Origin of the sequence: Nostoc sp. LEGE 06077 (assembly GCF_015207705.1) — a bacterium.
GTDB lineage: Bacteria > Cyanobacteriota > Cyanobacteriia > Cyanobacteriales > Nostocaceae > Nostoc_B.
Genome location: NZ_JADEWI010000012.1, coordinates 1 through 57,671, shown reverse-complemented (window position 1 = coordinate 57,671; position 57,671 = coordinate 1). Strand labels below are relative to the sequence as shown.

51 protein-coding genes and 1 pseudogene (1 of these 52 running past the window's edge) are annotated in these 57,671 nt (G+C 39.4%); 22 read left to right on the top strand and 30 right to left on the bottom strand.

What is annotated here, in order from left to right; translation table 11 throughout:
• From IQ244_RS11005 to IQ244_RS10990, 4 genes are all read left to right on the top strand, one after another.
• A protein-coding gene (locus IQ244_RS11005) for a hypothetical protein (protein ID WP_193893498.1) crosses the window boundary here: on the top strand, positions 1 to 346 show its 3' portion. 287 nt of this gene lie to the left of the window's left edge; 346 of the gene's 633 nt are visible here — the last part of the coding sequence; its start codon lies off the left edge, out of view; its stop codon occupies positions 344 to 346.
• A gap of 87 nt (positions 347 to 433) precedes the next feature.
• On the top strand, positions 434 to 3,244 hold the full coding sequence (locus IQ244_RS11000; RefSeq protein ID WP_193893497.1) for a hybrid sensor histidine kinase/response regulator: 2,811 nt from the start codon (positions 434 to 436) through the stop codon (positions 3,242 to 3,244).
• 47 nt (positions 3,245 to 3,291) lie between these two features.
• On the top strand, positions 3,292 to 4,734 hold the full coding sequence (locus IQ244_RS10995) for a response regulator (RefSeq protein ID WP_193893496.1): 1,443 nt from the start codon (positions 3,292 to 3,294) through the stop codon (positions 4,732 to 4,734).
• A 739-nt stretch (positions 4,735 to 5,473) separates the two neighbouring features.
• On the top strand, positions 5,474 to 6,277 hold the full coding sequence (locus IQ244_RS10990) for an SDR family NAD(P)-dependent oxidoreductase (RefSeq protein ID WP_193893495.1): 804 nt from the start codon (positions 5,474 to 5,476) through the stop codon (positions 6,275 to 6,277).
• Between the two features lie 45 nt (positions 6,278 to 6,322).
• Here the strand turns inward: IQ244_RS10990 and hetI are convergent, their stop codons facing one another.
• The 6 genes from hetI to yidD form a co-directional block, all read right to left on the bottom strand.
• A complete protein-coding gene (gene hetI / locus IQ244_RS10985) occupies positions 6,323 to 7,048 on the bottom strand; it encodes a 4'-phosphopantetheinyl transferase HetI (protein ID WP_193893643.1) in 726 nt (241 codons plus the stop codon).
• Between the two features lie 22 nt (positions 7,049 to 7,070).
• The gene (locus tag IQ244_RS10980; RefSeq protein WP_193893494.1) at positions 7,071 to 7,463 is read right to left on the bottom strand and encodes a carboxymuconolactone decarboxylase family protein; all 393 of its coding nucleotides are present in this window, start codon (positions 7,461 to 7,463) and stop codon (positions 7,071 to 7,073) included.
• A gap of 207 nt (positions 7,464 to 7,670) precedes the next feature.
• The gene (locus IQ244_RS10975; RefSeq protein WP_193893493.1) at positions 7,671 to 8,855 is read right to left on the bottom strand and encodes a hypothetical protein; all 1,185 of its coding nucleotides are present in this window, start codon (positions 8,853 to 8,855) and stop codon (positions 7,671 to 7,673) included.
• Between the two features lie 56 nt (positions 8,856 to 8,911).
• Positions 8,912 to 9,619: a hypothetical protein gene (locus IQ244_RS10970; RefSeq protein ID WP_193893492.1), complete on the bottom strand. Its 708-nt coding sequence runs from the start codon at positions 9,617 to 9,619 to the stop codon at positions 8,912 to 8,914.
• Positions 9,620 to 10,547: 928 nt separating this feature from the next.
• A complete protein-coding gene (locus IQ244_RS10965; RefSeq protein ID WP_193893491.1) occupies positions 10,548 to 11,564 on the bottom strand; it encodes a sulfate/molybdate ABC transporter ATP-binding protein in 1,017 nt (338 codons plus the stop codon).
• A gap of 182 nt (positions 11,565 to 11,746) precedes the next feature.
• A complete protein-coding gene (gene yidD, locus IQ244_RS10960) occupies positions 11,747 to 12,268 on the bottom strand; it encodes a membrane protein insertion efficiency factor YidD (RefSeq protein ID WP_193893489.1) in 522 nt (173 codons plus the stop codon).
• Positions 12,269 to 12,553: 285 nt separating this feature from the next.
• On the opposite strand from yidD, the gene chlP reads away from it, so the two are divergent.
• On the top strand, positions 12,554 to 13,774 hold the full coding sequence (chlP, locus tag IQ244_RS10955; protein WP_322746050.1) for a geranylgeranyl reductase: 1,221 nt from the start codon (positions 12,554 to 12,556) through the stop codon (positions 13,772 to 13,774).
• Between the two features lie 89 nt (positions 13,775 to 13,863).
• On the opposite strand, the gene IQ244_RS10950 is transcribed toward chlP, so the two are convergent.
• From IQ244_RS10950 to IQ244_RS10940, 3 genes are all read right to left on the bottom strand, one after another.
• Positions 13,864 to 14,049 carry a hypothetical protein gene (locus tag IQ244_RS10950; protein ID WP_193893485.1) on the bottom strand — a complete coding sequence of 62 codons (186 nt, stop codon included), beginning with the start codon at positions 14,047 to 14,049 and terminating at the stop codon, positions 13,864 to 13,866.
• A gap of 84 nt (positions 14,050 to 14,133) precedes the next feature.
• On the bottom strand, positions 14,134 to 14,439 hold the full coding sequence (locus IQ244_RS10945; protein WP_193893483.1) for a hypothetical protein: 306 nt from the start codon (positions 14,437 to 14,439) through the stop codon (positions 14,134 to 14,136).
• A gap of 188 nt (positions 14,440 to 14,627) precedes the next feature.
• On the bottom strand, positions 14,628 to 15,029 hold the full coding sequence (locus IQ244_RS10940; protein WP_193893481.1) for a hypothetical protein: 402 nt from the start codon (positions 15,027 to 15,029) through the stop codon (positions 14,628 to 14,630).
• 440 nt (positions 15,030 to 15,469) lie between these two features.
• Here IQ244_RS10940 and IQ244_RS32435 point away from each other — a divergent pair, with 440 nt between their 5' ends.
• The 3 genes from IQ244_RS32435 to IQ244_RS33215 all read left to right on the top strand — a co-directional run bounded on the left by IQ244_RS32435 (position 15,470) and on the right by IQ244_RS33215 (position 21,007).
• Positions 15,470 to 16,909, top strand: a complete 1,440-nt coding sequence (locus IQ244_RS32435; protein ID WP_228058854.1) for an NB-ARC domain-containing protein — start codon at positions 15,470 to 15,472, stop codon at positions 16,907 to 16,909.
• The gene (locus IQ244_RS32430; protein ID WP_228058853.1) at positions 16,906 to 19,095 is read left to right on the top strand and encodes a WD40 repeat domain-containing protein; all 2,190 of its coding nucleotides are present in this window, start codon (positions 16,906 to 16,908) and stop codon (positions 19,093 to 19,095) included. Before IQ244_RS32435 ends, IQ244_RS32430 begins: the two co-directional genes overlap by 4 nt.
• Positions 19,096 to 19,318: 223 nt before the next feature.
• On the top strand, positions 19,319 to 21,007 hold the full coding sequence (locus IQ244_RS33215) for a B12-binding domain-containing radical SAM protein (protein ID WP_193893480.1): 1,689 nt from the start codon (positions 19,319 to 19,321) through the stop codon (positions 21,005 to 21,007).
• A 273-nt stretch (positions 21,008 to 21,280) separates the two neighbouring features.
• Here IQ244_RS33215 and IQ244_RS10925 read toward each other — a convergent pair whose 3' ends face one another.
• From IQ244_RS10925 to IQ244_RS10890, 8 genes are all read right to left on the bottom strand, one after another.
• Positions 21,281 to 22,207 (bottom strand): trypsin-like serine peptidase, encoded by a 927-nt coding sequence (locus IQ244_RS10925; protein WP_193893478.1) that lies wholly within the window; start codon positions 22,205 to 22,207, stop codon positions 21,281 to 21,283.
• A gap of 139 nt (positions 22,208 to 22,346) precedes the next feature.
• The gene (locus IQ244_RS10920) at positions 22,347 to 22,649 is read right to left on the bottom strand and encodes a hypothetical protein (protein WP_193893476.1); all 303 of its coding nucleotides are present in this window, start codon (positions 22,647 to 22,649) and stop codon (positions 22,347 to 22,349) included.
• A gap of 47 nt (positions 22,650 to 22,696) precedes the next feature.
• Positions 22,697 to 24,994, bottom strand: a complete 2,298-nt coding sequence (locus IQ244_RS10915; RefSeq protein WP_193893474.1) for a CHAT domain-containing protein — start codon at positions 24,992 to 24,994, stop codon at positions 22,697 to 22,699.
• Positions 24,995 to 25,496: 502 nt separating this feature from the next.
• Positions 25,497 to 26,990 (bottom strand): dihydrolipoyl dehydrogenase family protein, encoded by a 1,494-nt coding sequence (locus IQ244_RS10910; protein WP_193893472.1) that lies wholly within the window; start codon positions 26,988 to 26,990, stop codon positions 25,497 to 25,499.
• Between the two features lie 84 nt (positions 26,991 to 27,074).
• Positions 27,075 to 28,172 (bottom strand): threonine-phosphate decarboxylase CobD, encoded by a 1,098-nt coding sequence (cobD, locus tag IQ244_RS10905; RefSeq protein WP_193893470.1) that lies wholly within the window; start codon positions 28,170 to 28,172, stop codon positions 27,075 to 27,077.
• A gap of 26 nt (positions 28,173 to 28,198) precedes the next feature.
• Positions 28,199 to 28,483, bottom strand: a complete 285-nt coding sequence (locus tag IQ244_RS10900) for an HU family DNA-binding protein (protein ID WP_015111786.1) — start codon at positions 28,481 to 28,483, stop codon at positions 28,199 to 28,201.
• A gap of 339 nt (positions 28,484 to 28,822) precedes the next feature.
• Positions 28,823 to 29,557 (bottom strand): Crp/Fnr family transcriptional regulator, encoded by a 735-nt coding sequence (locus tag IQ244_RS10895; protein ID WP_193893468.1) that lies wholly within the window; start codon positions 29,555 to 29,557, stop codon positions 28,823 to 28,825.
• Positions 29,558 to 29,564: 7 nt separating this feature from the next.
• Positions 29,565 to 30,962, bottom strand: a complete 1,398-nt coding sequence (locus tag IQ244_RS10890; RefSeq protein ID WP_193893465.1) for an amidase — start codon at positions 30,960 to 30,962, stop codon at positions 29,565 to 29,567.
• A 299-nt stretch (positions 30,963 to 31,261) separates the two neighbouring features.
• Between IQ244_RS10890 and IQ244_RS10885 the strand changes: the two genes are divergently transcribed.
• Positions 31,262 to 32,824 (top strand): hypothetical protein, encoded by a 1,563-nt coding sequence (locus IQ244_RS10885; RefSeq protein WP_193893462.1) that lies wholly within the window; start codon positions 31,262 to 31,264, stop codon positions 32,822 to 32,824.
• Positions 32,825 to 32,911: 87 nt separating this feature from the next.
• Here IQ244_RS10885 and IQ244_RS10880 read toward each other — a convergent pair whose 3' ends face one another.
• Positions 32,912 to 33,775 carry an alpha/beta hydrolase gene (locus tag IQ244_RS10880; RefSeq protein ID WP_193893459.1) on the bottom strand — a complete coding sequence of 288 codons (864 nt, stop codon included), beginning with the start codon at positions 33,773 to 33,775 and terminating at the stop codon, positions 32,912 to 32,914.
• A gap of 374 nt (positions 33,776 to 34,149) precedes the next feature.
• Here IQ244_RS10880 and IQ244_RS10875 point away from each other — a divergent pair, with 374 nt between their 5' ends.
• The 4 genes from IQ244_RS10875 (at position 34,150) to IQ244_RS10860 (ending at position 38,479) form a co-directional block, all read left to right on the top strand.
• Positions 34,150 to 36,033: an iron uptake porin gene (locus tag IQ244_RS10875; RefSeq protein ID WP_193893457.1), complete on the top strand. Its 1,884-nt coding sequence runs from the start codon at positions 34,150 to 34,152 to the stop codon at positions 36,031 to 36,033.
• A gap of 124 nt (positions 36,034 to 36,157) precedes the next feature.
• Complete coding sequence (locus tag IQ244_RS10870; protein ID WP_193893455.1) at positions 36,158 to 36,346, top strand: DUF4089 domain-containing protein; 189 nt, start codon at positions 36,158 to 36,160, stop codon at positions 36,344 to 36,346.
• Between the two features lie 99 nt (positions 36,347 to 36,445).
• Positions 36,446 to 37,069, top strand: a complete 624-nt coding sequence (locus IQ244_RS10865; protein WP_193893453.1) for a DUF4328 domain-containing protein — start codon at positions 36,446 to 36,448, stop codon at positions 37,067 to 37,069.
• Positions 37,070 to 37,072: 3 nt separating this feature from the next.
• Positions 37,073 to 38,479 carry an AtzE family amidohydrolase gene (locus tag IQ244_RS10860; RefSeq protein ID WP_193893451.1) on the top strand — a complete coding sequence of 469 codons (1,407 nt, stop codon included), beginning with the start codon at positions 37,073 to 37,075 and terminating at the stop codon, positions 38,477 to 38,479.
• Here IQ244_RS10860 and IQ244_RS10855 read toward each other — a convergent pair.
• Entirely contained in the window at positions 38,459 to 39,310 is an 852-nt protein-coding gene (locus IQ244_RS10855; RefSeq protein ID WP_228058852.1) for a phosphatase PAP2 family protein, read from the bottom strand. The two genes, IQ244_RS10860 and IQ244_RS10855, sit on opposite strands and share 21 nt — an antisense overlap.
• Before the next feature lie 389 nt (positions 39,311 to 39,699).
• Here IQ244_RS10855 and IQ244_RS10850 point away from each other — a divergent pair, with 389 nt between their 5' ends.
• Both IQ244_RS10850 and IQ244_RS10845 read left to right on the top strand, forming a co-directional pair.
• A complete protein-coding gene (locus IQ244_RS10850; RefSeq protein WP_193893447.1) occupies positions 39,700 to 40,209 on the top strand; it encodes a hypothetical protein in 510 nt (169 codons plus the stop codon).
• Positions 40,210 to 40,257: 48 nt separating this feature from the next.
• A complete protein-coding gene (locus IQ244_RS10845; protein WP_193893445.1) occupies positions 40,258 to 41,145 on the top strand; it encodes a hypothetical protein in 888 nt (295 codons plus the stop codon).
• A gap of 167 nt (positions 41,146 to 41,312) precedes the next feature.
• Here the strand turns inward: IQ244_RS10845 and IQ244_RS10840 are convergent, their stop codons facing one another.
• The 5 genes from IQ244_RS10840 to IQ244_RS10820 all read right to left on the bottom strand — a co-directional run bounded on the left by IQ244_RS10840 (position 41,313) and on the right by IQ244_RS10820 (position 45,043).
• Positions 41,313 to 42,050 carry a hypothetical protein gene (locus IQ244_RS10840; RefSeq protein WP_193893443.1) on the bottom strand — a complete coding sequence of 246 codons (738 nt, stop codon included), beginning with the start codon at positions 42,048 to 42,050 and terminating at the stop codon, positions 41,313 to 41,315.
• A gap of 320 nt (positions 42,051 to 42,370) precedes the next feature.
• Positions 42,371 to 42,505: a 30S ribosomal protein S21 gene (rpsU, locus tag IQ244_RS10835; RefSeq protein WP_193893440.1), complete on the bottom strand. Its 135-nt coding sequence runs from the start codon at positions 42,503 to 42,505 to the stop codon at positions 42,371 to 42,373.
• A 123-nt stretch (positions 42,506 to 42,628) separates the two neighbouring features.
• A complete protein-coding gene (locus IQ244_RS10830; RefSeq protein ID WP_193893437.1) occupies positions 42,629 to 42,964 on the bottom strand; it encodes an RNA recognition motif domain-containing protein in 336 nt (111 codons plus the stop codon).
• A 310-nt stretch (positions 42,965 to 43,274) separates the two neighbouring features.
• Positions 43,275 to 44,138, bottom strand: a complete 864-nt coding sequence (locus IQ244_RS10825; protein WP_193893434.1) for a 3'(2'),5'-bisphosphate nucleotidase CysQ family protein — start codon at positions 44,136 to 44,138, stop codon at positions 43,275 to 43,277.
• Positions 44,138 to 45,043 carry a sugar kinase gene (locus IQ244_RS10820; RefSeq protein WP_193893431.1) on the bottom strand — a complete coding sequence of 302 codons (906 nt, stop codon included), beginning with the start codon at positions 45,041 to 45,043 and terminating at the stop codon, positions 44,138 to 44,140. The genes IQ244_RS10825 and IQ244_RS10820 overlap by 1 nt, the downstream gene beginning before the upstream one ends.
• 20 nt (positions 45,044 to 45,063) lie before the next feature.
• On the opposite strand from IQ244_RS10820, the gene rsmI reads away from it, so the two are divergent.
• The 3 genes from rsmI to rpsU (IQ244_RS10805) all read left to right on the top strand — a co-directional run bounded on the left by rsmI (position 45,064) and on the right by rpsU (IQ244_RS10805) (position 46,934).
• Positions 45,064 to 45,921 (top strand): 16S rRNA (cytidine(1402)-2'-O)-methyltransferase, encoded by an 858-nt coding sequence (rsmI, locus tag IQ244_RS10815; protein WP_193893428.1) that lies wholly within the window; start codon positions 45,064 to 45,066, stop codon positions 45,919 to 45,921.
• 150 nt (positions 45,922 to 46,071) lie between these two features.
• Positions 46,072 to 46,416, top strand: coding sequence for a hypothetical protein (locus tag IQ244_RS10810; RefSeq protein WP_193893425.1), 345 nt, complete (start codon positions 46,072 to 46,074; stop codon positions 46,414 to 46,416).
• Between the two features lie 338 nt (positions 46,417 to 46,754).
• Entirely contained in the window at positions 46,755 to 46,934 is a 180-nt protein-coding gene (rpsU, locus tag IQ244_RS10805) for a 30S ribosomal protein S21 (RefSeq protein WP_086686558.1), read from the top strand.
• A 218-nt stretch (positions 46,935 to 47,152) separates the two neighbouring features.
• On the opposite strand, the gene pth is transcribed toward rpsU (IQ244_RS10805), so the two are convergent.
• The 3 genes from pth to psbH form a co-directional block, all read right to left on the bottom strand.
• Positions 47,153 to 47,791 carry an aminoacyl-tRNA hydrolase gene (pth, locus tag IQ244_RS10800; RefSeq protein WP_193893422.1) on the bottom strand — a complete coding sequence of 213 codons (639 nt, stop codon included), beginning with the start codon at positions 47,789 to 47,791 and terminating at the stop codon, positions 47,153 to 47,155.
• A gap of 76 nt (positions 47,792 to 47,867) precedes the next feature.
• On the bottom strand, positions 47,868 to 48,140 hold the full coding sequence (locus IQ244_RS10795) for a TatA/E family twin arginine-targeting protein translocase (protein WP_193893641.1): 273 nt from the start codon (positions 48,138 to 48,140) through the stop codon (positions 47,868 to 47,870).
• 188 nt (positions 48,141 to 48,328) lie between these two features.
• A complete protein-coding gene (gene psbH / locus IQ244_RS10790) occupies positions 48,329 to 48,532 on the bottom strand; it encodes a photosystem II reaction center phosphoprotein PsbH (protein WP_190706689.1) in 204 nt (67 codons plus the stop codon).
• An 85-nt stretch (positions 48,533 to 48,617) separates the two neighbouring features.
• On the opposite strand from psbH, the gene psbN reads away from it, so the two are divergent.
• Positions 48,618 to 48,749 carry a photosystem II reaction center protein PsbN gene (psbN, locus tag IQ244_RS10785; protein ID WP_193893419.1) on the top strand — a complete coding sequence of 44 codons (132 nt, stop codon included), beginning with the start codon at positions 48,618 to 48,620 and terminating at the stop codon, positions 48,747 to 48,749.
• 155 nt (positions 48,750 to 48,904) lie between these two features.
• Here psbN and IQ244_RS10780 read toward each other — a convergent pair whose 3' ends face one another.
• Positions 48,905 to 52,057 (bottom strand): alpha-mannosidase, encoded by a 3,153-nt coding sequence (locus IQ244_RS10780; protein WP_193893416.1) that lies wholly within the window; start codon positions 52,055 to 52,057, stop codon positions 48,905 to 48,907.
• Positions 52,058 to 52,169: 112 nt separating this feature from the next.
• On the opposite strand from IQ244_RS10780, the gene IQ244_RS10775 reads away from it, so the two are divergent.
• The 3 genes from IQ244_RS10775 (at position 52,170) to IQ244_RS10765 (ending at position 55,324) form a co-directional block, all read left to right on the top strand.
• Complete coding sequence (locus IQ244_RS10775; RefSeq protein WP_193893414.1) at positions 52,170 to 53,804, top strand: hypothetical protein; 1,635 nt, start codon at positions 52,170 to 52,172, stop codon at positions 53,802 to 53,804.
• Between the two features lie 783 nt (positions 53,805 to 54,587).
• Entirely contained in the window at positions 54,588 to 55,025 is a 438-nt protein-coding gene (locus tag IQ244_RS10770; RefSeq protein WP_193893412.1) for an element excision factor XisH family protein, read from the top strand.
• Positions 54,992 to 55,324 (top strand): XisI protein, encoded by a 333-nt coding sequence (locus IQ244_RS10765; RefSeq protein ID WP_193893410.1) that lies wholly within the window; start codon positions 54,992 to 54,994, stop codon positions 55,322 to 55,324. The genes IQ244_RS10770 and IQ244_RS10765 overlap by 34 nt, the downstream gene beginning before the upstream one ends.
• Before the next feature lie 199 nt (positions 55,325 to 55,523).
• On the opposite strand, the gene IQ244_RS10760 is transcribed toward IQ244_RS10765, so the two are convergent.
• The gene (locus tag IQ244_RS10760) at positions 55,524 to 57,380 is read right to left on the bottom strand and encodes a P-loop NTPase fold protein (RefSeq protein WP_193893408.1); all 1,857 of its coding nucleotides are present in this window, start codon (positions 57,378 to 57,380) and stop codon (positions 55,524 to 55,526) included.
• 95 nt (positions 57,381 to 57,475) lie between these two features.
• Positions 57,476 to 57,671, bottom strand: a pseudogene (locus IQ244_RS10755) (IS5/IS1182 family transposase); the annotation flags it as partial.

Sequence of the window (57,671 nt, the reverse complement as noted above, 5' to 3'; positions counted from 1 at the left end):
GGGTGTTGGTATGAGTTTATTGCTTTGGTGGCAGTTCAATTCACCTTTAATAGCACTTTTATCGAATATCTTGATTGATTTTCTCGGCGCACTACCCACTATTAAGAAGTCTTACTATGAACCACAAACAGAGAATTTTCTCACCTGGAGTTTGTATTTAGTTGCTAGTACAATCAATCTTTTCGCTATTGAGTCTTGGTCTGTGGCGCTTTGGGCTTTTCCACTCTACATCTTCTTAATCAACACTACGATTGTGATCTTTCTTCTACGTAATAAGTTATTAATTTTACGAACTGCTTACTGGCAACGCCAACTCAGGAAATTAAGCAAAATTAATTTTATGTAAGTTCTAAATTCAATTTGGGAACTATGAACTAAGAGAGGTTGGAATTAATCGCCAAGTTATCAATTTAATTTTATTCCTTCAGAAATAATGACTCATCAGGTATCTAGGAAATCTCCAAAATTATCACTCCGCTTAATTCTCATCTTGCCTTTTGTTTTGCAAATCTTTGCGGCAGTGGGACTTACCGGATACCTTTCTCTACGTAATGGCCAAAAAGCAGTTAATGATTTGGCAAGTAAGTTACGGGCTGAAGTCAGTGAACGCGTAGATGAGCATTTAGATAGCTACATGGCCAATCCTCGCAACGTCCTCCAAAATGAATGGAATAATATCGACCTGGGCTTGTTGAAGTTAGAAGATACAAAAAAGTCAGGATACCATTTCTGGAGACAGCTTCAAACATTTCATGTTGGCTATATAATTTATGGCTTCAATTCTGGAAAATTTCTGGCAAGTGGTTATTTTAATGATCAACAAATTACCATCGATGAAATTTCTCCAGAAATTCATGGAAATAATCATTTATTCATTCATGGAACAGATCATCAAGGAAATCGGACTAATATTGTCGCGGAATATGTAGATTCTCCGTTCAAGAAAGAAGGCTGGTATGCAGAAGCAGTTAAAAAAGTTAAACCTACTTGGACTCCTATTTATAACTGGCAAGTAGCACCATATCATTTATGTATTGCGACTAGTCGTCCAGTGTTTGAAAAAAATGGCAAATTTCATGGTGTCATAGCTGTTGAACAAAGGCTTTCACAAATCAGTGATTTCTTACGCCAGTTGAAAGTTGGTCATTCTGGAAAAATTTTCCTCATGGAACGTAATGGACTGTTGATTGGTAGTTCTGCTACAGAACAGCCATTTACGGTGATGAATGACAAACCTATTCGGCTAAAAGGCATAAATAGTAAAGATCGGTTAATTCAAGCTACTACCAAACACATAACTAAAAATTTTGGTAATCTCAGTAATATTAAAACATCAACTCAGATTGATTTTTTGGTAAATAATCAACGTCAATTTGTAGAAGTTAGCCCTTGGACAAATAATTTAGGCATAGATTGGCTGATAGTTATTGTGGTACCAGAAGCTGATTTTATGGGTCAGATTCATGCCAATACTAAAATAACTATTCTGTTATGTCTATTAGCTTTGGGACTGGCAATTATCTTGGGTTTTTATACCTCTAATTGGATTACACAACCAATTCTGAAATTGAGCCAGGCTTCGGAAGCGATCGCTAATGGTAAATTGAATCAAAAAGTTCAAGATTTGCCGGTTAGGGAACTGAATATCCTGGCACAATCTTTCAATCTGATGGCGACACAATTACGAGAATCTTTTACTGAATTATCGAAAACAAATGAAGAACTAGAAATTCGAGTTGAAGAACGCACAAAAGAACTTAGGCAAGCAAAAGAAAATGCCGATAGTGCCAATAAAGCCAAAAGTGAATTTCTCGCCAATATGAGTCATGAGCTACGTACACCCCTCAATGGTATTTTAGGTTATGCTCAAATCCTCCAAGATTCAAAAAATCTCACAGATAAACAGCGTAAAGGTATCAATATTATTAACCAGTGTGGTTCTCATTTACTGACTCTCATTAATGATATTCTTGACCTTTCTAAAATTGAGGCTCGAAAGTTAGAGCTACATCCTACACAATTTCATTTTCTTTCTTTTCTTCAGGCTGTTGCTGAAATCTGTCTGATCAAAGCCGAACAAAAAGGGGTTGATTTTGTCCATAAATATGATAAAAATCTACCCGTTGCCATCGAAGCTGATGAAAAAAGATTGCGGCAAGTTTTGATTAATTTGTTAAGTAATGCTATCAAGTTTACAGATACTGGCAGAGTAATTTTTAAAGTAGAACTTATTGTGCCAGAATATCCAGCAATAACAACTGCTTTAGATAATTTATCTGCGGACATAACTTATAAAATTCGCTTCCAAATAGAAGATACAGGTATAGGTATTAATAGTGCAGAAATAGAAAAAATATTTTTACCATTTGAGCAGGCTGGCAGCATTAAAAAGCAATCAGAAGGAACTGGATTAGGATTAGCAATTAGTCATAAAATTCTGACGATGATGGGTGGTAATTTGGCGGTAAAAAGTGAAATTGGTAAGGGGAGTACCTTTTGGTTTGAGTTAGAAATAGCCAAAGCTAAAGAATGGATAAATGTATCTCCAAGTTCACCAAGAAGAAATATTATTGGTTATCAAGGCAAAAAGCAAAAAATATTAATAGTAGATAATATTCCCGAAAATCGCTCTGTGTTTGTTAGTCTGTTAGAGGTATTTGGTTTTGAATTGGCAGAGGCAGAAAATGTCCAAGATGCTTTGGTAAAAGTCATTGAGTTTAAGCCTGATTTAATTATTACAGGTGTTGCTATGCCTGTAATGGATGGATATTATCTGTTATACTATTTGCGAAACTCGCCAGACTTCCCAAATCTTAAGGTTATAATTTCCTCAGCAAGTGTTTTTGATGATGATAGGCAAAAAAGCTTTGATGCCGGTGCAGATGACTTTCTTGCCAAACCCATTCAATTAACTGAAATGCTAGAAAGTTTACAAAAACATTTAGATTTAGAGTGGATTTATGAAGAAACTAATTTAGATGAGATCGCTACTAGTAATATGATGGTAGTTAACAAAATAAATGCAGCAGAAATTATTCCTCCACCCACTGAAGAATTGGCTCATTTAAAAGAATTAGTTTTAAAAGGTCGGATAAAAGCTATTTACAAACATTTAGAAAAACTAGAGAAAATGGATGACAGCTATATTGAATTTGTTCAATATGTCAATCACTTAGCTCAAGGTTTTCAAATGAAAGAAATTAGAGATTTTCTAGAAAGAATGTCTAGCCGAAATTATAGATAAATGTTAATCAATCAATAAAAATTTGAATAATTATCAGGGAACAATTTGTGCAGACTACAGAAACAAATTTAATCTTGATTGTAGATGATACCCCTACCAACTTAGAGGTACTTTCAGAAGCTCTGACTGATGCTGGTTTTGAAGTTGCAGTCGCCACCAGCGGAGAAAGTGCGATCGAACAAGTTGAATATGATCCTCCAGACCTCATCTTGTTGGATATCATGATGCCAGGAATCGATGGATTTGAAACCTGCTACCGACTTAAGCAAAATCCACGAACAAAAGATATTCCTGTCATTTTTATGACTGCTTTGAGCGATACGGTAGATAAAGTTAAAGGTCTTTCTTTGGGTGCTGTCGATTATATTACCAAGCCGTTTCAGCAAGCGGAGGTGTTAGCGCGTGTCCAAATCCATGTGAATTTGCGAAACTTGAACCTAGCACTAGAAGAGAAAAATATCCGTCTTGAACAAGAAATCACAGAACGGGCGATCGCCGAAACTGCTTTACAGCAGCTAACTCAAGACTTAGAACAAAGAGTTCTGTCCCGCACCCAAGAACTTTCTAATGCGCTATACAACTTGGAAAAAGCCCAAGTTCAGCTTGTACAATCGGAAAAGTTAGCCACATTAGGTCAACTAGTAGCGGGTATAGCTCACGAGATTAATAATCCAGTTAACTTCATCCACGCCAATCTTTATTATGTCAGTCGCTATACTCAGAACTTGCTAGAACTATTGAATCTGTATCAAAATCAGTTGCCTAATGCTACCCCAGAAATTCTCGCTAAAGCCAAGGAAATAGATCTGCAATATTTGATCGAAGACTTGCCAAAAATCCTCTCCTCAATGGAAGTTGGCACGGAACGGATTTGTGAGATTGTTAAGTCTTTGCGTAACTTCTCCCGTCATAATGAAGCTGAAGTGAAAGTTGTCGATATTCATGAGGGGATAGAAAGCACACTGATGATTCTCCGCAGACACCTGGAAGCAAAACCAAACCAGCCCAAAATTCAGGTAGTCAAAGAATATGGCAAATTGCCTAAAGTGGAGTGTTATCCGGGAAAGATGAATCAAGTTTTTATGAATGTTTTGAGTAATGCCATTGATGCGTTAACAGAGGCGATGGAAAATTATCCTAGTTATATTCCATCGCCCAGGATTTGGATTACTACCGAGGTTCAGGAAAGCGATCGCATCCTCATTAGAATTGCTGACAATGGCCTCGGAATACCAGAAAATATTCAAAAACGCATTTTCGACCCTTTCTTTACAACTAAACCTGCTGGTAAAGGTACAGGCTTGGGAATGTCAATCAGTCATCAAATTGTCACTGAACTACATTATGGCAGTTTGCAGTGTATTTCTCATCCAGGGAAAGGAGCAGAATTTGTAGTTGAAATTCCTATTCAGCAGCCACACGTTTGTCATACAGGTTTAGTTAAGCAAAAATTTTTAGGTTCTTCTATACCTGTGATGCTGAACTTGTAGTTAAGTATAAAACGTAACTTTTAAATCAAGCTAAAAAAATAAGTTTTAAAAATACTTGAATAATAATTCAGTCATCAGGAGTCAGAAGTTAGAATTTATTACAGGTTTGATCAGCTAACATATATCTAAATTAGATAATCACTGCGAAAGTTCGTCCTTTGCTATTGGTTATTTTTCCTTTATGAGTAAAAATAACCAATAAAAATATATGGGAATGTGCAAATTTAACGCACACAAGCGGATCATAACTATATTTATCCCTTCAACTTATCTCCCAATATTTTCACTATTCTGACTTCTGAATTATCCTGTAAGGTTCATCTCTGACATATCAATTAGATAGTTGAATATAAGATAGTAATTGTTAAGCGTGAAATTTTAGTTATTGTCTGTGAGTAACTACTTACTTATCTATCAAACATAAAAGTTAAGTACTACTAATTTTGCCGCACTTTAGGAAGACACATACATCCTAATGATGAATCGACATAGTTGCATTACTTTAATTTCTTACTCAAGCATTATCCCAGTATCTTAAAAATTCATACCCTATACATCACCTAGATACTCATTTATCGAGGTTATTCACAACAGATTGTAGGTAAATAAGGTATAAATTTCCAGAACAAAGCTATATATCAATCGGCTTTTAACCCTGCTACCTGCTGAATTGCAATTAATTGATAACCTCTGGAATTGCATGAAAAATTAATCAAGTTGAATTCACTAATTTTCTAATATGAACACAAAACACCAAGCAAAGAGCAAAAAAACTGCTCTAATTACTGGGGCTGCGAGTGGAATTGGTTACGAATTATCCTGTATTTTTGCTCGTAATAATTATAATCTGGTATTAGTGGATAGAAATGCAGTTAAACTTACAGAAGTTTCCGAAAAATTGCAAAAAGAGTCTTCTATTCTCGTCAAGTATATTGTCAAAGATTTAGCTGAATCAACAGCACCAGATGAAATTTTTCGAGAGTTACAACAAGCAAATATTCAAGTTGATGTACTAGTTAATAATGCTGGCTTTGGTACTTATGGATTATTCAACAACACTAACTTGAACACCGAACTAGAAATGCTCCAGGTTAATTTAGTATGTCTGACTCATCTAACTAAATTATTCCTGAAAGATATGATCAAACAAGGTGAAGGCAAAATATTAAACGTAGCTTCGGCTGCGGCTTTTCAACCAGGGCCTTTAATGGCGGTTTACTTTGCGACCAAAGCTTATGTATTATCTTTTTCAGAAGCGATCGCCAATGAATTAGAAGGTACAGGTGTCACTGTCACAGTGCTTTGTCCAGGTACAACAGCATCAGCTTTTCATGAAAGAACTGGGATGGCAGATTCTAACCTGGTGAAGAACAAGAAGATGATGGATGCCGAAACCGTAGCCCAAATTGGTTATGATGCCTTAATGAAAGGTAAAACCTTGGTAATTCCTGGTTTGATGAATAAATTTCTGGCTAAAATTGTCACATTGGTGCCGAGAACGCTAGTACCAAAAATTGTCAGAAGTATGCAAGAAGATAAATAATCAGCATTCAGAATTAATCAAAGTGTGACAACAAATATACATAGGTTAACTACAATACTGCCAACATTGAAGATGTAAATCAGAACCTGCCACAGCCACAGCTGCGCGATAATGATCCGCAGGGATAAACTCTTCCAAACTCCAGGCTTCAGATGTAAGTAACTTAGCCTGTTGTGTCGGTGTGAGAGAGATTTCGACTTGTTCTAACTGGGAAATTCCCTCACCTGTGGCTTTTAAATAAGCTTCCTTACAAGTCCAATAGCGGAAAAATACTTCTTGTTGTTGATGAGGAGGAAGCGATCGCACCAAATCATATTCTCGCGCTAAAAAGAACCTTTGAGCAAGAGCCGCCAAATCAGATACAGAGCGCACATACTCCAAGTCAATACCAATTTTGCGCCTGTAATTAACCGCAAACAAAGCTAAATCCTGAGAATGTGACAAGTTAAACAATAAACCACTGTCGGCTAAAGTATCTGCCAACAGCGGTTTACCACGAGGTTCATAATCAAATCGAACTTGTTGCGGTTCAATACCCAAGTAACGGCTCAATATACTTCTCAGGCTACCGCGACCTGCTATAAAACGTTGACGATGTTCCGAAAAATGGAATCTACTAGCACGAACTAGTTCATCACTAGATAAAGTTACGGCTAGATTTTCTAGCTGTGAGTCTGCTATATCCAGGTCAATTCGCCAGACATGAACGTCATTCGGTAATAAAGTTAAATCTTTTGGTGCAGGTAGCCATAAATGATTCAAACTAGTCATTTGAGCTATACCACCGACAAAGTTATGACTTGAATTGTTCATCTACCGGAATTTTATAACCATTAGCCAAGCGATTAGTCATATTTGCCGTACCAATAATTGCCATTACTTCCCCGAACATAGCATCATTCATCCCCTTTCCACGAGCAGCGGCGGTGTGGGAAGATATACAATAATCACAATTATTCGTCACGCTCACAGCAATATAAATCAACTCCCGTACCAGCGGATCAAGTTCACCAGGACTAGTCATCACTTCCTTGATTGTTTGCCAAGTGCGTTGCAGAGTAGGCGGATGATTAGCTAAAGCTTTCCAAAAGTTATTGATGTAGTCTGTTTGGCGCGTTGCACGAATATCATCATAGACTGCTCGGACTTCAGCGCTTGCTTCTGCGTATTCAATTAGCTTGGTCATAATAATTTGACTATTTTTAGTTCTTGCCTTGTGCTAATTTGGCATTTTGGCACACTTATATTAAAACGATTATGTATCCTATGGAAGTGGGATATTTTTAGGTGAAAAGTACTAATTAAATCATCCCTCGGCACGCTACCGAGGGATTTTTGTGAAAAAGGCAGCGATTTTATCAAAGGCTCTACAAACAACTATGTAACTGCTGACCTAAACTAAGCGCTTTTTATAACTGAGTATGTACAGTAAAGGTGTCAGTAATAATATGGCAGTAAGAGTAGATGGTTCATCCACTCTCACTGGAGGTGTGGTTGGGGTTATGGTTGGGGTTGGAGTTGGAGTAACTGTAACTGGTGGAGCAGTAACAGGAATTGCCACTGTGGAAGAGGAACTACCATCATCTCCACCTATAAGAAATAGCAAGAAAAGCAAGGGAGTTAGATATAAAGGGTTAAAAGCACTTCCCGCTACGGTACCAACATCTAAAGCAATGTCAGTAGCTGGGTCTAGGAGGAATGACTCTCCATCTATTAAAGCGACATCTGGACTCAGTTGTTCGCCTGCTATTGGTATACCTTCAAGATTATCTAACTCTTTTGGTGTACCAAGGGGTACGCGTCCATAGTCACCATTTGTTGTAGATGCCGCTGAGTAAGGAAAGGAAACTATTCTTAAAATACTCTCTTGTAGTTCCTGATCATTTCCCTCCTTCAACGCATTTAACCCACGCGAGAGGTTATTTAAATAAAACTGCGTCATGTCAGGCGGCAGATCTAAACCACGGATTTGCTGTTCTACATTCGGGATTTTAGATACCTCAACTAAGAGTTCGCGTCCGAAAGAATATTTAAAATCCAATAATCCTTGTCGAGGACTGAGAGAGTTATCGCCTCTGGATATTGGCGACCAAGCAAAGTTTTTAGTTACTGCTCCCAAACCAGCCACCGGGCGGCTACCTACAGACTGACCCAAAACATATTGATAACCATCCACAATTGATGGAGATTGCTTTTTCCAAAATGAGGCAAAAGGAATTTCTGGCAATCTGTCATTGCTGCCGTAAAAAGCAGCGAAATTCTGGTAGTTTTGCTGTCCCCCTGCGGCTCGAATTACTAAATCGTAGTAGCTGGGGCCGCCATTCACTGCTAATAATTGTTGGAGGACTGTTCCAGTTTTATTACAGCCAGTACCACTACCCACGATACATCCGGGAATAACGAGCGCATCACTCAGATTGCGCTGTTCTAGCTGATACTGGAGATACTCTCGCTCCAGCCCTCGTTGTACTTTGCGCTGTCCGACGTTTAACTGTGCGTTAGCAGAATGGCAAACAGATACTACGACTGCCAAAGACGTTAACGAAATTCCTATGCTTTTGACAGTTAATTTCAACAAGATACATCTCCTGGTCAATAAACGAAACACCACTCACACGTAATTCATCATCAACATCATTTGTGGTTAGGTTTGACATTTTCTCCTAAAGAAGTTGGCATCACATTCTTAGTGGTGTCGGAATTGACTTTATCAGGTATTTGAATATTGAGGGTAATTGCAGTGCCTTTGAGATCTCCTGTACTGAGGGTATGGTATAAAACTAAAGCACGGTTGGGTTGGTCAAAGAGAAAACCACGACGAGTAGCTTTGATTTTTCCTTCTTTGACTAGAGATATAAAGGATTCTAAATATCTACGTATACTTTGGCGATTTTCTTGATCGCCGTCTAGATGATGCTCTATAAGCTTCATGAAAAAGTCTAGAGTGCGGTTGTCTTGACCTTCAATCAAGGTACCACCGTCTAAAAAAGAACTACCAATTAGCTTGCCATTTTGCGCTTGAACTTTAAACAAGGTGTAGTAACGTCCTTCTTTTTTTGGGTCGTTGACATAACACACCCAGGAACCATCTTTGCTCTGGGTAAACCCTTCTTGGGCAAGGTATGAAAATAGGGAGTTACTCGTTTTGGCTTGTGGTGGTGGTAATAAATCTTCAACAGGATCTAATGAGCAAATCCGCTGTGTTGGAGGTTCGGCAGCAGTAGGAGTCTCTTGTGCATAGGCGGGTAGCAAATTATGTTTATAAGTTGTCGCACCAGATATGGCAGCAAATGCTAATAATTGCAGCGCAAATGACCTAGATAAACTTGGAATTATCTTCATCTTTTTACCTTTTATCTTTGCTTGGGGTGTAAATAATAGGGATTTTTAATAGATAGAGGTTGAGATCTTAAATCATAGAGCGAAAGTCAGTTTTCTTTATTTGAAGTTTTTTCGGTTTTTACGGGGTTTGCTTGTAGCAATTGATAAGATTTCATGAAGCTGTATCAGGGTAACAGTTTTTCTCCGCTCTGTATTTGCAGAACTTAACTAATAATTAAAAAATGTATACATTATACCTACTGGCAACTTACTTTCAATATTCTCTGCTTGATAGCAAATATTAAAACCTAGGACTTACATAAAAAAGAAGTTGGTATCTGCGGAATCGCCTTTGAGGTTTTATTTTCTTTGGCTGTTTGTAATTGGGGAAAGAGCTATTGATATTACTGATCTATGTGATTTTAGTCAACAAAAAGTTTTAATAGTTACAACTTACTTTTTGTATTACTAAGCTGTTGTTATAAAAGTAACAAGCTTACAAGTGTGTAACATCAAGCTAATATGCCAGTTTTCTCCATTCAACCTGAATTTTCGCTGTTTGAGAGATTTTACTATGAAGTAATTTTTTAGTCATATTTTCATTTAAGTAGTCAAAATTGATGCCCTCTTATTTTGATCAAAAATTCTACCATTGGGTAGAGGGCATTTATGCCTAATTGTAGATAACTTTCAAAAATTGAACACTGTAACTTAAAGTTTAGAGACTTGTTGCTGCCAATTGTTAAGTAAGTTTTAAGAAAAATAAGTATATACTTATCCAAGTATAAAGAATAGCTTACAGTAGAATAGGCTTGCTACCTCGTTTTGAGGCTGAAATGGGGTGGAGTACGGAAAATTCTTTGAAGTAAAGCTTGCTAGAAGCGCAAGGCTAGATAGGGAGTAAGGTACTTAATCCTATCTAGCCTTGCTGATGACCTAATTTTTAACTCTAGATTGAGTAGTATACCGGAAAAGACTTTGCATCTTTGGGTTTGACGTAAACCCGTTGTTGTGGTTCTAACTCTAACTCATTGAAGCGATCGCGGGTGAGATGGGCTGTCACCACTTGTCCATCATCTAAAGTTAATTCTACCTGGATTTCCCAACCTAGATGGATCAAGCGGCTGACTTTTGCAGATGCACTTGCACCGTTGGCTTGTTTTTCAATAATCACATCTTGGGGACGTAAAAATACTTCGGGGTGTGGTGCTTCAAATCCAGCGCTTTGGAAAATTCTCGAAGAGCTAGGCAAAACATTCACCGGGCCGATAAAACTCATGACAAATGCTGAGGCGGGATTGTCGTAAATATCTGCGGGTGTGCCTACTTGTTCAACTCGTCCTTTGTTCATCACTACGACTTCATCCGAAACTTCCATTGCTTCTTCTTGGTCGTGGGTGACAAAAACAGTGGTAACATGAACTTCATCATGGAGGCGGCGTAACCATGCCCGCAAATCTTTACGGACTTTAGCATCTAATGCGCCAAAAGGTTCATCTAATAATAATACTTCTGGTTCTACTGCCAAAGCTCTAGCTAATGCTACCCGTTGCCGTTGACCACCTGACAATTGTGAAGGATAGCGATCGCCTAATCCCGTTAATTGGACTAACTCTAGTAACTGTTCTACCCGGCCTTTAACTTTCTTATCTGGTGCTTTGCGAATTTCTAACCCAAAAGCAATGTTCTGCCGCACAGTCATGTGCTTAAACAAAGCATAGTGTTGAAATACAAACCCAATATTTCGCTCTTGCACACTTTGATAAGTAGAATCTTTTCCTGTGAGGAAGATTCGTCCACTATCTGGCATTTCTAACCCAGCAATTAGCCTGAGTAAAGTAGATTTACCAGATCCTGATGGCCCTAGTAACGCTACTAGTGAACCACTCTTAACTGTTAAATCAACCTGATCAACTGCTTTGAAACTTCCGAAGTTTTTAGATACACTCTCAACTACTATACCCACCGCCGCTATACCTCTGCTATGAAAACTACGGCATATTGCTAGGTTTACCGTGTTATATTTATAGCATATTCAAATTTTTTACTCAAATACTTTTGAGCTAAATTTCTACCTCAATGATGGAATTTAATCAATGTTTTAGATAAATACTTTGAGTTTGATTGAAAGCCAAAATATTTGAATTATTAGCTACCACAACTACCGCAATCAAGAAAGCTACAATCAGCACCACTACAATCTAAAACACTGCAATCTATGGCGTGACAATGGGAGAAATCACAATCCGGTAAGATATTGGCAATATCGGCACAATCACAACTTAAATCTGCACAATCTACACAATAAGTTCCATCACCGCTGCGACAACTTTTATTGGCAAATTGCCAATTCTTGCTGTTATTTTCTTGTTTTTGTGGCTGTATATTTGCTTCATCTTCTGATTCTATGGGTTCAGAATTATCGGATTGCGAGCGCAAAATTAAGTTAGCTTGTTTGCAAGCTTGAAATCTGGCGCGTGACTTGACTAACGCTATCCTTAAACCTTCTTGAGCAACCACACGCTTAATGTATTGGGAACAGGATTCGCCTCTATATAAAATTCTATGGGCGCAAGCAAAGCCTTTATGGGGGGAAATATGCTTTTGATAGCCGGTAATGGCGGTAACGCTAAATTGTCTGGTGAGAGAGTCTAGTAAAGAAATCTGCATGATTTAGGGACTTGAGGCTAGGAATAAGATAGGTAGTTGCACAAAATTAAATTCATTCGTGTGGGTATAGAAAAGGGAACAGGGAACAGCAAGAGAATGTGTGTAATTAATTCTGTGTAAGTACTTATTGAAGTGAGTATTCCCAATTTCATACTTCACACTTCCTTTTGTATCGGAATATTAAGGAATATTGCATTTCTGTCAAAACCAGGAGGGGGAGCGCGAAATCACCCAAAAGACCGTGGTACGATGCTTTCGGTAAATGTCAAGATTGGGAGTAGACCTTTGACACTACGGGTTGCTGTTGTGGGGTCAGGCCCCGCTGGTTCATCTGCCGCCGAAACACTGGCTGCATCTGGGATTGAAACCTACTTGTTTGAGCGGAAGCTAGACAATGCCAAGCCCTGTGGGGGAGCTATCCCCTTATGTATGGTGGGTGAATTTGACCTACCACCAGAGATTATTGATCGCCGGGTGCGGAAGATGAAAATGATTTCGCCTTCCAATCGTGAGGTGGATATTAATCTGGTAAATCAAGAAGAATATATAGGAATGTGCCGCCGCGAAGTTTTAGATGGCTTTTTGCGGAATCGGGCGGCAAAGTTAGGTGCAAATTTAATTAACGCAACCGTTCATAAAGTCGATATACCCACAAACAATACCGACCCTTATACCATCCATTACGTTGACCATTCCGATGGTAGCGTTCAAGGAATTGGTAAAACATTGAAAGTAGATTTAATTATTGGGGCGGATGGGGCAAATTCCCGCATTGCCAAAGAAATGGATGCTGGGGATTATAATTATGCGATCGCTTTCCAAGAGCGTATTCGCTTACCCGAAGACAAAATGGTGTACTACAACGACCTAGCCGAAATGTATGTCGGCGATGACGTTTCCACCGACTTCTATGCTTGGGTATTCCCTAAATATGACCACGTAGCCGTTGGTACTGGCACAATGCACGTTAATAAAGCCAGTATCAAACAGTTGCAAGCTGGGATTCGCGCCCGTGCTGCCAAGAAACTCGCAGGCGGTAAAATTATCAAAGTCGAAGCCCACCCAATTCCTGAACATCCCCGTCCCCGTCGCGTCGTTGGTCGCATCGCCCTAGTCGGAGATGCTGCTGGCTACGTTACCAAATCTTCTGGTGAAGGCATATACTTTGCAGCCAAATCTGGGCGGATGTGTGCGGAAGCGATTGTGGAAACCTCCAACGGCGGTAGCCGCATTCCCACAGAAGACGACCTCAAAGTATACATCAAGCGTTGGGATAAGAAATACGGACTCACCTACAAAGTATTAGACATTTTACAAAGTGTGTTCTATCGTTCCGATGCTACCCGTGAAGCATTTGTGGAAATGTGTGGTGACATGGATGTACAAAAGCTAACATTCGATAGCTATCTGTACAAAACTGTTGTCCCCGCTAACCCCATTACCCAACTGAAAATTACTGCCAAAACCATTGGTAGTCTAATTCGCGGTAACGCCCTCGCTCCTTAAAAGCAGCAATCATTCATCAATACAGCAGAGGAGATGGGACGCGAACATTTTATCATTGATTTGCTCCCCGTCTCCTCTGTTAATTTTGTTCACTCTTTTGGTTTATTCTTGGATGTGTGAGAGCCAAAACTATAGACCATTGCTATTTTTACGAGATCGAAATAAGCAGAATGATTATCTTTGTTGACAATTGCTAAAGATATCGAGCCTGCAACTAAGATGACCAAAATTGGTGAGAGTGTTTCTCCTGTGATGCCGTTGTTGTTATCTGACATAATATGTATGACCTCCGGTAAAGTGAAGCCTTTGGCTTATTTCTCAGCCAAAGGCAATATGTAAAACAGCACCGTAAATTGAAATTAACGCCAGGACTCGAAAATCATAGCGATCGCAAATAAACAGAACAATGAGGCTGCAACCCGTGCAAACCAGACCCAAACATCCACAGATAGCAGGCTTTGCGCCAGAGAAAATGCCCCAAAAATGTGAAATATCACAAAAGCGATCGCAAAACCAACCAAAGTCCACCCAAAAAACTTCAATCCTCTGGCGGTCAACATTAAAAGGGGATTTTGATTGTCTTCGTGATGAGTTTTCATAGTTTCCTTCCTGTCTTCAGATGGGAGTTGAACAAGAGACCTTTCATCCTGTTTGTGATTGCTCATAGAATTTCCTCCTCAATAGAAAAACCTAAGCAAAAAGCCGGACACGTAATTTTGGTTACGTCGCCCGGCTTGTAAACTTCTCATTTATCAAAAGCCAAAGTCTCAAATGATTGATATTGAGTTTTTCTGATTACCTCACCAAGCTGCCAGTCTTCTTGAACTTGTCATAGCTATGGTAATGGAGTTGATTATTTGCGGTTGTGAGACTGCCTACAAGCTATCCAGGTTTCAAGAATGTGTTCGTGTAATTTTTGGATTTCTTGTAGTTCTTGTTGACTCAACTTGTGTTGATGGCTAATATGACCACTTAGTTCCACAATCGCTTCGTATTTCCCTTTTCTGCTGGAGATAACTAACTGGCCGTGTTGAGTTGCCGACAAAGTTTCAATCAAGAGAATAGCCATATGAGAAAATACGAGTGGTAACTCAACTGCATATAACTGTTTGGGTCTGGCTAAAATTTCTGGACTGCCTCTTTCCTGCGGTTTCAATATTGGTAAGGTTTCTGGGGATTGTTCTCCTACTTTCAAGATAGTTTTAATGGAGTTAGAGCCTCTAATAAAGTCTGGCATTCCTGAGAAGCTGGTCATTTTAGTTGCCCCCCTGATATTAGCTGTGGAGTCGAGACTTATCTGTATATCTCACATATACCTCTCTGTGTATAAGATAACCACATCTCAATTAAAAAAGCAAGCGCTTCAAAGGAATATTTCTTTAAAAAATGTCTGGTTATGTGAATTTAATATATATTTTTACTTACAAATATCTCACATAGATATAGAAAGCTATACTAAAAGTAGGTTTTTATACAAAAAATCTTGAGAAAAAGTAGCCTATATTTTATTCTAAAAAATAAAAATATAGTCTACACTCAAAGAAACTGAAATAGCATCGTTACCAACTAGTAATACAATTGTCTGGTTACAGAATTTCTGTAATGACAGATTCTTTTTTAGACTTGACAGTTGTGCTATAAGAAAATATTCTCACATACTGATAAGTCAAATATATTGTGTGGAGCTTAGATGAGATGAACAGCACAGCAGATATGCCTCTGCTTCCCGATGATTTCATTACAGGAGTTGCAAATAAACATAATGTAACGAAAACTGAGCTAGAGGCATTACTATTAGCATTAAAAGATTGTTCCGGTGCAGAAATTGCCGAAAAACTTGCTATTTCTCAACCAGCGGTGAGAAAGAGATTAGGAGAAAGTTACCGCAAATTAGGTATAGAAGGTAGCGGGAATAAAAAAATTTATAACTTGAAGCAGAAATTATTTGCTCAGTACCAAGGGATTCAGGAAAACTTGACTTCGCCAAAAGAAGACTGGGGTGAAGCAGTTGATGTAGATGGTTTTCGAGGTCGAGGCCAAGACATTCAAGATTTAGAGGAATGGATAGTTGGGAATGAAAATGAGTCCTTGCGTTGTCGGTTAGTCGCAGTTTTGGGTATGGGTGGAATTGGTAAAACTGTAATCGCCGCCAAAGTTGCCAAAGAAATCCAGTCACAGTTTGATTATCTAATTTGGCGATCGCTCCGCAACGCACCACCACTAGCAGAAATTCTCAACCAACTTTTGCGCTTTTTACCGAATGACGCTGAAGATTATTTAACAGTTAGTGAAAATAACAAAATACTTTTACTGATTGATATTTTACGCAAACATAGATGCTTAATCATTCTAGATAATATCGAGTCAGTGCTACGCAGTGGTGAAGGTAAAACTCAAGAATGGGCTGGCGAATATGAACCAGGTTATGAAAACTATGGCTACTTTTTTAAAAAAGTGGCAGAAGCATCTCATGATAGTTGTTTATTAATCACGAGTCGAGAAAAACCCAAAGAAGTAGCTGCGCTAGAGGGTAAAAATCTGCCAGTGAAAGTTTTACAATTATCTAGTCTACATTTAGATGAAGCTAGGGAAATTCTTTTGGATAAAGGATGTAAATGTACTGATGAACAGTTAGAAGAACTGCTCAAGAGATATTCTGGTAATCCGTTAGCTTTAAAAATAGTCGGAACGACAGTTTATGACTTATTTAGCAATAACATTACAGAATTTTTAAGGGAAATTCAGGAAGAAAATGCTGTTTACGGTGATATTCGGTCACTTCTAGATACACAATTTAATCGCTTATCAGACCTAGAAAAACAAGTGATGTATCGGCTGGCGATTCATCGGGAATATATTTCTCTGGCACAACTAAAAAATGATTTAAGAACTACAGAAGTAGAGTCAAAAATTCTGGAAGTTATCGAGTCATTGTTAAGGCGATCGCTCATTGAAAAAGAAGCAAATACCAGCAGATTTCGGCAGCAATCTGTAGTCATGGAATATGTGACGGAAATTTACCTCGAAAAGGTAACTCATGAATTTAGCGAAAAAAAAAACCGGAGTTTATTCATGCCCATCCTTTATTACAAGGGCGATCGCTTGATCATATCCGGCAAACACAAGAACGATTGATTCTAGAACCAGTTAAGCAAAAGCTCATCAAAGCTTTTGGTACAAAAACAGAACTAGAAGCTTATTTACGACGAATGCTGATGACTTTACAGCAGGAGTCGCCCGTAACTCCAGGTTATGCAGCTGGTAATATCATCAATCTACTGCGACAACTCCAGATAGATAAATCCCAGCCAGATTCACATATTGATTTGGGTGGGCGTGATTTTTCTGGCTTGAGTATCTGGCAAGCTTATCTCAAAGATGCTCACTTACAAGACACCAGCTTTGCTAATGCTGATTTAAAAGGTTCTGTATTCACAGAAACGATGTCTAGTATTGTTTCTGTGAGATTTAGTCCTGATGGCAAATTTTTTGCCACAGGTTTAATCAATGGAGAAATTAGATTATGGCGGACTGCTGACACTAAACAAATTCGCATTTACAAAGGTCATACGGCTTGGGTTTGGGCTTTTGCCTTTAGCCCAGACAGTAAAATCCTAGCCAGTGGGAGTGCTGACTACACAGTTAAACTCTGGGATGTGAACACAGGTGAATGTCTGCAAACATTCAAAGAACATACCAATAAAGTTTATTCCGTAGGTTTTAGTCCAGATGGTTCTTTATTAGCCAGTGCTGGCGAAGACCAAACTATTAAAATTTGGCATATTCCTACAGGGATTTGTCAGCACACACTTTTTGGTCATGATGATTGGGTGTGGTCTGTCACCTTCCAACCATCTCCCAGCAATAACAATACCTGTTTACTTGCCAGTGCTAGTGCCGACAGCAAAATTAAGCTGTGGAATATCAACACAGGTAGATGCTTGAAAACCTTAAGTGGTCATAGCCATGAGGTTCACTCAGTCGCATTTAGTCCTGATGGGCGCACCCTCGCCAGTGGTAGTGCAGACCGCACCCTAAAACTGTGGGATGTGAATACAGGTAAATGTCGGCAAACCTGGGAGGGACATAGTAAAACGCTTTATTCTGTGCGTTTTAGTCCCGATGGGCAAACCCTCGCCAGTGGTAGTGAAGATAGAACAATTAAACTCTGGGATATCGAGCAGGGTGAGTGTTTAAAAACACTACAGGGTCATTATAGTCAGGTGTGGGCGATCGCTTTTAGTCCTGATGGTCGCACCCTAATCAGTTGTAGTGACGACCAAACAGCCAGACTGTGGGATGTAAATACAGGTAATTGCCTGAATACATTGCAAGGCTATACTCGTGATGTCTATTCCGTAGCCTTTAGTCCCAATAGTCAAATTCTGGCGAGTGGAAGGGATGACCACAATATTAGCCTGTGGAACTTACAAACATCAGAATGTCACATTCTCCGAGAACATCAAGGGCGGATTCGTTCTGTCGCCTTTCATCCTCATCAACCAATACTTGCCAGTGGTAGTGCTGATAATACGATTAAAATCTGGGATATCACAGACATTCGCCATAGCAAGTGTATTCAAACTCTAACTGGACACGGTAACTGGGTATGGACAGTAGCTTTTAGTCCAGATGGGCAAACCCTAGTCAGTAGTAGTGAAGACTGTAGCATTCGCATCTGGGACATCTCTAGCGGTGAATGTGTGAGAAAAATCAAAGAACATAGTCATTGGGTATGGACAGTAGCCTTTCATCCTGATGGCGATATTCTGGCAAGTGGTAGTGCTGATAGCCAAATTAAACTATGGGATGTGGCTACAGGAGAATGTCTCCAAACATTTACAGACCATCAAGACATGATTTGGTCAGTCGCCTTCAGTCCAGATGGAAAACTTTTAGCTAGTGGTAGCGAAGACCAAACCGTGAAACTATGGAATCTTCGCACAGGCGAATGTATGCAAACCTTAACAGGGCATAAGCAACAAGTCTACTCAGTGGCATTTAGTCCCAATGGGCAGATTGTAGCTAGTGCTGGTGCTGATATGAATGTCATGCTATGGCAAGTTAGTACAGGTGAGTTTCTCGAAACCCTGAAATTAGGACATACAGCAGCAATTCGTTCTTTAGCTTTTACTCCCGATGGTAAATTATTGGCGAGTGGCGGCGAAGACGAAAAGATTCAACTATGGAATGTGCAGACTTGTAGTAGAGTGCGATCGCTCAAACCCGATCGCCTTTATGAACGTATGGATATTAGCAACACCACAGGCTTAACAGATGCGGAAAGAGCCTCTTTAAAAATGTTGGGTGCTGTTGATTAAAGTTCTCAGCTTTCCAGCAGTAAGCTGCTCAAAAATTAATACATTAATGATGAAAATTTGCATCTTAAATCATTCTGAAGAGATATGAATGCAAGTACATCATTCTGTTTTCCTGTTCATTTATTGAGATGATTGGTGTTTTTGATATGTTTTCCCAAGAATACCAATCAACTACCAGGGCATCACACCATCAAAAAATATTAATCTTAGGTGTGTAATCGTTGTGTTATTATCTCAAACTCAAAGTACACAAATATCCACTCAAATTAATTCAATCAAAATTGTATTAATTGGAGAGTTTCTCAAACATAGAAGCTTTAATGGCGCAAACAAAGCTTTGCCAGTTTTAGCTTCTAGTTTAGTTAATGCCGGATTTAGTCAAGTTGTACAACTAGATTTAGAACGTCTGGATTTGACTATTCATGATGTTTTAAATGAAATTATCAATGCTGATTTAATTATCTTTGCTGGTTGTCTCACAACTCAATGGACAGAAATTGACGATCATAGTAGCAAAATTTTTGCCGAACTTCAGAAATATGGTAGAGAAAATGTCCCAATTTTAGTTGGTGGTTATGCAACTAAAAGCGTTGTAGATATTGCCAAAATTACACCTTGGATTACAGCCTTTTGTGATGGGGATGGTGAAGAATCAATTATAGAAATTGCTCATGCAGTTGCTAGAGGAACTTTCTATGAGGAAATGCAACATTTACCGGGGTTATGTTTCACAACTCATGATGGTAAATTTCATCGTGTTACTAACCATGATAGTAAAAATACTACTTTTCATCGTTCTATTGCCCCAAGAGTTAATAACTTTGATGATATTGATCAAAACTTTGGCTTAATTCATGTACCGCAAGTACATGATATGGATATTTTTAAATCTTCAGATGGAAGACAATTAAAAACAGCCCAAATATTTACTCAACGAGGCTGTCCTTGGGGATGTGGTTTCTGTAATAAAAGTAGTGAAAGTAATAGTGTTATTAGGTTAAGTGAAACATCTTTGCGTAGACAATTACAGCAATTAAAGCAGCGTGGTTATGAAGCAGTTTATTTAGATGTTGATACGTTTACAGTTCATGAGCAAGCTGCTAAACGAGAAGCTGAAATTCTCACAGAAGAAGGATTTGTTTGGGGTTCCAATACCCGCATCGATAAAATTAATTATGAACAGATGCAGTATTTAGTAAAGCATAACTGTGTATATATGTTTTTTGGAGTGGAGCATACTTTACCAGAGGTGTCATTAGCTAACCATAAATTTAACGGCTCTGTTGCCAGTCAAATTAAACAAGCATTTGATTATCCAGCTAAAATTGCCAGAGTTTTTCAAGATATGAATCAAGCTGGATTACCTAGTAGTTACTTTTTGATTTTAGGGTTATCAAAAGCTAAACTCAATGCTGAAAAAACAGAAATTATCGGTTATGAACCAACAACTTTTGTTGATGATATCCAAGCAATTCGCTTTGGAATTGAAAAGTGCAACCCAGATTTTTTAAATTTCAATATTCTGCGATTTATGCCTGGGAGTATGGCAGCTGATACAGTTGGTGATTGCAGCTATACCTGTGTGCGTCCATCAGGAAAACAGCCAATTACTGCTGGGTATTTCTTACCACGAGCCGTCAATTATTATGGCTATCCCCAATTTCAAGAAAATGGTGTTTACCGACTGTGTGAATCGGTGAGTAGATATCAACCAATTACAACGGCGGTGAATCCTCAAAGGGTTTACGATACCATCTCCTACGCTATGCAGTTAATTAATGCCAAGATTGATGCTGGTGGTAAAGCGACAAAATTATTTATTGATCGAGATTTAATCGCATTAGGTTTAGTCACTCAAGATGCACAAGGAAAATATGCGATCGCACCTCTAGAAGACTTTGCCAATATTTAATTTTTGAGCATTTCGACTTCTCCCCAAGGGAGACGCTACGCGAACGCTCAATGCTCAATAGATACGTAGGGTGTGTTACGGCTATACAAGGATTTAAGAACTTAAGAAAGTGAATTAATTAGCCGTAACGCACCATATTTCTCAGTGCGTTACGGCTTACGCTTAACACACGCTAAGAATTTATTTCTAACTAGTACAGATTGGCGTAAATAAACATCACTATTCCTTCTTTTTACTTTTTACTTTTTACTTTTGCCTTGTTATACTAGCCTCTTATTTCTTCCCAAATAAACTATCTAAAAAGGAGATATTGACAGCTAAATTAATTAAACCTTTCCCACTCCTTCTATCGACGATTTCCGCATTATTTAAAGCCACAATATAAGGCTCACCGTCAATAGAGGCAATAATCGGGCCACCAGATGAGCCGCCCGCCGTATCGCAATCATGCAATAAGATATTTGACTGCTCATCAACAATGCTGCAACCAGCTTGGAAACCCGCCGTCCATCCCTGTCCTGCTGTTAAACCCCAAAACTTTTCTGTTTCTGTTTGGGGATAATCACCAGAATACCCAACAAAAAAGAATCTTTTCTCATTACGAATTAAAGTAGTAGAAGGCAGAGACTTCCAACCTAGATAACCATATTTTCGCCCCAGTGGTCGATCAATTTTTACAACAGCCCAATCATTAGCGTTAGAATTTTTATCTTGAAAGTGAGTACCTGCTAGATACTGCACAGCGTAAGCTCTATCTTTATATTGACCATCCACGACATTTGGGAGAAATGCAATTCGGCTGGCAACCTGACCAGTTTTTGGGTCAACTACACAGTGAGCATTAGTTAAAACAATATCCTCATCAATCAAAGTCCCTGTACAAGTGTAAGTTTGCGCGTTTGATTCGCCAACAATGCGACCAACAGTAGACCAAGGATAATTATTACTTAACATGGGTAGGCGATCGTCACGACCTATGGTTCCCCTTGTTCCTTTCTTAATAGGTTTATTTGATTCCTCAAGTTTTTCTGGCTTGAATGGTTTGCCGCTATTCTGTAATTCTAATTGACCCGCTTTCTTCAAAGTTGGGGCTGCTGTTGTTTCCGGTTGTTTTTGCACCTGTGCTTCTACAGAAACCCAAACACCCAAAGTCATCACACTAATAACACTAGAAATAAAGAAAATAGATTTGTTATTCATGACATCAAACTCCTTTATTTATGAACACTAATACCATTTCTCAATGAGAATCTGATTAAATTCACAACTTGCACCCAGCCCCGACGAGTGGAATTTGCGGCTATATAAACGAAGTCCGCACTTCGACCCTTCGACAAGTTCAGTGACCACCTACGCGGACTACCCTGGGGGAAAGCTCCGCAAACGATGAGAGGCGGGTTTGAATATCCCTCCCATCGACCCTACGGTGTACACACAAATAAATGAAATGTTCGTTGAGTGCATCTGTCTCGCCTCGGAATGAATTCCGAGTCTCATAGCGCAAGTCATCTAAAGATGACTCAACGAGAAATATATTCCAGTCCACAAAGGGTGGACTTTGGCTATGAGCCTGGAACTTTAGTTCTAGGCGGGATGTGGTTGAACACGAAAATTTTTGACTTGTGTGTATACGGTAGCCCATCGGCCTTCTGCCTCCTGCCTTTCCACTCCTGCCTCCTTCAACCCTCCTCATCGCCACTCACCCTGAACTGTAAAAGCTCCCCAATAGTACGGATAACGCCAATCGGGATTTTGCAACATAGCTATTTGCGCCGCACGTAAAGCGGCATTCGGTGACTTTTTCCCTTGCAACATTTGTTGATAAAACTCCTTCATTAGCTCTGGTGTCGCCTCATCACTGACTTGCCACAACGACAAGGCTACACTGGCGGAACCTGCATACATTAAACCCCTTGTCAACCCTACCAACCCTTCACCTTGGACATCTTTACCCAGTCCAGTTTCACAGGCACTTAATACCACCAATTGAGCAGGTAAATTCAGGTTAAAAATATCACTCAGGCGCAAATAACCAGGAATAGATTGACCTTGCTTGTTAACTAAAGACAGCACAATTCCTGATAACTCTGGATTGGTGGGGTCAGCAAAGCCATGAGTGGCAAAATGAACGTAGCGATATTGTGCCAGTTGTTTATTCGTTACCCAGTCGTAGTTAGCATCAAAATTAAAAGCAGACAAGCGGCTTGCAGGTGGTACTAGCGGCAAAATTTCCTCAGCTTCTTTCTGCGTACCAGGAAGCGCATCCCACTCGCTGCGGTTGAGACTTCGTGCTGCTCGTTTTAAGGCAGACTGTTCTAATTGACCGCGTATGTCTGTGTCTGGTACAATTCCTTCTGGTTTGCCTGTCACCCTTGTATCATTGGGTTTGAAGACGGGGTTAGCCAGAATAGCGAGGGTTTTGGGTGTGGGTTGGCGTTGACGCAGTTTTTGTCTATGGGTAGCAATAGCCGTCATCGAGGGCAAATTGACAATTTCATGTTTGAGGATGAGGGGTTGGTAATCTTTTTGAATTTTCAACTCAACTGAGGAAGCAATCATTGTACCTAACCCCCTAGCCCCCTTCCCTCGTAGGGAAGGGGGAATTGTTAAAGCCTCTCTCCTTGCAGGGGAGAGGTTTGGAGAGGGGTTTTTTTGATTCCGTGAAAAGTTAGAGTTTTCTTTCTGCTTGGCAGATATTGATGTGGGTTCCACTAACGCGGCGAAGGGAATATCTTGTAATGCGCCATCGGCAACAATAACTAAGCGTTTATCAGCTAATTTATCAGCCACAGGTGTGAGGATAATTTGACTGAGTTGGGTTGCTGCTTGGAAGAATTTAGCTTCTTGCTTAGAAGAGAGGCTTTGACAGTCGCGGTTTTGACAAAATAATAGGGGTTCTTTATAGTTCTTGACGGCTTGGGCAATTTTGTCGCGCCCTGGTAGTTCGTAGCTGTTGAGAGAATTGGGTGTGACAGCCCACAGATAACTGCGTTCTTCACCGATGGAGTATTGCAATAAGAGTGTGTCTTTGTCGAGTTGTTGCTGAATTTGTGGCAAGGTGAGGGGTTGGGGATATATCAAGTCGGCATATTCTGGGTTAGTCGCCCGAATTTTGTTTATGAGTTCTTGCTGTTGTTTGAGGATGTCTTCGATTTCTTTTTTAGTGGCGGCAATGAGTTCTGCTGCTGGTTGGGGTTGACTGGCAAATTGTGATAGTTGTTTTTCTTTGGCTTCTCGTAGCAGTTGTAGACGTTTTTCCTCGGCTGCTAATTCCGGGGTAATATTTTTGCGGATATCAATATTGGCTTCGGTTAGCAGTTCAACTAAACCTCTAGCGCGGGAACGTTCGCTGATGTGCAGTGCTTGGACGGCGTAACCTTTGCTTGGTTCTTTTTTGTGCAACTGCATTAGTAGGTCGGTGTAAAACTGGTAATAGCCTTGTACTGTGGCGAAATAAGAAGTACGCAATTCTTTGCTGTCTATTTTGGTGCGTAGTTCTTCAACAATTTTGACTGCTGCTGCAATTTGGGTAAGCGCAGTTTGCAAATTGCCTTTGCCTCGTTCTATGTAAGCAATGTTATTGAGAGTAGTGGCTTCCCCCGCGCGATCGCCCACTGCACGTATTAGGGGCAGAGCTTGGTTATAAAATGACAGTGCTTGCTGCTTTTCTCCTAAATCTGAGTAGACTCGACCAATTCCCACTAGAGTTACAGCTTCATAAGATTTATCCCCTAATTTCTGCCAAAGGGGTAAGGCAATTTGAAATTTTTCAAGTGCTTGTTGTAGGCTTTTGGCTGTGCCTTGCTGGTATAACTCTAATCCTTCATTAAATGCTTGTTTTGCTGCGGTGCGGGTTGCGTCTGGTTGGGTTGGTTGTTGTGCTATCTGCAACGTTTGAGTTTTTGATGTGGCGCTGACTGTATCTGACAACAGCAGCGAACTCAGCAATAAAGGTAAAAAAAGATAGTGGGGAAAAGGATTTTTCATAGTTTTTTGTATATTGGATGTAGGTTTGCTTGAAGAACAAAACCCGACATCTTTGAGACTATGGTGTACATACAAATCTAGGTTGAGTGCATCTATCCCGCCTCGGAATCAATTCCGAGTCTCATAGCGCAAGTCCTCTGAAGAGGACTCAACCAGATGTTAATTTCAGTCCACTTGAGTGGACTTTGGCTATTAGCCTGGAACTTTAGTTCAAGGCGGGATAGGGTTTCATACGAGGACTTACGCATCAAAATTTTTTCGTCTCACTGCGTAAGTTCCTATTGCAATGCTTTAGCTTGACCATATCAGTACTAGCTAACAGCCATGACATCTGCTAATGACAATTTGTGATTTGTCATCAGCAATATTGCGGAAAATCTTTTGTTATCTTACTCATTTGCTGAGTTATTGCTGTAGCTGTTACATTTTTTGTAACGCTTGTTTTTGTATAAGTAGGTTACAGGTGAGAGGTGACAGGTTATAGGGTGTAGGTGAGTATAATTCACAAATTCCAGTTGCGGCGGAAATGAAAGAAGCCTTCTAATCTATCTTGTACGTCTGGATGATTATTTAATCTTTGCTGATATTCTTGGGCAGTTTGGGTAATAATTTCGGAAAAATTGGGGTAGATGGGCGCTAAGTTAGCTAAATCTTTGATTTTAATTTTTTGGTTGATGGCTAATGCAATTAAATTTATTAATTCTCCTGCACTTTGACCTAAGATAGTTGCACCTAAAATTTTGCCATTACGTAACACAATTAATTTACAAATACCTGTGGTGTCGCTGTTAATTTGTGCTGCTGTTAAAGATTTAAAATACTGTCGTAAAACTAAAAATTCATCATCACGAAACTTTCGTTTTGTTTGCGTCTCGGTCAAACCGACTTGCGCCAACATCGGGTTAGTAAATATTCCCCAAGGTATATGTTGATAATTAACTTCTAATCTAGGGAAAAATAAAGCATTATTTAGAGCAATTCTCGCTTCATAATTAGCAATGTTAGTCAAGTCATAACCACCAATCACATCACCGCAAGCATAAATACGTTTGTTAGTAGTTTGCAATTTATCATTAACTACCAAGCGATGCTGATACCATTTCACTCCTGCTGCGGCTAAATTTAAAGATGCAAAATTAGGTTGTTGTCCTGTTGCTACTAAAATTTCATCAGTTTCAATTGCTTTATCTCCGGCTTGTAGCCATTTTTTATCATCAATTTGTTTGACTTGAGTAACGGCAGTTTGGGTAAGAATTTGTACACCATCAACTTCTAATTGTGCCTGGAGTAGTTGAGCAATTTCTGGGTCAATATTCGGTAGAATCTGAGAATGTTTAATTACTAGGGTGACAGTGCAACCCAAACGAACTAAAGTTTGGGCTATTTCCAGACTTTGAGGAACACCGCCAATAATCACCCAATTCTGGGGTAGTGTGGGTTTTTTCAGAGACTGCCAAATATTGGCTAGGGTAATGTAACCCGTAGCTTGTAAACCTTCAATATTGGGAATTGCGGGACGGGAACCACTGGCTAGTAAATAGGTGCGTCCACGTAATAAGCGGAAGACTTGATGATTTGGGGAGTGCGCTGATTTTTCGTCATTGTCATAAATGGCAAATGCCAAATGTGGGGTAGGCTGAAATTCACCCCGGCCGAAAATCACATCAACTCCTAGGGCGGCTAGTGTTGCTGGCGAATTTAGTTCTTGAATATTGGCAGCAACGCCGTTGGCATATAACATCGCCTCTTGCCAGGCGATAGATATGTGGCATTTTTCGGCGATGTCAGCATGGTTGGTACGAATGCCAAAGCCATCTGCATCATTGAGAGACTGTAAACGGTTGGCAATCTCGCTGAGGGTGTGGTGATAAATAAATCCATAATTTATTTGTGGTTCAACTAAGGCAACTTTGGCGTGCCATTTAGTTGCAGCTAAAGCAGCATAGCGTCCAGCAAGACTGCCGCCAATAATTACAACATCATAATCAATGGTCATTAGTTATAGTCAATGGTCATTTATTATTAGTTAATTGTAGAGACGCTAATCATTTCGTCTCTACAATGGGCAGGTGAGGAATTACTAATTATTCAGTAATGCTTGCAACGCTGTTAATAAGCGTTGGTTGTCAGACACAGAACGCACAGCTACGCGAAAAAAGCGATCGCCTAATTCTTTAAAGCTCAGGCAATCTCGAATTAAAATTTGATGGTGTTGGAGTAATTGTTGCTGTAACTGCGAACTTGATTGTTGTGATGCCACTAGTAAAAAGTTCGCAGCACTGGTGTGAGGTTTTAATCCCGGAATGGCTGCTAAACCTTGAAACAGTTGGTTTCGGGTTGGTGGTAGCCATTGCCAAGTTTGCTGTTGAAAATTGCGATCGCTAATGACAGCAATGGCGGCGGCCGCAGCGAGATTATTCACAGGCCAAGGATCACGCCACAATTGCCACCGTGATAAGCGATCGGGATTGGCGATCGCATATCCCAATCTCAGTCCCGGCAGACTGTAAAATTTTGTCAGCGATCGCAACACGACTAAATTTTCATATTCCTGCACTAATGGAATTAAGCTTTGTTCGGCTTCCGGTGGCAGAAAATCCATAAACGCTTCATCCACCACTACCAAGGCAAACTCTTTTAACAGTGGTAAAATCTCCTGCCGTGAAAATAGTTTTCCTGTAGGGTTGTGGGGATTGTTTAACAACAGTCCTTTGTCATTTGTTCTTTGTCCGCGAAATTCTAAGCGCTGCCTGCCAACACTCAAACTCGCGTCATTGTTTGTTGACAAATGACTCAAATCAATAGGTAACTCCAGAACTTTAGCGTTGTATGCCGTGAGAGTGCGGTAGTAATCACCAAAGGCTGGAGTCATCAAAATTGTTGCCGGTAATGCGGCTAATTCCCTACCTACCAAAGTTAATAATTCTGCTGAACCGTTACCCGGCAAAATCCACTCTGGCGGTAATTGATGGAAGTGACTGAGAGCTAGTCTCAGTTCACTATATTCTGGTTCTGGATAGTGCCTCAGACTACTAATTTGAGATTTAATCGCCGCGATCGCACTATCCGGTGGCCCTAGAGGACTGATGCTTGCAGAAAAATCAAGAATAGCATCACGGGGACAGCCAGCCAGTGCTGCTGCCCAGGCTAAATTTCCCCCGTGTGCTGGTTGCTGCATCAAAATAGAAATTCCGTGAACTAAACCTAAGATTTTGGGGGTGCAACTCTTTCTCTAAACAGTTTACCAGCAGAGAAAGCAGGCACTTTAGTTGCAGGAATCTCCATTTTCTCATTGGTTTTGGGGTTACGACCTTCACGGGCTTTACGTTCCCGTGATTCAAAGGAACCAAAACCCACCAGTGTTACCTTATCGCCAGAGGAAACCGCTTCAATAATTGTTTCCAAAGCAGCGGTTAAGACAGCATCTGCTTGTTTTTTAGTAACACTAGCCTTTTCTGCTACTGCATCAACCAATTCGCCTTTGTTCATATCAACTCCTTGAGATTTACTTGAGATTTGTTCTAGATGCACCATGTAGCATCTTTACTAAAATCTCTGTTTGCAGAACTACAAAAGTCGTGCTTAGGGAGTATTTTTACTCAAAACGGCTACACATCCCATAGACTCGACTTTTCAATGAATCATTCTAAGGTGTAGGAGCCTGAAGTGGATATATGAAACCGTTAATTTATATGGATTTCAGGATTTTTTGTGTTTTTTGGGGGTGTGTTGCACTCAAAACCACCCCTAAAGTAGGAAGAAATACTTAGTAAAAACCCTTGTGATGAGGGAAACAATTAAATTATTGGACAAGAGAAAAATCGAGATTTATGTCTCTTTGCTGTTTGATTGGGCAATTTCTCTAGGTAATATTCTGCCAGAGGCGATCGCTTCTAATTTCTCCCCATTAAGGATGGTAAGCTTGCCGCCTCGGCTGTAGGCAATGACTAATTTCAGCCGTTTTATCAGCCGTACACATTCTTCATAAGTAATTCCGATACTCCGTGCCATGTGATAGTAAGATAACTTAACGTTTAATACGGCTCCTTGGGGAGTTAATACGGTTCCTGATGTCGCAGCAAAGTATTGAATTAACCTGACCAAACGTACAATTGCTCTTTCCGAAACTAATCCGTGGACTGTTTCATGTAATTCCTGTATTCGATTGTTAAAAATTGTTAACATCTTTAAGGCAATTTCGGGATGCTGCTGAATAACTGTCAATAAAGCATCTCGCTCGACAGTGAGAATTTCACAATCAGATACAGCCGTCACTGTGGCTGGAGAAATCCCGTCACCCAATAAAGCGGGTGCAGCAAAGATTTCTCCAATTGCTAAAGTGCGAAGAATTGTTTCTTTGCCGGTAGTGGCGATTTTAGTAGCTTGAATCAGTCCAGCAATCACAGCATATAATTTGGCTGGCAAGCGATCGCCTTCATGAAAAATAATTTCGCCTTTGGTGTAGTGTTGTACATGAGTGTGAGGCTGCAAACAAGCTTGATCTGCTGTTGCCAAATCACCAAAGACTTTAACTTGCGCTAGTTGGGCAGTTGATGCCTGCATAAAAATATTACGTGGCAAAGGCTGGGCGATGATGAATCCAAGGTTTGGCTGCTTCTATTTGGGCTGCCAGACTAATTAAAGTCGCTTCTGCCGCAGGTTTACCCACAAGTTGCACGCTGATTGGCACACCATGACTATCAAAACCCACTGGTAAGGCGATCGCTGGTTGCCCAGTAGCATTAGCAGCGGGACAAGGGGCAACCCAACGCATAATATTTTGGAATGCTTCTTCTGGACTCAAAGCCGCCCATTCTCCCACCCGAATTGGTGAATGTAAATACACAGGCAATACCAACACATCAAAATGGTCAAAAAATGCCACAATTTGCCGGGAGACAATTTGCAATTGAGATAAAGCCCGGAGATATTCAGCCACGGAACCTGTGCGTGCTAATAACCAACGGTTGACAGGCTGCAAGGCTTCTGCGGGAATTCCTGATGCTGCTACCCCAGCTTGCCAAACTATTTGGAATGGTTCGACTAAGCCGCTAAAATCTGGGCAGTTTTCTTCAACGGTGTTCCCCAATTGTGCCAATAACTTGACTGTTTGCAATACACCTTGTTGACAATTGACATCAGCCACCCCCAAAGGCTTGATTTGCGTACTAAAGGCAATGCGTAACCCAGAAACTTGCGCTTGGGTAGCGGCGAAAAATGAGGGTTCTGGGTCAGGTAGCCAATAAGGATCACCTGTGAAGTAACCAGAGATTGCGTCTAACATCGCCGCTGCATCAGCCACAGTCCGGGCGATCGGGCCATTCACTGCAATTCCCCCCAAGCGATCGCCTACAGGGGCTTTGGTGACTCTACCCCGTGATGGTTTAATCCCCACCAAACCACAACAAGCTGCTGGGCCACGAATGGAACCACCACCGTCAGAACCTTGAGCGATCGCACATAATCCGGCGGCTACGGCTGCGGCTGCACCGCCACTAGAACCGCCGGGAGTATATTCTAAATTCCAGGGATTTCTGGCTGGGGGAAAGCCTGTTGGTTCGGTGTAAGGAAATGAACCGATTTCGGAGGTGGCAGTTTTACCGAGAATAGTGAACCCGGCTTGTTTAATCCGCGTTACCACCCCGTCATCATAATCAGGGATGTTGTTTAACAATGCGGGATTGCCGTAGGTACAGGTGACACCAGCCACGGTGTTGAGGTCTTTAATGGAAATTGGCACACCAAAAAAAGGTGGTAGTTCAGTAGATGTTACCAACATTTCGGTTTTTGCTTGGGCATCTGCGATCGCGAGTTCTGCCGTTACCGTAAAATAACTTCCCAATTGGGGGTTCAACCGTTCAATTCTTTGTAAATATATTTCCACCAACTCCAGGGGCGACACTTCCCGATGGCGGATTAATCGCGCTAACTCCACTGCTGGAGTAAACGCTAAATCAATTTCATTCATATTTGACCCTCCGAATTTTCAGTTTTAAATCTTGGATTTGGATGAAAAAAAATTTTGGGTTTATGCTTTATCCCCTTGTGGAAACAACCTTTTGGGCGGCTTTGCCGATTTTAGAGGTGTGGCGCAGTCAATCTAAAATCTCAACCCAAAAATCCAAAGTTCTTTGACTTTCGTTACAAATTGTGCATTAGTTAAAAATTTTCAACTTGATTTGTTACTTTAGCAGGATTTACGGGAAGTATGAATCCATAGCACCTCAGATTTTCTATCTCTCAGGATGCTGATCTACCACCAATAAGATGAAGCTTGTATTCAAGCTAACACCTTGCTGCATAGCCATTTTAATTGTTTCACATCAACTTTCGGCAAATCCCCAAGGGATATTTATGGCTGATTTAGAAACGCTGGTAAATGAATTACCAAAAATTGTTCATAGTCTGAGGCTAAATATTGGGCATTCCCATGACATCATGCAACAGATTGTCATGATTAATCACGGTCAGGATCAACTACGTAATATTCAAGAAAAAGTTAAGTCTAGCCAATTAAAAAAATCTCCCACTACTACAGTTGCTTCTTTATATCCAGTCCAAAAACCTAGCAAAAATGCAGATTATACAGTCTATATATATAAATATGATTATCCTGGATTACTAACAGCAAAATTTGGGAAATTACCAGCAGATATTGCCCTCAAAGAAATCCAAGCCAAGATAGATGTTTGGATTGATTGGGGTGATTTAATTCAGGCTATAGCTGCGGATATTTTAAGTGATATTAATTTAGTACAACAATTAAATATTGATGCTAATCATGACAGCATCCCGGCAACTTTTCAAGCAGTAGAGGAAGTTTTAAAAATTCAACTAGATCTAGATAAACCAAGAATTCTACAACAACAAATTCAGCAAATTATCCAAGCTCAAGAAGATTCGTTAAAAATTAAGGAAAGATTAGAATTTATTTTTGACAATATTAAGCAGAGCCATAACTTATTAAGTATTTTACTGGGAGTATCCTCTTTTTGTGGTAAATATGGCTTTGCTATAGAATGGCTAGATGATGATCAGGAATTAATTATATCTGGCGATGGTAGATTACAAGAATTAACAGATATTATTAATGACTGTGAATTTTACCAAAATAAAATTGATTCCTTAATTTTACAGATTAGTTCCTTGAGAGTTAAGACTGAAAAAAAGTTGCTCAAGCCTAAATCTGAACAATGGAAATTACCCAAATATAATCCGCTAAAAAAGTTTAAAGAACAAACCTTAACCCACTATGGTGGGATAATTGCTGCTAGTTTATTAGCCTTAAGCTTTGGTAGTTGGATGATCAAAGCAGAAATCCCCCAACTGCAACAAATTCATTTTAATTTTAATCAAGAAGAAACTGCGATCGCTAATTTTAAAGCTGCACAAAATCTAGGTTTAGAAGCTTCTGCTTTAGTACAATCACCACCCCATCCTTTAATTGTTTGGCAACAAGCAGAATCTAAATGGCAAGAGGCAATTAAGTTACTAGAAAACATATCAGAAAATACGTCAGTTTCCACTAGAGCTAAAGATAAGTTAATTACTTATCGCTTTTATCATACAATCATTAGTCAAAAAGTAATTGTCGAAAAAAAAGCTGTAAATAATTTAGAAACCGCCCATAAACTAGCAATAGAAGCGAACTTTTTTATTCAAAGCTCGCCTCATTCATTTTCAGTACGGGAGAAAGCAAAAGATAAATGGCAACAAGCTATTAATAGCTTAAAAGAAATTCCCGATAATACCTTTGTTTATCAACAAGCTAAAGAGACTTTATTGAACTACCAAGCGAATTATCGGGAAATTAGTAAAAACCTTGAATAAACATCTTGGATAAATCAAATTGTGCCTCTTCCACAGATAAATTTTATGTAGATAGTTGTATAAAGCTAATAAATTTTCCTGTATCACCTATATATTCTCAGGTGTTATCCGTTTCTCTAGCCAACTTTCTAAGTCAGCTAAAACTTCTTGATAATTGATATCATCTTGAAGCTCATGATAAGCCTCTGGATATTCAATTCTGGTTTTATCTATACAAGAGGTTAATTGCTCATAAAAAATCTTCCCGCCTTCTGGTAAAGCTACTCGGTCTGCACCACCGTGGAGAATTAATAATGGCGATCGCCATTCAGCAGTATGATGATTAATCCAAGCCACAGTATCAAAGAACTCCGTCGCTAAACGAGCAGTTCCGAGAGTGTGTCGTAAAGTATCTTGAATATAAGTAGCTAATACTTTCTCATCTCGCGTACCCGCAGCTAAGTCAAAACCCGTATTTAACGTGAATCGTGGCCACACCCGCGAAAGTAGCTGTCCTAAAACTAGCTTCATTTTTGACACCCCAACTTTCCCTAAACTTGGCGCAAGAATAATCACACCTTTGAGTACAGCCGCAGCTTGGGGATAACGCAGAACATAATCTAAAACAATAATTGAACCCAAACTATGACCTAAGAGAAAAATTGGGTATCCAGGGTTTTGGGTTTGAACTAATTCTAAAAAAATTCGCAAATCTTCGCGGAATTCTGCCCAAGAATCAATATATCCTCTTTGTCCAGGCGATCGCCCATGACCACGCAGGTCAAAGCTATAAACAGCATATTGCTGAGGGGTAAAATGTTGAACTATGTTCCCATACTTGCTACTGTGTCCGCCTAGTCCATGCACAATAGCTAATACGGCTTTTACATTACCTGTTGTGGGTTTCCAGGTTTGGTAATACAGGTTAATTCCTCCATTACCCTGAAATGTGCTTTCGCTATGGTCAATCATAGATGTAATTTTGGGATTTTTTGTGAATGCCCACCTTACAGACACCTGATTTTTTCAGAAAGTAAATTTTATTTATGCAATTACGAGTTTAAACTCCCAAATCCTCTAATAATTTAGGAATCTAAATATTTGCAATCTATCTATGGATACTATAGATATTTTTGATTCTTTAAATATGATTATAAAAAATATGAGAATTATCAATCACTATTGATGTTATTTTTTTATCTAAATAGTATTTACTAGATTTTAATACCTACGGTAATTCCTGAAAGGAAGCAAGTTTGTTCTGAGCAATCCACTTAAGGGTGCTTAATAACTGTTAAATATCGTAGATAAACTTTTTTAATATTCTATATCTGTGAGGAGCAATCATGGCAAATTATCTTCTAGCTTCTGCTGGTGGAGCTAGTTTTTTATGCTTAATTAATGGACTGTTACCTGTATCAGCACTAGCTAATTCAGTACCAACAGATCCAAATACGTTGGTAAATACTCCTCAAACATCAGAAATTGTTAATAGCAAGCTTAATCAAATTTCTTTACCCAAAACGGCTGAAACTGGATTAATCATAGCCAATGATAGTCAAGCAGAATCACCTACTATCCAAGACAAGCCAGAAAGCCAAAATTCATCGCAGCCTAAAGAGTTGCAGACATCAGACAACAACGACAACCCTCAAGTAACATCTGTATCGCAATTGTCTGACGTGCAACCAACCGATTGGGCTTTTCAAGCTTTACAGTCTTTAGTTGAGCGTTATGGTTGTATTGCAGGTTATCCCAATAGCACTTATCGGGGTAATCGTGCTATGACTCGCTATGAATTTGCAGCTGGCTTAAATGCTTGTTTAGAACGAGTTAATGAACTTATTGCTACCGCAACTTCTGATTTAGTCAAGAAAGAAGATTTAGCAACTTTGCAGAAGTTACAAGAAGACTTTTCTGCGGAACTAGCAACTCTAAGAGGACGAGTCGATGCACTAGAAGCACGCACCGCTGAACTAGAAGCAAATCAATTTTCAACTACTACTAAACTCAACGGTGAGGTAATTATCGCTGGAATTGGCGCTACAGGTGGCGCACCTAATCAGGGCGATCCGAATATTATCTTGGTAAATAGAGTCAGGTTGAACCTCAATACCAGTTTTACCGGGAAAGATTTATTAATCACTGGTTTGCAAGCTTATAACTTTTTGGGTGGTGTAGATGGAAGTGGTAGCTTGCAAAGAGGTTTAGGGTTAGCTTCGGATTTACTGACAGCTAGTAGTGCTAGGACAAGTTTTGAACCGTTGTTTCCTGGGCTTGATGTAAAAACTTTATCAGATCAGGCCGCAAACAGTGTACAACTCTATAAACTACTGTATGTTTTTCCTGTTGCGGATAAATTGACTTTGTTTGCGGGAACTGCGGCGGAAGCAACAGATGCGTTTCCGGCTATCACACCTTTTTATGGTGAAGGACAAGAGTCGATTTCACGGTTCGCTGGGTTAAATCCTGTGGCGCGAGTTTCAGGGGGGACTTCGGGAACTGGTTTAGCATCGGCGGCGGGATTTATATTTAACATTTCTCCTCAGTTAGATTTAAGAGCTTTATACGGCAGCGTAAATGCCAACATATCCCAAGAAGCGGGTGAGATTGTGCCAGGAGTTTCTAATACTCCTTTGGGTGCAGGTGTATTTGGTGGTAGTAGTGTTGTCAGCACTCAATTAACATTTAAACCCAGTAGTTCGATAGATGTTGGTTTAAACTATGCCCACAGTTATCACGAAATTAATATCTTAGGTACAGGATTAATTCGTGATGATATCGGTGCATTAGCTGGCGTTCCTTTAGGGACACCTGTAACGCTCAATTCTGTTGGTGGTACCTTAACCTGGCGCTTTTCTCCCAAGGTGGCTTTGTCTGGTTATGGTGCTGCAATGTTTGTTGATGATTCTTCTGATGCTGTCGATGCTTCCACCACTTTTACTAGTTGGATGGTAGGGCTGCACTTCAATGATTTATTTAAATCAGGAAATAATGCAGGAATTCTTTTTGGACAACCGCTGTTTCGTTCTGATGCAGGTGGTACGGCTCAACTGGCTCCTACTGGGGTAAATCGCGCTACTCCTTACCATTTAGAGGCGTATTATCGCTTTAAGTTGACAGATAATATTAGTATTACTCCCGGCGCTTTTGTTTTGTTTAACCCTGAAGGTGATAGCAGAAACGAGACTACAACGGTGGGTGTACTCAGGAGTACGTTTACTTTCTAGGATGTTGAAATTTGTAAGGTGGGCATTAACATTAACTTCTCAATTTCTTCAGGTTTTGGGGGGAAATGCCCACCCTACATTTCTGTCATGGGATGTGTTGTAATTTGGAAGTATCTAAAAAAGTATGCAAAATCAAGAATTAGATGTAAATAAGTATGTTGAGCAAATGTCTTTATTATTAGATTTGCCAATTAAAAATGAATATCGTGATGGAGTGGTAGCAAATTTTGCCAGGATTCAAGCGATCGCTCAACTCGTCAATGCTTTTCCTTTACCCACAGAAGTTGAACCTGCACCAGTATTTGAACCATAGTTGCTGAGAACCTACTGCACTCCTCAAGTAAATACACTGAGTCTTAGATATAACTACCAAGCTTAAGATATTAGCCGATAATGCCATTGGAAACAGGAAATGAGTAATTTCAATGCTGGTAGTTCATTGAAGTCTGCGGCTATTGGGAAATTTTTGGTGCGTTTGCTGTGGGTGCTGATGGGAATTGGAGTTATTTCTACGTTTTTCTCTTTGTTAGCAGTCATAGCACAGCCAATTTATCAAAAATTTGCTTCTGTTGATGGGCTGATATCAATAGTTTCGTTGCTGATTGGTGTAATTTCAATTATTATTTTTTTGGTTTGGCTACATCGTATCCATGCTGATTTAAAAAATCTTTTCCAGGAATATCCGATTACCCCTGGCGGTGCGATCGCGCGATTTATGATTCCCATATACAGCCTTTGGGGAATATCTCACACTTTATCTACCTTTGCGGAAAAATTTCAAGCAGAAGGTGGTGATTTAACCAGTTTGAGTGAACGAGTGCGATCGCTGATAGCGCCACTATATTGTTTTATGATTGGGTCAAGAGCTTTGAACCGCATCGTTTTTGAAGCTTCTAAAAATCCTGGAGATAAATTTCTGCCTGTGTGGTTTTTAGTATCTTGTTTTGTCGACTTGGGTTTTACTGTTGTATTGTTACAACTAACAAAAACTATGGGGACTGCGGTTACTCAAAAAGCTAAACGCAATCTTATCTAAACAATGGATTTAGAGTTCGCTGATGCCTTATCAATAGCTGCGGCTGTGCGCGGTGGTCAATTTAGTGCGGTAGAAGTCACTCAAGCTGCACTCATAAGAATTGCCAAACTAGATGATCAACTTAACTGTTTTACCACTATCACCACAGAAACAGCTTTAGCAGACGCAGCCAGAATTGATCGAGAAATCGCTCAAGGTAATTCTCCAGGTTTACTCGCTGGCGTACCTTTTGCTGTGAAAAATCTGTTTGATATTGCGGGTGTCACAACTCTGGCTGGGGCAAAAATTAATGCCGAAAATCCCCCAGCTACCCAAGATGCAACAGCAGTCGCCAAGTTAAAACAAGCTGGTGCGGTGTTGATTGGGGCTGTAAATATGGATGAGTACGCCTACGGTTTTGTCACAGAAAACTTTTATTATGGTGCGACTCACAATCCTCATGATTTACAACGAGTAGCGGGTGGTTCTTCTGGTGGTTCTGCGGCGGCGGTGGCGGCTGGTTTGGTTCCCTTCACCCTGGGTTCTGATACGAATGGTTCAATTCGCGTACCTGGGGCTTTATGTGGGGTGTTTGGTTTCAAGCCAACTTACGGACGCTTGTCTCGCGCAGGTGTAGCTTTATTTTCTAGTAGTTTTGATCACATTGGCAGTTTTGCTCGTTCGGTGCAAGATATCGCTACAGTTTTTGATGTACTGCAAGGAGAAGATGAACGCGATCGCATTTGTACCAAACGTCAGCCAGAATTTTGTTCACCCCAACTCCATCAAGATATCTCTCATCTGAGAATTACACTAGCCGATGATTATTTTCTCCAAGGTTCAGCACCAGAAGCATTAGCCGCAGTGCAAACAGTAGCACATGCTTTAGGTGTAACTGAATATATCACCATACCCGAAGTAAAACGCGCCCGTGCAGCGGCTTTTGTAATTACAGCCAGTGAAGGCGCAAATCTGCATTTAGATCAATTGAAATCGCGTCCCCAAGATTTTGACCCCGCAACCCGCGATCGCTTTTTGGCTGGGGCGCTAATTCCCAGTAGTTGGTATTTGCAAGCGCAACGATTTCGTCAATGGTACCGCGATCTCTTTCGAGAAGTTTTTCAAAATGTTGATATCATTCTCGCCCCAACTACACCCATTTCTGCACCATTAATCGGCCAGCAGACAATGATTTTAGCTGGCGAAGAAATTTTAGTGCGTCCTCATTTGGGATTATTCACCCAACCCTTATCTTTCATTGGCTTACCTGTTTTATCAGTCCCAATTCACCGCCCCAATGCTTTACCTCTCGGTGTGCAGTTAATCGCTGCACCCTACAATGAGGCATTAATCTTGCAAGTAGCCGCTTTCTTAGAGTCTCAAGGTGTAATTTCTGCACCCATAGTTAACTTAAACCAAAACTCCGTGTAACTCTGGGTTTATCTCCGCACTTTTTGACGTTTGAAAAGCTTCATAAACAACACAAGCAGTCAACCACACTAAACCCACCGCATAACCAGCAATCACATCCGTAGGCCAATGTACTCCCAAATAAAGCCGACTAAAACCAATTGCCAAAATTAAAATCACAGTCAAAGTGAAAATCTGCGATCGCCATTGGGGAAATTCTTTGGAAAGGGAATAGCCCATACAACCATAAACCACCATTGACACCATTGCATGGCCACTGGGAAAACTGTAGTGATTGACGTTAATAATGTAATCCCACAAAGCTGGACGCGCCCTGACAAACAGTTCTTTCAGCAGGTAATTTAAACTAATCGCCCCCACCGCCGCCATCCCAAAGGTAGTAGCTTGTAATCGACGGCGACGGTACAGCAATAGAGCTTCCCATGTTAAACAACTCAACAATAGCAGTGGTGGTTCACCCAGGGAAGTTATACCCACCATGAGGCGATCGAGTGAGGGTGTGTGTAGTTTTTGAATCGCTAATAAAATACTGCTGTCTAAACCATTTCTGTGTAATAGTGCTGCACCCAAGGACAAAGCCGAAAAAGCAGCGGCGACGGGAATAAGTTGACTACGCCCTTGATTGATTGTGGTATTTGACAACACAACCGGAGTAATGCTTTTACTGGGAATAAATTCTGGTGCAGTGCTGGGGGGTAATTGTTTATGACCTCTTTGGTAATCTAAAACGATATTTTGCAGCAGCCAGGCGATCGCATTTGAACTAAAATCTGGCTGAAACAGTACCAAAACATTCCCTGTTAAATGGTTAGCACTGGCTTGAAAGATCATATCTTCCTTTGACAATCTCAATTCTAGGAATTTTTTGAGCGCTGGAGAATCATGTAGTCCCCTCACTTTATATCTAGCTCTACCTTTGATAGAAGTATGTATCCCGCGAACTAAAAAATTTTCCCTAAGAAGATTGCCAAAATCAGTGTTCATTTTTCTGCTTCACAAATTTTTGTAATAGTCCAAAAACATCAGAGGAGTTAAAGTCTCTTTTTCCCATAGTATCAAGGCTACTCTGGCTTCTAGTGTTCAGTCTTGGGAAAGATTAGCTGTGAAATGACAGGCTGAGTAACTCTACATTCATCTCAATAGTTATCAAAAAATAAATTTTGTGGGCAAAATTTGACAAGTGCGTTGATAATTGCGTCAAAGTATAAGGAGCAGGAAACATGAGTTTCTATCGTGGGCGGAAAGTTTTAGCAGTGTTGCTTATCTCAGTATTATTGCTGACAACAGCTTGTACACCTAAAACACCAGGACGTTTTGACCAAGTACAACAAGAAAGCAGTAAACAGAAAAAAGGTCAAGCAGTTGCAAAAACTGCGACTCAGGGAAGTGAATTTAACAAATTCTTCCCGAAATCTGGTGGTGGCTACGATCGCGTTTACGCTCAAGAGAAAAAAGGCTTTGCTGAAGCCAAACTGAAAAAGGCTGGTAAAGAAGTAGCAACGCTGTCGATTTCAGATACAACCAGCACCCCCGATGCAGCAGCAAAATTCTCTAAAAGCACCAAAAAGATTGCTGGATATCCATCTGTAGAACAAGGAAAAACCCAAAGTGCGATTTTGGTAGGGAAGTATCAAGTCAAAATTCAATCAAAGGCTACCACATTTACAGCGAGCGATCGCGCCGATTGGCTCAGTAAATTTAATCTTGATGGTTTAGCCAAACTCAAATAATTGGCACTCAAAATAATTAGATAACAAACTCGCAATCAGGAGATTTTTATGGGTAAACCGATTCAAGAATTAGTTGATCAACTACCAACCGGCGGCTTAACAATATCTATGTTAAAGGCTCTTGATTTTGTTGCTCCTGGTGAGTGGCAAAATACTGTAGGCTTTGTCAACACCATTAAAAGTGTTACTGGTGAAGATGACGAAGAGTTAATTCAACAAATTGGCGAACGAGCTATTTATCTGTATAACGATAGCTCTCAAGGCTACCAAACAGCTATGTGGCTTTATCAAACTGTTGATGGTACAGATAAAGTTCTGGGTGCAGCCGCTTTAGCTAACAAAGTTGGAGAATCAATTCCCCTTTTGGGTTTTCTCAATTCTGTGACTCCCAAACCAGATAAAGCACAAACGATTGATTTGTCCTTAAAAGTAGTAGCTGAATTGGTAGCTTTTTGCCAAATTAATGGCATTCCCGGAGACAGTATTGGTGATTTTGTTGGTGCTTTAGGTGAGTATAGCGGTGAATCGCTCATGCGATTAGTAGCATTAGTTTGTATTGATGGGTTGATACCTTTAGGCCCAGATTTCATCAATAAAGCGTTATCTTTACTTAACCAAACTAATCCCCAGGAACTAGAACAAAACACAACCTTTAAAGGCATTCAAGATGCAATTCCTGGCGGTAATGCTGCTAGTAAACTTAGCTTTATTGGTGAAAGTTTTGATTCTGTTAAAGGTTGGATGAGTGGCTTAGTTACTAGCAATGATTTAACTCCTCAAAAGGTTGTCCATAACTTGCAAAGTTTTATGGAATTTAGTGATGACAAGTTAGATTATTTAGCAGCTTTCTTAGATGTGTCTACCAATTATTACGAACATACAGGTACGCAAACTTTAGTTCGTCGTTTAATTGAACGTGCTGTTGCTGAAATTTAGTTAAATCCAAATATTAGTCATTAGTCATGGGTATCTACAAATGACTAATGACTAATGACAAACTTATAGGGCGATACGTTTCAGATAAGCTTTTTTGTCTTTTACTGTTCCCCGTTCTCTGTTCCCTGATCTCCACAAGAAAACTTTCTTAAATGAACTGTATTGACTTATAGGTTTAAATTTTCGGCGATCGCATCCAAGTAAGGCTGAAAAATTACTAAGTTTTCCAATTTTTCAAATTTACCTGTCACCGCATTCGGATCAAACGCTGTACTAATTATATAAAGTACATTCCCATCAAAAGCAGCATAACTAATATATTGCTCTTGCAATCCACCTTCAGATTTAGTACCTGTGAACCCGTAGCGAATTCCTGGGAGTTTACCAACTGATATATCTGCTAACGGATGAGTAGAAAAAATAATTTTATTGCCATTTCCTTTCTGGCGGTCTTTACTTAAAGCAGCATAATAGTCATTAGCCCAAGCTTTCAGCGCTGCGAGTACTTTGCTTTGGTTACTAGAATTTTTATAATCTAGTTTAGCGCCGAAGGGAATACCTGCATTGGCAAGATGCTTTTGAAAATTGGGATTTTTACTAATTTGAGAAACACTAATCTCGATTGTACCTAAAACTGCACCTTTGGCAGAGACACACAACAAAGATGTAGTTCCTGGACAAGGAGCCACTTGCCAATTGTTCGGAACTACAATGTTATTACCTAAAACTTTCGGCCAAAGATTTCCTGCTATTGCTTTAGAAGAATCTCCAGATTTAACTTGTGGGGAAGTTTTAGGCGCGGGTGTTACTTTCGTTCCTGAAAAGTAGGGAAGGATAAATTTTGCACCCAGTGGCATTAATAATAGTAAGACCGCAGCTATGAAAAGATGATAAACACGCAACATTTTTTCTGAAAATTTAGAGCCATAAATTGCCGATTCCGGCTACAGGCTACAACATTATTTGGTATTTATACAGGTAGACATATTTCAATGGCTGGAGATTTTGCCAAGTAAATTTTCCTACCTAAATTTATTCTAACTTTATATATACCTATATGTACGTAGCAGCGCCGCTTTAAAACTGTAAGCGCTACTACAATGAGTATTTTTGGTGAATATTTTTCCAATTATAATTGGTGAACCAGATCGAGTTGTAAGTATTATTGGAAGCGACGAGCGCCATTGCTACGATTTTGTTTGTGTCTTGCAACTGCTTTCCGCTTTTATTTTTCTAAGGGTGTTTCAAAGTGACGTTTTTTTCTCATGTCTTGGAAAATCCCAGCTTTAGAAACTTCCCGTTTGAATCTTCGCAAAGCTGAATCAATACCTTCATTCTCCCCCAAGACTACTCGCGTCATCCTCATTCCTCCTTATTATGGATGAATAGCAGAACCTAGAGAACAAATAAAATACTCCAGCAAAAACCAGCCCTTGGCTTTATCTGCTGGAGACTCTAGATGCTAAATTTTTATTTCAAAATTTTAGTAACGACCACCACGACCGCCGCCGCCGCCGCCACCGCCACGGTTATTATTGCCCCAGCCGCCGCCGCCGCCGCGAGAAGGACTTCTTTCTTCACGAGGTTTAGCTTTATTTACTTTCAAGTCACGACCCATCCATTCAGCACCATCTAGTGCTTCAATAGCGGCAGTTTCTTGTGCTTCTGTTTCCATCTCTACAAAGGCAAAACCACGAGGACGGCCGGTTTCTCGGTCAGTGGGTAACTGAACACGACTTACTTTTCCGTATTCGCTAAATGCCATTTTCAAGTCTTCCTCAGTGACTTGGTAAGACAAGTTTCCAACGTAAATTGACATATAATGTCTCCGAATTCAGGGAGTGTAGAGAGTTAAATTCGGAGAGACGCTTTTTCAAAATCAAAACGAGTTACTCAACCGAAAATAATCCTTATATGCCAAAGTATAGCACAACCTTCAAAGAATCAAAGTTATCAAGTAGTCAAAAAACTTTGTAGTTTGTAACTCTTGAATAAGGTATTTGAGTATTTGTACCTAACAAATATTTAGAAATATGTTTATAGACATTTATTAGATTAACTATTACATATAATTATGAATTATATGGTCAATCCTTCCAAGCTAATTTTAACTATATATGTATATAGTTCTAAACTTTTTTAAAAGAGTCTAACTCGGATAAGATCCTTTGCGCTTCTTGGCACAAAACTTGATGATAGTTACTATTACTGGCAAGTAATCCTCCCCACTGATTTATATCGCCAGTGTTATATTGCAGCGGACTGCCATCAAAATGAGTAAAATTACCCCCAGCTTCGGTTAAAATTAACTCTGGTGCAGCTATATCCCAATCTTTAGGCGCAGACTTACCAGACAGAGAAATATAGATGTCTGCTTTTTGTTCAAGAATAGTAGCAATTTTACAACCTACACTACCCACTGCTTTTTGATTTTTGCAAGGTAAGTTTTGGAGTAAATAGTTTAGCCTTTCATGGCGATGAGAACGACTGACAACTAAGGTTAAATCCTCGATAGGTTTTGCTGTTAAAAGTCTTACAGGCTCAGTTGCTTTTGGCGTTTCTTTAAATGTTCCATTATCTTTAGTCGCGTAGTAGATTGTTTCAAGTTCAGGTACAGCTACCACCGCTAAAATCGGGCGATGATCTTGAATTAAAGCAATGTGAATCGCATAGTCCCCGGTCTTATCAATAAAATCTCTGGTTCCATCTAAAGGATCAATTATCCATATTAACTGCGAGTTGCGTTGGTGGAGTTGTGATTGATAAGTTTCTTCACTGATATAAGCGAAATCTTCATCACCAAAAGCGGCTTGGAATCTCTGCAAAATATATTGACTAACTGTCACATCTGCAATCGTCACAGGTTCATTCTGTTTGTATTGCACTTGTAAATCAGTGTCTGGAAATTTGCCGTGGTAATAAGAGTGAAGTATATCTGCTGCTTTCCAGCTTACCTCACGGGCGATCGCTAATATTTCTGCTAAATCTTTCATTACTTTATTTCCATCCAGCGACGTGTACCGAAAAATTGACAGGAACTAGCGGCGACATTGGCGGCTTGTGCTAGGGCATTAGGGAAATTTTCACTTAATATATAGTGGCAGAAAGCGCCATGAAAAATATCTCCAGCCCCCAATGTATCAACTGCGGTAATTTGCGGTACGGTGATAGTACCACTTTGATCACGACTGAGATATGTAATTGGTTGATCACCGTGGGTAATGGCAATATGGAGAATACCAAAACTACTTAGGTAATCAACAACCTCTAACTCTGCATTACAGTTGGGAGGATAAAAATTTGCTGAACAAAGGGCATAATCAACAAAAGGCAAGATTTGTTCAAAGCCGGGTTTCCAGCTACCGCCATCAATGACTACCGGGATATTAGCGCTTTTTGCTGTTTGCGCGATCGCTTTGCCAACTTCTATCTGATGTCCATCAATTAATACAATATCAATATTTTGCCAAATATTCGCCGGGATAGATCCACTACTGGCTGGCGTTTTCGCTGCATTAATAGAAATTACCGCCCGTTCACCAGTGGCTTGGGTGACAATAATGGAAGATACCGGCGGTGGTGATGGCTGGTTAGGGTTGAGGTCGGCGATCGCTACTCGATAATTTTCTAAGTCGCTATAAATTAGTTGCGTCATGGGGTGAGAACCAACCACACCCAAAATAGTTGCTTGATTACTTAAATGGGCGAAAGTTACAGCCGCATTGGTAGCAGGGCCGCCTGCTGCTACAGTATAGTCAGCAGCTACTAACTTCTGATTATTTTGAGGAGCAGAATTAGCAAGATAAATTAAATCTAGGGTGACTAAACCGACAAATAATCCCCTGTAAGATTTTGGATTTTGGATTTTGGATTTGTCACCGATAATATCTATGCTCATCACGAATTACATTCAATCTCATGCAAACAGATCCACAACCAGGAACACTTTACGTTGTTGGTACACCCATTGGCAATCTAGAAGATATCACTTTTCGGGCGGTGCGAATTTTGCAGACAGTGGATTTGATTGCGGCGGAAGACACGCGTCATACGGGTAAACTGTTACAACATTTTCAAGTTAAAACACCCCAGTTAAGTTATCACGAACATAACCGCAATAGTCGCATTCCTGAAATATTAGAGCATTTAAGTCAGGGTAAAGCGATCGCTTTAGTTAGTGATGCAGGTATGCCGGGAATTTCTGATCCTGGATATGAATTGATTAAAGCTTGTATTGATGCCGGAATCAAAGTAGTCCCAATTCCCGGTGCAAGTGCAGCCATTACAGCTTTAAGTGCGGCAGGATTACCAACGGATAAGTTTGTCTTTGAAGGCTTTTTACCTGCCAAAACCCAACGCAGACGGGAACATTTAGAAACTTTGCAAACAGAAGCCCGCAGTTTAATTTTCTACGAATCGCCTCACCGTTTACCCGAAACTTTGCAAGACTTAGCAGAGGTTTTCGGTAGCGATCGCCACATTGTCATGGCACGGGAATTAACTAAATTATACGAAGAATTTTGGCGTGGCACAATCGCCGATGCGATCGCCCACTACCAACAACGGGAACCCCAAGGTGAATATACTTTAGTGGTTGCGGGAACTCCACTCAGTCAACCATTATTAACCGAGACAGAACTGAAAGCAGAATTGCAGCAGCTAATTAGTCAAGGAATATCGCGTTCTCAAGCCAGTCGTCAACTAGCTAAATTTACCTCACTTTCTCGCCGCCAAGTTTATCAATTAGCTCTATCTCTAGTTGTGAGTGATGAGTAAAATTTAGCTGCTAAAATTTCCAAAATTATTTTACGTATAATTACATAATCTCTATATATTTTTTTACCATTTTATATTGTTTTTTATTAATGGTTCAAATATAATTAACCCATACTAATTCCAGATTCAGCCACAAAGAGTCAAATAATTATGGGTAGGCTTTTCAGCAAATTTATCGGCTTAATTTTATTATTTATAGGGTTATATTTTTTTGGTCAAAACATTGTATTTGTTAGCGGTTACTATTCATTTTTCTATCGTAGTTTGCCTGCAACTGGTTCAGTTCTAGCAATTATGGCAGGTATATTTGCATTGATTTTCTTTCCTAGAGCAACTGGCAATTTTGGCTGGATATTGCTATGTCTTGGCATCGTGCTAGTTTTTTTAAGTGGTGGAGTTATTTTAAAACCAACTAGTTTGTGGAGTTTTTGTGTGGCATTTACTGCACTAGCCGCCGGATATAAGTTATTAAATCAGGGCAGAATTAACTTTTAAATCATGCCATATCTATTTTAGATTGGTATTAATTATTACATTGTTTTAAGAATAATAGTTATAAAAATTTTTAGTGCAAATTTCCGCAAAACTCTGCTGTAAACAGACAATAATTCATTTGCTAGTCATTGTATAAAATACTCAATTGCCATAGTAGATAGTATTTATCTTTTTTCTGCTTTATAGCAGTTTCTCCACTTAAGGAGACACCAAAACCCCATCATCTGTATCCCCCTCTGCACTTGCCCAAACTAAGATGTTTAACCGCAATTCAGAGGAGTTTGGCTAAGTTGGAGGCTACTATTACAATGGAAATTATTCATAAATGAGGCAATAGAATGACCCAAGTGCTTCTAGGCGAAAATGAAGGAATAGATTCAGCGCTACGTCGGTTTAAGCGCCAAGTATCTAAAGCTGGTATATTAGCTGACGTTAAATACCATCGACATTTTGAAACACCATTAGAAAAGCGCAAACGTAAGGCCGTAGCAGCCAGACGCAAGCGCCGTTTTAAATAAACCTATGTGGTTTGGTACTGGCGTTGCTTAAAGACGTAACTCTAAATCAGCAACAGCACTTTGCCATAATACTCACATGAAATTTAGTAAGATTTACCCAGATCTGGCATAGGTTTGGGTATATTGCTTTATTCATACTAAATAAGTTTATTCTGATAGATATTAAGAAGTTGTAATTACTCTGAAGCCATACTCACAAAAGTACTCACAATTGAGAATTAATGGTTAAGTTCAACAGTGCGGCTATTACAACGATTCATCGCCTTTTCGACTCCTTGTTTTAGGCTCATTTCTACACATTCAACGACAAATTGAAGTACAGCAGACATCAATTGAGTTTCAGTCGCAGAAAATCTTCCTAATACATGAGAGACAGTTTCTGAGTTATCAGTGTTAGCTGCATCTTTTGGTTTACCAATACCAATACGCAAACGGGGAAAATTTTGCGTGCTGAGATGAGCGATCGCACTTTTCATACCATTATGCCCACCCGCAGAACCAGATAAGCGCAGGCGAGTTTTTCCCAGAGGCAAATCCATATCATCATAGATGATCAACACAGACTCTGGCGGCAATTTATACCAACTTGTGACAGCTTGGATTGCTTGTCCTGAGCGATTCATGTAAGTTAACGGCTTCAACAAGCGAATTTTACTTCCAGCAAATGCTGTACCTTCGCCATATTCTCCCTGAAACTTGCGATTTTCCGCCAAGAAAATTTGCCAAGCACGAGCTAGAGCATCAACAGCCGCAAAGCCAATATTATGGCGTGTTTGTTCATACTTCGGCTCTGGATTCCCCAAACCAACAATCAGTTGGGGAATTACCAAAGCTGCTTGTGTTCCAACTTCTGTCATTTCACTTAAAATCAATCGATTCGCAGCACTATCTTAAGGTGTTAGAGGCGCTTATACTCAACACTCAGCAACTTTCCTAACTAGTTTGAGAAGAATTAGCCGTATCTTGTTGTGGTTGAGCAGGTTCGATTTGCTTGGGTTCGATTTCAGCAGTAGTTTTCACAGCTTGTTCGATTTGTTCGGCTTCTCGTTTAAACTCACTTTGAAATTCATTGGAAGCTTCTTGAAAACCGCGAATTGCTTTTCCAACACTACGACCAATCTCTGGCAATTTTTTCGGGCCGAAGACTAACAGTGCCACTATCATAATTAAAGCCATTTCTGGCAGACCAATACCAAATATATTCACGCGATCGCTCCTATAAGTATGCAGGCAGACGAAGTTAGGAGAGTGGGGATTTAAAATGAAATATTTCCCCATCATTACTATGGTTACTTGTTTCAGGCTAACCTTTCAAGGCCATAACTTACAAAAAAACCCGGACAAGCCGGGTGTAAGTTCGCTGAATACGCAAGCTTGATTGCTACGTTGTAAATTTAGCCGCCTAAGCTGCGCCAATCAACCAACACATCCTGAATTGTGATTGATCTATTGTAAAGTTGCAGAATAATTAGCAAAAACACGAAAAATAGCCCCATAAAAACGGCCATTACGGGGGTAGTTCCCCAGCCTGGAGCCACTTTACCATACTCAGAATTCAAAGGTCTCAGGATATCTCCCAACCTAGTCCGTTGTGCCATAGTTCACCTAAGATTAGTTGCCAAAGCTTTTTTTAATCTTCTGTAATATTCTATAAGAATAGCACTCATAATAAATCTATATTTTATGGAACCCGCAATAGTTCTTAGCATTTCTGTCGGCGCAATCCTTGTAGCCATTACAGCGTATGGAGTTTATACCTCATTTGGCCCACCAAGCAAGGAGTTGGGAGATCCCTTTGACGATCACGAAGATTAGAAGGTAGGAGGCAGGAGATAGGAGGCAGAAGGCAGTTTTGATGAAACTTATTTAATAACCAAGCATGGAAGAGTGACTAGTATATTTACTCAGCACTCAGTACTTTTATGCTAGGCGGTAGACTGTCTATCTACCTGCTTCGGCTATCGAAAAAGTTACTCTGATTGTTGTATCACTTTGACAGTGGTAATTTTCCAGGGTTGTACTATAAGTAACTGCTGACTGCCGGAAAATTCAGCAATATCTAAGGGGCGTTCTAATAAATCTACTGTTTCTCCGAGACATAGCCCTAAATCACTCTGTAACTGTAACTCGGCTGTTTCTCCCTGTGATTCGTAGCATCGCAAAATAAACTCTTGGGGATCGTTTTCTGTTGGTTTTAGTGCCATTAAGATTAACTTTTGAGAAGTTAAATTTAAGAAACTGATACGGTCAATAGTACTGAGTGTGAAGTGCTGAGTGTGGAGCGCTGAGTGCTGAGGAGAAAAGACTTGTAGGGGAATGTTCAATTCGTAGCCACGTTGTACAGTCTGGGCTGATTCCCAAGAATTTGCGTGGGGATACAAAGCGTATGTAAATTCGTGAAAGCCTCGATCGGCTTCTGGGTCTGGCCAGTTGGGACTGCGTAACAAAGATAGACGGAGTTGATTTGGTTGAGCGTCGTAGCCATATTTACAATCATTAATCAAACTGACTCCGTAAATACCGAGTTCTGTTTCTCCGGTTAAATCAGCCCACCGTAAGGCGGGTACTTCCCATTTGGCTTTTTCTGCGGGGGTTTGGGGTTTAGTGGGGCGATGAATAGCACCGCAGGGAATTTCATAAGTAGCGAAGTCTGCTTCGACATTCAAGGGAAAGGCGGCTTTAACAAATACTTGATTTTCTTGCCAATTTACGGTGGAAGCAATTTTTAGCAGAGATGAACCTGCTTGTAAAATATAATCTTGACAAAATTCCGATTCGCCTAGTTGACGCACCACACGTAAGCGATATTGCACTGGCCCTTGTTCTAGCAATTGAATAGATTTGAGGCTGGTGGCGGGTAAGGGGTGTTCTACATAATTCGGATCTATATTCCACGCATCCCAATATTGACCACTATCTTTAAAGGCTTGCAATTGATTTCCTGCACCACGTAATACTTCGCGTTGGTGAGTTTTATCAAAAACGCTGGATAAATCACCTGTATCTGGGTCAATAACTACCCGCAGAAATTGATTTTCGAGGACAAAATCAGGGGTGGGTGATGGTGAGTTGCTGGGGAGTTGGGATGCTGGAACTAGCCAAAATAAACGGTAGCCGACAGGGGGAATATCGGTGGCTAAAAATAGTAGTGTTGTTGGTTGAGTTAATTGAGATATGAGTTGATTGCCAGCGACATCATATATCTGCCATGCTGGGTTAGTTGTGGGTAAGGTGACAGCAACTGCCTCAGAACGCTGCCAATTGAGAGAATTAAAGACGAAAATCGGTAAACTATTTGGCTCTGGTGGTTCTGGTAAGGTAAAGTGAGATGCGATCGCTTGCATTGACTCTTCTAATATTCTTGTCCCCACTTGTTGGACTTGCTGCCACTCTGGCAAAGCATCGGTATAAACTTGAGTAATCGAAGAACCAGGTAAAATATCGTGAAATTGATTAAATAATACTTGTTTCCAAGCTTTTTCTATGTCTGCTTTGGGATAGGTTGCGCCACAAGTAATAGTTGCTAAAGTCGCAAAGAGTTCAGCTTGATAGAGTAAATTTTCACTATATCGATTCCACCGCTTTTGATCAGCATGAGTAGTGTAACAGCCGCGATGGAATTCCAGATATAGTTCATCATCCCAACTAGGAAAGTCTGCTTGATTAATTTGTTGTAAATACTTCTCGGCGGTTGTAAATTCTAATTCTGGGAAAACTGGGGAATGTTGCCAGCGTTGAGCAATTTCCAACATATCACGGGTAGGGCCGCCGCCGTGGTCGCCCACACCAGGAAGCCAGAGTGATGCTTGTAAATTTGTTTGGGCTTGCCATTCTAGAGTGTAAGCTGCCATTTTAATTGGGTCAATGCCTTCACCTACAGGTGCAGACATCAAACTAAATACTTGACTACCATCAGGCGATCGCCACCAAAAAGCCCCATAATCAAATTTAGTAGTATCATTCCACCGCAGTTTTTGAGTGACAAAATATTCCACACCTGCATTAGCAAAAAACTGCGGTAAAGTTGCACAAAAACCAAAGCTGTCAGGAACCCAAACTATGGTCGAAAGCTTGCCAAATTTTTCTTGATAATATCGCTGGCCATACAATAACTGACGGGCGATCGATTCACCACTAATCAAATTTAATTCTGGTTCAACCCACGTAGCGCCAATAATTTCCCAAGTTCCCGCCGCTACAGCTTGTTGGATGGCTGCAAATAAATCTGGGCGATGTTCTTCCACCCAAGCATAAAGGGCGGGCGTAGAATGACAAAAAATTAATTCGGGAAAGTCTTTTTGTAATTTTAGAACCGACTCAAAAGTATTTTGGGCTGCATTCCAGGTTTCATTCACAGGCCACAACCACGCTAAATCTAAATGGGCGTGACCTAACAAGCAAATTTTAGATTTTAGAGTTTGGATTTTAGATTGAAATAACTTTTGGCGTAAAGACAAAAGATATTTGTCCCACTCTTCCCTCTCTTTCTCCGCGAACTCTGTGCCTCTGCGGTTCGTTCTTTCTATCTCCGCCGCCAACCCATCCAACCGTTCCGGCGCAAACTTGTCCAAATACAACTGCGCCACCGCCAACTCATCAGCCACAAAACCAGGGTCAGGATGATGATAATCGGTAGACTCGTAGACTAAAAGCGATCGCATCAAAGCCCCATTATCATGTCCCGGACTGACCAAGCGCAAAGCTACGATAAACTCATCTCCAAAAGATACATTTTGACTCAACAATACTCTGGGGTAAAAATCAAACAAATCTCCTGTTTGGACTAATTCACTATTAACATAAACCTCAGCCGCATCAGCCCACCAAACCAAAGACAAGCGCAAAGACAAACCCGCCAAAGCATAACCCTGTAAATCTTGGGGAACTACTAGCTTTTGTACCAGCCATAAAACTTGTTTTCCCGCTGTCCAAGCGATATGTCCTTTAGCATTTAACTCTACAGGTTGCCAATCAGACCAATTAGATGTAACAACATCAGTAATACTCTGGTCACATTCCTGGTATAGCCAAGTAGACTGAACATTAACTTGACAACAAGAGCGTAATTGCTCAATAGTCTCGGAGATTAAATTTGTCTGAGATTGAGATACAGGAGGGGTCATATTTTCGCTAAGATGATGGCACTTACGATGATTAACAGTTTGTCGTTATCTATTTTTTGGCGGGAGTCTCACAACTAAAACTAAACAAAACTCGAACTCATAAATCATTACCATGTCATCTGGTTCTTCTGGGCGTTATCAAAGCAGACTCTTTAACTTTGTCCACCAGCAATCTCGGCGGTTGACAGAACGATGGGAACAATCCTTTCGACAAGTGCAAGTTGCTACTAAATGGGGTGTAGAAGCATTACTTTACCCGTTGTATCTACTATTACAGTCAACCGAGTCCAAGGTGAAAACGCTGTATACCAAAGAACCACAAACTAAGCTAAAGTTACAACCAAATTATAGCGATCGCCCACTTGAAACTCCCCCAACTGCTGATACGCCTATACAGCGTGTCTTAGAAGTAATCCAAAAGCTTCCATCTACGGAAATATCTGTCACTTCTCCAAAAACGCCACCAAGTTTTCAACTCTTGGCAACATGGTGGCAGAAATTGTTTCCACATAGTAAAACAAATAACTCCGATCTGTCTCAATCCTTAACGATTTCAGACAATTCCCCCAGCCATCTCACCTCGCCTCAGCTAAAGAATGTTCTCCAACGTTATTTGCCAGAAGTACAAGGAATTGCTACAACTCTGGAAAATCGTAACTTAGTGTTAGTGACTGCTAATAATCAAATTCTCGATATTTTGACACCTCAACAACAAACAAAATTATTAGACAGAATTATTAGTGAAGTTGCTAGTTACTGGCAGTATCAACAATTAACTATATCTGAGAAACAGCCGGAATTATTACCAGAAATTCATCGTTTATTAGCCAAGTTAACAGGTGAGCATACAAGCAATATTTCATTAGCAGCGACAGGAATCAGCCCAGAGTTAATCAATTCTGGCAGAATCTTAGAAATTTTGGATACTATTTTTGCTAAATTAGAAGAAAAATCTTTATTTCCAGTTCAACAAAATAGCCAAGAGATTATTAACATAACTCGTACAAAATTTAATGTATTTCTTTATGGAAAAGACGAGTTAGTTACTCCAGCAGAGATTACTGTTACATCAGATAGTTTAGAAACACAAACGCTGAATTTTCAAACTTTAATTGAGGCAGCCATCAATTATTTTTTTGGTGTTGCTAAAGGTAAAAAACTTGATTCAGATAATACTCTTAGCTACACCCAAGAAAAATTATTGCCTTCTAAAAATTATCAGGTTCGATCTAAAAAACGTCAATTACACAATCAAAATAAAGTCATAGATCCTTGGTTAAGTTGGGGCGATTTATTTGGTAATTCTGAGCTAGATACTGAGCAAACAGCAAACCCAACACCAAAGATAAATCCTCCCCTATCTCCTAGTACATCAGTCAGGTTATCTCCACAAACAAAATTGACTGTATCACAAGCAAAAACTGGCTCTGGTTTAGTCAGACGGAAAAAGCCTAATCACCACCTTACGTCAAGCACAAAAGTATCTGGAAAAGTTGAGTATGTTAAACCAACTGAAACTAGTATTTCTCAGAATGAAAGTAAGGTAAGAGAAATTATCCAACATCAAAGCCATAATCATCAAGTTGAAATTCAGCCAGACTGGATAGAAATTAAAGCCACTTCCATTGAATATGAACAACACTTATTAGAGAAAATTCTAAAGTTGCTTGATCGAATTATGCTTGGTTTAGAAAAAATATTGGGAAAAGGTGTTAAGTTTTTACAAAAGATGTGGCGAGGTAAATAATAAATTAAGCAGCAGAATAGAAAATCATTAATAACCATTGACCTTTGAAATTTAATTATTGTGAAAATTATCGTTTACTGTAAATACTTCAATTTCAAAAATCCACTAGATAAACCAAAAATTGAAACATTTGTAGTCAATTTGCCCCAAATACCCCAGGTAGGTGAAACAATTGTAGTTGAGAGAATTTCGCCTCAAAAACAGTTTGTCATTATTTTTGAGTACATTGTGACAGCCGTACAGTTGAATGCGTCTAAAGAATCTACTGATGTAGCAGATGCTCAAGTAAACGCGTGTTTAAACCACTGCTGGGAGGGTACATCAAATTTTAAAATTACAAATTTTTTAGAAAAATGATTATTATCAATGAACGCTTAAGTTTTGTCTATTGACTGTTTTGCTGTAGTTAGACTCATAGCGATCGCTCTTTGATTGCTATTATGTCAATTGAAACGCTTGAAGCATGAGTTTATTTAACTGCTGAATTTGGTTCGCTCCCAATTTACCTATGCGTCTGGTAATTAATCTACGCTCAATTGTAACCACTCTAGTTACTCTTACTTTAGAAATAACTTTTAATCCAGTTGCTGTGAATTCTGTATCTGATGGATCTAAAACAAATTCTTCAGGTATTAAATTAGTGGCATTGCTTTTACTATTTTACATAGTAGTCTAATCAAAATTAGCCGTTTAAAGCATCCTCCACAGAAATTTAGAAATATAAACCTTGATTTTTGAGATAATAGTTGCTTGTCAACACATTTTTTTGAGTAATATTTAACTTTGTCTGCTAGAGATGCCTTTCATGAAGTTGTCAAAACTGCTCTCAAAAAAGATGGCTGGCTAATTACACATGACCCCTACCCGTTGCAAGCAGGTACATTTGACTTAGCTATTGACCTTGGTGCAAAAAAAGTAATTGCAGCCGAGAGAGAAGGATGGAAAATCGCTATAGAAATCAAAAGCTTTCTTGGCCCATCAAAAATTTCCGAGTTTTACGGAGCTTTAGGGCAATTTATAGCATATAGGTCTGCCTTAAATTCTCAAGATCCACAACGAGTTTTGTATTTAGCTGTGTCCAGCGATATTTACGAGCGATTTTTTGCAACCTCGTTTATTCAAGCACTTGTAGTGCAGAATCAACTTCTTTTATTGATCTACGATATTGATAGGGAGGTAATTGAACGATGGCTACCGTCGATGAATATAAACAACATATAAAGAATTTGCTAAACAAACACGCTAAACTTGTGTGGGATGAACGCATCCAAGCTCAAACTATTTTTGATATCGAACATGACCACTACCAACTAGTTTATGTTGGTTGGCGCAATTCTAAGCGGGTATATGGTACAGTCCTTCACCTCGATATCATCAATGGCAAAATATGGGTTCAGCAGGATGGTACAGAAGTAGGTATTGCAAATGAATTAGTAGAATTGGGTGTTCCCAAGCAAGATATTGTTTTAGGTTTTGATCCGCCAAAAATGCGACATTACACTGACTTTGCTGTGGGATAAAATGTGTTATTAAATAACTTTTAATTAAAATGCTAGATGAGCAATCGCTTTTCTCTTTCTTTTATCATTTTACATATTAACCTAGCATATTATCAAACAACCATTTGATTAGGTTATCCTCACCAATTAACAGAATCATTGTGAAGAGATCAGTTAGCTACCACTAATATACAAGTTGAATGCATAGGTCTTTCAAAAACTAATTTGTAGTATCACTATTAGAAGGATAATCTATATCTATTTTATAAAGACACTTGGCTCTAATTTTATTTATCTGGCTAGATTCAGCTAATTTACGAATAGCTTGTTCTAAATTTTTGGGTGCAGGTTGATACCCGGAATTAAGAATCCATTCAACCATTCGCAATAAATCAGGATGATCTTTTTTAAGCCATTGACAATATTCATCAGAAGTAAGACTTCTTAAGAACTCAATATCTTGTTGTAGTCTAGGTGATCTTGAAAATGAATCAGGATTAATTATATTTTTCAAGACTGTAGTAATGTCTAATGTTTGGTGATATTCCTTGATTTTATCGTTCAAAGATGATTGTAAATCAGGATATTTAAGTAATTTTAGAAAAAAATTACTTAAATTTTCATAAAAATTATGTTCAAAAATTTCCGTTAATATTTTTTCCAATAAAGGTTTTTCATATTCAGAAATATCAAGTCCTAAAATTGATGCAAATCTTTCAATTCTTTCAAATTCTTCAAGGCTCAATTGAAGATAATTTTCTTTGAGAAAAGTAACAATTCCATTAATGATATCTTGCTCATTATCTGCAAATGAGTTGTAGTAACTGTTCTTGTAATATATTTTTTGCAAATCATTCAATTTTTCAATAATTTGATTTCTTTTTTCTCTTTGATTGAGAATATGACCTTTTTCCCTAAATTTTGATTCAGTGGAATCTGATGATGGAGTATTAACTAATTTACTTATTAATTCATCTAGTTGTTCTAGATATCTATAACCCATTTCTTCTATTTTTTGCAGAAATTCTAATTTCTTTATAGTAGTTTTCTGATCTTCATCTTGATATTTTGTTTGATATTGTTGAAGTTGTTGATAGTTGTAGGCTCGTGATAATATTATAGTGTCAATAGGATCTATACCATCAAAAGATAAGCGTTTACAAAAATCTGTATCGAGTTTTGCCACAGTAATAACAATACTATTTATTAAAACTTGATGACGTAAACTATCTTCCCAATCCTGTATGAAGTGAATAAGTTCATCAATAAGCCATTTAGTTTTGCGTATAACTCGAATATTATTTGTACCCGTCTTTATAAAAACATTTTTAATTATCTCTGCATTAAGATGATCTTTAAATATGAAATCTAAGTTTTCTTTTACTGTTGGTGCAAATTTCAATTCTCTATCAATTACTTTCTCTCGATAATCATTTAAGGCTTTTTTATCTGTTTCTACTAGATTATCTTCATTATAAATAATAATAAGTTTGCATTTGCGTTCTTGCACTAGATATTCAACAAACCCAAGTATCTCTTCTAGCGTTAGTTGGGATTTTCTTTCAAGGTCATCAATACATATAATCGAATTTTCTTTAACGTTTAAATTAAAAAGTATCTCAAGTGCTAAATCACCAGCAATAGAAATTAACGATCCTGCTATTGGGATAGAGGAATTTTCTGAAAATGATAAGTCCATTTTTGGAGTTTTCTCTAATCTTTCCAAAGTACGCTTGAACCATTCAAAGATATTAAATAGAGATTTATTGGTAGAATTAACAACTAACTCAGTTTTTCTTTGAGAAGATTGATTATCAAACTTTAGATTATTTTTGTAATTAGCTATTAACCTTGACTTTAATTGTTCAATTGAAGAAATACCAAAAACAGAAGCATACAAATAATAGCTTTCTGTATGTTTATTTAAAAATGTTTGAACTAAATAGGTTTTTCCAATACCCCATTTTCCGTTAATAGCTAAAACTCTATAATCTTTGTTATCCAAGAATCTCTTGAGAATACTTTCAGCTTCTTCTCTATTAACGCCAACATTTTCTTCTTCTGTGCTTTCAGCCATAACTTTTATTCACTTTTAATGACTACAGTGTAATTGGCGCTAGATATTTAAGTTAGCCTAATATTGCTATTTATTAGACCTCTTGCAAAAGTCAGTTAAGCAGATTCAGTTTTAGGGAGACGAAGCTCATAGTTGTACAAACCAGCGATGAGATTAAATCTCAAACTAAATCTTTTTCTCCGATTGCGATAACGGTCAGACAAGATTTTAAATATCTTTAGTTTCCGATTAATATGCTCACCGACAACTCGAACTTTGGCTAAGTCTCGATTACTCTTTTTATCTTCGCAA

Coding starts and splice junctions, on each gene's coding strand:
- IQ244_RS11000 (WP_193893497.1), top strand. CDS start 434: ATGACTCATCAGGTATCTAGGAAATCTCCAAAATTATCACTCCGCTTA.
- IQ244_RS10990 (WP_193893495.1), top strand. CDS start 5,474: ATGAACACAAAACACCAAGCAAAGAGCAAAAAAACTGCTCTAATTACT.
- hetI (WP_193893643.1), bottom strand. CDS start 7,048: ATGACTAGTTTGAATCATTTATGGCTACCTGCACCAAAAGATTTAACT.
- IQ244_RS10980 (WP_193893494.1), bottom strand. CDS start 7,463: ATGACCAAGCTAATTGAATACGCAGAAGCAAGCGCTGAAGTCCGAGCA.
- IQ244_RS10970 (WP_193893492.1), bottom strand. CDS start 9,619: ATGAAGATAATTCCAAGTTTATCTAGGTCATTTGCGCTGCAATTATTA.
- yidD (WP_193893489.1), bottom strand. CDS start 12,268: ATGCAGATTTCTTTACTAGACTCTCTCACCAGACAATTTAGCGTTACC.
- IQ244_RS10950 (WP_193893485.1), bottom strand. CDS start 14,049: ATGTCAGATAACAACAACGGCATCACAGGAGAAACACTCTCACCAATT.
- IQ244_RS10945 (WP_193893483.1), bottom strand. CDS start 14,439: ATGAGCAATCACAAACAGGATGAAAGGTCTCTTGTTCAACTCCCATCT.
- IQ244_RS10940 (WP_193893481.1), bottom strand. CDS start 15,029: ATGACCAGCTTCTCAGGAATGCCAGACTTTATTAGAGGCTCTAACTCC.
- IQ244_RS32435 (WP_228058854.1), top strand. CDS start 15,470: ATGAACAGCACAGCAGATATGCCTCTGCTTCCCGATGATTTCATTACA.
- IQ244_RS10925 (WP_193893478.1), bottom strand. CDS start 22,207: ATGAATAACAAATCTATTTTCTTTATTTCTAGTGTTATTAGTGTGATG.
- IQ244_RS10920 (WP_193893476.1), bottom strand. CDS start 22,649: ATGGGCTACCGTATACACACAAGTCAAAAATTTTCGTGTTCAACCACA.
- IQ244_RS10915 (WP_193893474.1), bottom strand. CDS start 24,994: ATGAAAAATCCTTTTCCCCACTATCTTTTTTTACCTTTATTGCTGAGT.
- IQ244_RS10910 (WP_193893472.1), bottom strand. CDS start 26,990: ATGACCATTGATTATGATGTTGTAATTATTGGCGGCAGTCTTGCTGGA.
- cobD (WP_193893470.1), bottom strand. CDS start 28,172: ATGCAGCAACCAGCACACGGGGGAAATTTAGCCTGGGCAGCAGCACTG.
- IQ244_RS10900 (WP_015111786.1), bottom strand. CDS start 28,483: ATGAACAAAGGCGAATTGGTTGATGCAGTAGCAGAAAAGGCTAGTGTT.
- IQ244_RS10895 (WP_193893468.1), bottom strand. CDS start 29,557: ATGCAGGCATCAACTGCCCAACTAGCGCAAGTTAAAGTCTTTGGTGAT.
- IQ244_RS10890 (WP_193893465.1), bottom strand. CDS start 30,962: ATGAATGAAATTGATTTAGCGTTTACTCCAGCAGTGGAGTTAGCGCGA.
- IQ244_RS10885 (WP_193893462.1), top strand. CDS start 31,262: ATGAAGCTTGTATTCAAGCTAACACCTTGCTGCATAGCCATTTTAATT.
- IQ244_RS10880 (WP_193893459.1), bottom strand. CDS start 33,775: ATGATTGACCATAGCGAAAGCACATTTCAGGGTAATGGAGGAATTAAC.
- IQ244_RS10875 (WP_193893457.1), top strand. CDS start 34,150: ATGGCAAATTATCTTCTAGCTTCTGCTGGTGGAGCTAGTTTTTTATGC.
- IQ244_RS10870 (WP_193893455.1), top strand. CDS start 36,158: ATGCAAAATCAAGAATTAGATGTAAATAAGTATGTTGAGCAAATGTCT.
- IQ244_RS10865 (WP_193893453.1), top strand. CDS start 36,446: ATGAGTAATTTCAATGCTGGTAGTTCATTGAAGTCTGCGGCTATTGGG.
- IQ244_RS10860 (WP_193893451.1), top strand. CDS start 37,073: ATGGATTTAGAGTTCGCTGATGCCTTATCAATAGCTGCGGCTGTGCGC.
- IQ244_RS10855 (WP_228058852.1), bottom strand. CDS start 39,310: ATGATCTTTCAAGCCAGTGCTAACCATTTAACAGGGAATGTTTTGGTA.
- IQ244_RS10850 (WP_193893447.1), top strand. CDS start 39,700: ATGAGTTTCTATCGTGGGCGGAAAGTTTTAGCAGTGTTGCTTATCTCA.
- IQ244_RS10845 (WP_193893445.1), top strand. CDS start 40,258: ATGGGTAAACCGATTCAAGAATTAGTTGATCAACTACCAACCGGCGGC.
- IQ244_RS10840 (WP_193893443.1), bottom strand. CDS start 42,050: ATGTTGCGTGTTTATCATCTTTTCATAGCTGCGGTCTTACTATTATTA.
- rpsU (WP_193893440.1), bottom strand. CDS start 42,505: ATGACGCGAGTAGTCTTGGGGGAGAATGAAGGTATTGATTCAGCTTTG.
- IQ244_RS10830 (WP_193893437.1), bottom strand. CDS start 42,964: ATGTCAATTTACGTTGGAAACTTGTCTTACCAAGTCACTGAGGAAGAC.
- IQ244_RS10825 (WP_193893434.1), bottom strand. CDS start 44,138: ATGAAAGATTTAGCAGAAATATTAGCGATCGCCCGTGAGGTAAGCTGG.
- IQ244_RS10820 (WP_193893431.1), bottom strand. CDS start 45,043: ATGAGCATAGATATTATCGGTGACAAATCCAAAATCCAAAATCCAAAA.
- rsmI (WP_193893428.1), top strand. CDS start 45,064: ATGCAAACAGATCCACAACCAGGAACACTTTACGTTGTTGGTACACCC.
- IQ244_RS10810 (WP_193893425.1), top strand. CDS start 46,072: ATGGGTAGGCTTTTCAGCAAATTTATCGGCTTAATTTTATTATTTATA.
- rpsU (WP_086686558.1), top strand. CDS start 46,755: ATGACCCAAGTGCTTCTAGGCGAAAATGAAGGAATAGATTCAGCGCTA.
- pth (WP_193893422.1), bottom strand. CDS start 47,791: ATGACAGAAGTTGGAACACAAGCAGCTTTGGTAATTCCCCAACTGATT.
- psbH (WP_190706689.1), bottom strand. CDS start 48,532: ATGGCACAACGGACTAGGTTGGGAGATATCCTGAGACCTTTGAATTCT.
- psbN (WP_193893419.1), top strand. CDS start 48,618: ATGGAACCCGCAATAGTTCTTAGCATTTCTGTCGGCGCAATCCTTGTA.
- IQ244_RS10780 (WP_193893416.1), bottom strand. CDS start 52,057: ATGACCCCTCCTGTATCTCAATCTCAGACAAATTTAATCTCCGAGACT.
- IQ244_RS10775 (WP_193893414.1), top strand. CDS start 52,170: ATGTCATCTGGTTCTTCTGGGCGTTATCAAAGCAGACTCTTTAACTTT.
- IQ244_RS10765 (WP_193893410.1), top strand. CDS start 54,992: ATGGCTACCGTCGATGAATATAAACAACATATAAAGAATTTGCTAAAC.
- IQ244_RS10760 (WP_193893408.1), bottom strand. CDS start 57,380: ATGGCTGAAAGCACAGAAGAAGAAAATGTTGGCGTTAATAGAGAAGAA.